General features: G+C 34.1%; 54 protein-coding genes and 1 other annotated feature (2 of these 55 running past the window's edge). Of the genes, 52 read left to right on the forward strand and 2 right to left on the reverse strand.

The window, feature by feature from the left end; translation table 11 throughout:
• From N5B56_RS04100 to N5B56_RS04355, 52 genes are all read left to right on the forward strand, one after another.
• Nucleotides 1-1518 carry the 3' portion of an ABC transporter ATP-binding protein gene (locus N5B56_RS04100; RefSeq protein ID WP_260978437.1) on the forward strand. 18 nt of this gene lie to the left of the window's left edge, so only the last 1518 of its 1536 coding nucleotides appear in the window; its start codon lies off the left edge, out of view; the stop codon is at nt 1516-1518.
• Nucleotides 1511-2626 carry an ABC transporter permease gene (locus N5B56_RS04105; protein WP_260978438.1) on the forward strand — a complete coding sequence of 372 codons (1116 nt, stop codon included), beginning with the start codon at nt 1511-1513 and terminating at the stop codon, nt 2624-2626. Before N5B56_RS04100 ends, N5B56_RS04105 begins: the two co-directional genes overlap by 8 nt.
• A 4-nt stretch (nt 2627-2630) precedes the next feature.
• Entirely contained in the window at nt 2631-3623 is a 993-nt protein-coding gene (locus N5B56_RS04110) for an ABC transporter permease (protein ID WP_022089893.1), read from the forward strand.
• Nucleotides 3624-4077: 454 nt separating this feature from the next.
• Complete coding sequence (locus tag N5B56_RS04115) at nt 4078-6372, forward strand: hypothetical protein (RefSeq protein WP_260978439.1); 2295 nt, start codon at nt 4078-4080, stop codon at nt 6370-6372.
• Nucleotides 6373-6389: 17 nt separating this feature from the next.
• Nucleotides 6390-6539: a hypothetical protein gene (locus tag N5B56_RS04120; RefSeq protein ID WP_158562628.1), complete on the forward strand. Its 150-nt coding sequence runs from the start codon at nt 6390-6392 to the stop codon at nt 6537-6539.
• 172 nt (nt 6540-6711) lie between these two features.
• Nucleotides 6712-7506, forward strand: coding sequence for a glutamate 5-kinase (gene proB, locus N5B56_RS04125; RefSeq protein WP_178514990.1), 795 nt, complete (start codon nt 6712-6714; stop codon nt 7504-7506).
• An 18-nt stretch (nt 7507-7524) separates the two neighbouring features.
• Nucleotides 7525-8763, forward strand: coding sequence for a glutamate-5-semialdehyde dehydrogenase (locus tag N5B56_RS04130; RefSeq protein WP_260978440.1), 1239 nt, complete (start codon nt 7525-7527; stop codon nt 8761-8763).
• A gap of 286 nt (nt 8764-9049) precedes the next feature.
• The gene (locus tag N5B56_RS04135) at nt 9050-9985 is read left to right on the forward strand and encodes a diacylglycerol/lipid kinase family protein (RefSeq protein ID WP_260978441.1); all 936 of its coding nucleotides are present in this window, start codon (nt 9050-9052) and stop codon (nt 9983-9985) included.
• Between the two features lie 64 nt (nt 9986-10049).
• A complete protein-coding gene (locus N5B56_RS04140) occupies nt 10050-11411 on the forward strand; it encodes a citrate/2-methylcitrate synthase (protein ID WP_260978442.1) in 1362 nt (453 codons plus the stop codon).
• Nucleotides 11412-11422: 11 nt separating this feature from the next.
• Nucleotides 11423-11920, forward strand: a complete 498-nt coding sequence (gene greA, locus N5B56_RS04145) for a transcription elongation factor GreA (RefSeq protein WP_117908846.1) — start codon at nt 11423-11425, stop codon at nt 11918-11920.
• A 160-nt stretch (nt 11921-12080) separates the two neighbouring features.
• Nucleotides 12081-13070, forward strand: coding sequence for a helix-turn-helix transcriptional regulator (locus tag N5B56_RS04150; protein ID WP_260978443.1), 990 nt, complete (start codon nt 12081-12083; stop codon nt 13068-13070).
• 43 nt (nt 13071-13113) lie between these two features.
• Nucleotides 13114-14328, forward strand: a complete 1215-nt coding sequence (locus N5B56_RS04155; RefSeq protein ID WP_260978444.1) for a PAS domain-containing protein — start codon at nt 13114-13116, stop codon at nt 14326-14328.
• A gap of 1 nt (nt 14329) precedes the next feature.
• A complete protein-coding gene (locus N5B56_RS04160) occupies nt 14330-15373 on the forward strand; it encodes a DMT family transporter (protein ID WP_022089886.1) in 1044 nt (347 codons plus the stop codon).
• A 141-nt stretch (nt 15374-15514) separates the two neighbouring features.
• Nucleotides 15515-16828, forward strand: coding sequence for a phenylacetate--CoA ligase family protein (locus tag N5B56_RS04165; protein WP_260978445.1), 1314 nt, complete (start codon nt 15515-15517; stop codon nt 16826-16828).
• A gap of 137 nt (nt 16829-16965) precedes the next feature.
• Entirely contained in the window at nt 16966-17400 is a 435-nt protein-coding gene (locus tag N5B56_RS04170) for a hypothetical protein (RefSeq protein ID WP_117908852.1), read from the forward strand.
• A gap of 894 nt (nt 17401-18294) precedes the next feature.
• The gene (locus N5B56_RS04175; protein WP_022089883.1) at nt 18295-18834 is read left to right on the forward strand and encodes an inorganic diphosphatase; all 540 of its coding nucleotides are present in this window, start codon (nt 18295-18297) and stop codon (nt 18832-18834) included.
• 105 nt (nt 18835-18939) lie between these two features.
• Complete coding sequence (locus tag N5B56_RS04180) at nt 18940-20721, forward strand: aminopeptidase P family protein (protein WP_117908856.1); 1782 nt, start codon at nt 18940-18942, stop codon at nt 20719-20721.
• 459 nt (nt 20722-21180) lie between these two features.
• A complete protein-coding gene (locus N5B56_RS04185) occupies nt 21181-21639 on the forward strand; it encodes a DUF2798 domain-containing protein (protein ID WP_117908858.1) in 459 nt (152 codons plus the stop codon).
• A gap of 168 nt (nt 21640-21807) precedes the next feature.
• Complete coding sequence (gene spoIIID / locus N5B56_RS04190; protein ID WP_117909042.1) at nt 21808-22062, forward strand: sporulation transcriptional regulator SpoIIID; 255 nt, start codon at nt 21808-21810, stop codon at nt 22060-22062.
• Between the two features lie 409 nt (nt 22063-22471).
• Nucleotides 22472-23467: a rod shape-determining protein gene (mreB, locus tag N5B56_RS04195; RefSeq protein WP_117908860.1), complete on the forward strand. Its 996-nt coding sequence runs from the start codon at nt 22472-22474 to the stop codon at nt 23465-23467.
• A gap of 59 nt (nt 23468-23526) precedes the next feature.
• Nucleotides 23527-25812 (forward strand): SF1B family DNA helicase RecD2, encoded by a 2286-nt coding sequence (gene recD2 / locus N5B56_RS04200; RefSeq protein ID WP_118565303.1) that lies wholly within the window; start codon nt 23527-23529, stop codon nt 25810-25812.
• A gap of 287 nt (nt 25813-26099) precedes the next feature.
• Nucleotides 26100-26804, forward strand: coding sequence for a ComF family protein (locus N5B56_RS04205; RefSeq protein ID WP_260978446.1), 705 nt, complete (start codon nt 26100-26102; stop codon nt 26802-26804).
• Between the two features lie 163 nt (nt 26805-26967).
• Nucleotides 26968-27117, forward strand: coding sequence for a 50S ribosomal protein L33 (gene rpmG / locus N5B56_RS04210; RefSeq protein WP_022089874.1), 150 nt, complete (start codon nt 26968-26970; stop codon nt 27115-27117).
• Between the two features lie 27 nt (nt 27118-27144).
• Complete coding sequence (gene secE / locus N5B56_RS04215; protein ID WP_022089873.1) at nt 27145-27351, forward strand: preprotein translocase subunit SecE; 207 nt, start codon at nt 27145-27147, stop codon at nt 27349-27351.
• A 26-nt stretch (nt 27352-27377) separates the two neighbouring features.
• A complete protein-coding gene (nusG, locus tag N5B56_RS04220) occupies nt 27378-27896 on the forward strand; it encodes a transcription termination/antitermination protein NusG (protein WP_022089872.1) in 519 nt (172 codons plus the stop codon).
• A gap of 91 nt (nt 27897-27987) precedes the next feature.
• A complete protein-coding gene (rplK, locus tag N5B56_RS04225; protein ID WP_022089871.1) occupies nt 27988-28413 on the forward strand; it encodes a 50S ribosomal protein L11 in 426 nt (141 codons plus the stop codon).
• Nucleotides 28414-28530: 117 nt separating this feature from the next.
• The gene (gene rplA, locus N5B56_RS04230; RefSeq protein WP_022089870.1) at nt 28531-29226 is read left to right on the forward strand and encodes a 50S ribosomal protein L1; all 696 of its coding nucleotides are present in this window, start codon (nt 28531-28533) and stop codon (nt 29224-29226) included.
• Nucleotides 29227-29311: 85 nt separating this feature from the next.
• Nucleotides 29312-29442, forward strand: a sequence feature (ribosomal protein L10 leader region).
• Nucleotides 29443-29497: 55 nt separating this feature from the next.
• Nucleotides 29498-29992 (forward strand): 50S ribosomal protein L10, encoded by a 495-nt coding sequence (rplJ, locus tag N5B56_RS04235; protein WP_022089869.1) that lies wholly within the window; start codon nt 29498-29500, stop codon nt 29990-29992.
• A 76-nt stretch (nt 29993-30068) separates the two neighbouring features.
• Nucleotides 30069-30434, forward strand: coding sequence for a 50S ribosomal protein L7/L12 (rplL, locus tag N5B56_RS04240; protein WP_022089868.1), 366 nt, complete (start codon nt 30069-30071; stop codon nt 30432-30434).
• Between the two features lie 495 nt (nt 30435-30929).
• Nucleotides 30930-34757, forward strand: a complete 3828-nt coding sequence (gene rpoB, locus N5B56_RS04245) for a DNA-directed RNA polymerase subunit beta (protein ID WP_260978447.1) — start codon at nt 30930-30932, stop codon at nt 34755-34757.
• 18 nt (nt 34758-34775) lie between these two features.
• On the forward strand, nt 34776-38555 hold the full coding sequence (gene rpoC, locus N5B56_RS04250) for a DNA-directed RNA polymerase subunit beta' (RefSeq protein WP_260978448.1): 3780 nt from the start codon (nt 34776-34778) through the stop codon (nt 38553-38555).
• Nucleotides 38556-38769: 214 nt separating this feature from the next.
• Entirely contained in the window at nt 38770-39498 is a 729-nt protein-coding gene (locus N5B56_RS04255; RefSeq protein WP_260978449.1) for a radical SAM protein, read from the forward strand.
• The gene (locus N5B56_RS04260; protein WP_022089864.1) at nt 39492-40208 is read left to right on the forward strand and encodes a queuosine precursor transporter; all 717 of its coding nucleotides are present in this window, start codon (nt 39492-39494) and stop codon (nt 40206-40208) included. The genes N5B56_RS04255 and N5B56_RS04260 overlap by 7 nt, the downstream gene beginning before the upstream one ends.
• A gap of 329 nt (nt 40209-40537) precedes the next feature.
• Nucleotides 40538-40684, forward strand: a complete 147-nt coding sequence (locus N5B56_RS04265; RefSeq protein WP_260978450.1) for a hypothetical protein — start codon at nt 40538-40540, stop codon at nt 40682-40684.
• Nucleotides 40685-40826: 142 nt separating this feature from the next.
• The gene (locus tag N5B56_RS04270; RefSeq protein WP_022089863.1) at nt 40827-41399 is read left to right on the forward strand and encodes a 2-oxoacid:acceptor oxidoreductase subunit gamma family protein; all 573 of its coding nucleotides are present in this window, start codon (nt 40827-40829) and stop codon (nt 41397-41399) included.
• Entirely contained in the window at nt 41400-41711 is a 312-nt protein-coding gene (locus tag N5B56_RS04275; protein WP_022089862.1) for a 4Fe-4S binding protein, read from the forward strand.
• On the forward strand, nt 41704-42897 hold the full coding sequence (porA, locus tag N5B56_RS04280) for a pyruvate ferredoxin oxidoreductase (RefSeq protein ID WP_260978451.1): 1194 nt from the start codon (nt 41704-41706) through the stop codon (nt 42895-42897). The genes N5B56_RS04275 and porA overlap by 8 nt, the downstream gene beginning before the upstream one ends.
• On the forward strand, nt 42898-43830 hold the full coding sequence (locus N5B56_RS04285; protein ID WP_117908870.1) for a thiamine pyrophosphate-dependent enzyme: 933 nt from the start codon (nt 42898-42900) through the stop codon (nt 43828-43830).
• Nucleotides 43831-43974: 144 nt separating this feature from the next.
• Nucleotides 43975-44397, forward strand: coding sequence for a hypothetical protein (locus N5B56_RS04290; protein WP_022089859.1), 423 nt, complete (start codon nt 43975-43977; stop codon nt 44395-44397).
• A gap of 181 nt (nt 44398-44578) precedes the next feature.
• Nucleotides 44579-45994, forward strand: coding sequence for a lipopolysaccharide biosynthesis protein (locus tag N5B56_RS04295; RefSeq protein ID WP_118565300.1), 1416 nt, complete (start codon nt 44579-44581; stop codon nt 45992-45994).
• A gap of 113 nt (nt 45995-46107) precedes the next feature.
• Nucleotides 46108-47526 (forward strand): alanine/glycine:cation symporter family protein, encoded by a 1419-nt coding sequence (locus N5B56_RS04300; protein ID WP_243053234.1) that lies wholly within the window; start codon nt 46108-46110, stop codon nt 47524-47526.
• Between the two features lie 258 nt (nt 47527-47784).
• Complete coding sequence (locus N5B56_RS04305) at nt 47785-48138, forward strand: DUF4234 domain-containing protein (RefSeq protein WP_022089856.1); 354 nt, start codon at nt 47785-47787, stop codon at nt 48136-48138.
• Between the two features lie 271 nt (nt 48139-48409).
• A complete protein-coding gene (gene rpsL / locus N5B56_RS04310) occupies nt 48410-48829 on the forward strand; it encodes a 30S ribosomal protein S12 (RefSeq protein ID WP_022089855.1) in 420 nt (139 codons plus the stop codon).
• Between the two features lie 255 nt (nt 48830-49084).
• Nucleotides 49085-49555, forward strand: a complete 471-nt coding sequence (gene rpsG / locus N5B56_RS04315; protein ID WP_022089854.1) for a 30S ribosomal protein S7 — start codon at nt 49085-49087, stop codon at nt 49553-49555.
• 113 nt (nt 49556-49668) lie between these two features.
• Entirely contained in the window at nt 49669-51786 is a 2118-nt protein-coding gene (fusA, locus tag N5B56_RS04320; RefSeq protein ID WP_117908880.1) for an elongation factor G, read from the forward strand.
• Nucleotides 51787-51924: 138 nt separating this feature from the next.
• The gene (gene tuf / locus N5B56_RS04325; RefSeq protein WP_117908882.1) at nt 51925-53112 is read left to right on the forward strand and encodes an elongation factor Tu; all 1188 of its coding nucleotides are present in this window, start codon (nt 51925-51927) and stop codon (nt 53110-53112) included.
• A gap of 339 nt (nt 53113-53451) precedes the next feature.
• Nucleotides 53452-54318 (forward strand): NAD-dependent epimerase/dehydratase family protein, encoded by an 867-nt coding sequence (locus N5B56_RS04330; RefSeq protein ID WP_260978452.1) that lies wholly within the window; start codon nt 53452-53454, stop codon nt 54316-54318.
• A gap of 31 nt (nt 54319-54349) precedes the next feature.
• The gene (locus tag N5B56_RS04335; protein WP_118565298.1) at nt 54350-54589 is read left to right on the forward strand and encodes a hypothetical protein; all 240 of its coding nucleotides are present in this window, start codon (nt 54350-54352) and stop codon (nt 54587-54589) included.
• A 109-nt stretch (nt 54590-54698) separates the two neighbouring features.
• Complete coding sequence (locus N5B56_RS04340; protein ID WP_158574503.1) at nt 54699-54851, forward strand: hypothetical protein; 153 nt, start codon at nt 54699-54701, stop codon at nt 54849-54851.
• A gap of 5 nt (nt 54852-54856) precedes the next feature.
• A complete protein-coding gene (locus N5B56_RS04345) occupies nt 54857-55096 on the forward strand; it encodes a GNAT family N-acetyltransferase (RefSeq protein WP_199663675.1) in 240 nt (79 codons plus the stop codon).
• A gap of 47 nt (nt 55097-55143) precedes the next feature.
• On the forward strand, nt 55144-55755 hold the full coding sequence (locus N5B56_RS04350; protein WP_243053233.1) for an HAD family hydrolase: 612 nt from the start codon (nt 55144-55146) through the stop codon (nt 55753-55755).
• Nucleotides 55756-55963: 208 nt separating this feature from the next.
• The gene (locus N5B56_RS04355) at nt 55964-56596 is read left to right on the forward strand and encodes a helix-turn-helix transcriptional regulator (protein ID WP_117908933.1); all 633 of its coding nucleotides are present in this window, start codon (nt 55964-55966) and stop codon (nt 56594-56596) included.
• A gap of 174 nt (nt 56597-56770) precedes the next feature.
• Here N5B56_RS04355 and N5B56_RS13495 read toward each other — a convergent pair whose 3' ends face one another.
• Nucleotides 56771-56878 carry an IS3 family transposase gene (locus N5B56_RS13495; RefSeq protein WP_363348547.1) on the reverse strand — a complete coding sequence of 36 codons (108 nt, stop codon included), beginning with the start codon at nt 56876-56878 and terminating at the stop codon, nt 56771-56773.
• 176 nt (nt 56879-57054) lie between these two features.
• Nucleotides 57055-57671 carry the 3' portion of a helix-turn-helix domain-containing protein gene (locus tag N5B56_RS04360; protein ID WP_199663674.1) on the reverse strand. Its footprint extends 70 nt past the window's final position, so the window shows 617 of its 687 coding nt (coding positions 71-687); its start codon lies beyond the right edge, outside the window; it ends in the stop codon at nt 57055-57057.

The raw sequence follows: 57671 nt of genomic DNA on the forward strand, positions 1-57671 counted from the left end.
GTTCAGATGAAAAATATAACTAAAACTTTTGGTCATGCTATTGCAAATGATAATGTAAGTATTGACTTAGAGTACGGTGAAATTTTATCTCTATTAGGTGAAAACGGAAGTGGGAAAACAACTCTTATGAACATGCTTTCAGGTATTTATTTTCCTGACAGCGGGAAGATATTAATAGATGGAAAAGAAGCAACAATTCGTTCGCCACATGATGCAATGGAACTCGGAGTGGGAATGGTTCATCAGCATTTTAAATTAGTTGATGTATTTACAGCTGCCGAAAACATAATATTAGGTTTAAAAGAAAAAGAACCGCTTAAAAATGTAATAGATAAAATAAAAGAAATTTGTGATAAATATGGATTTGAAGTAGACCCAAATCAGAAAGTATATAATATGTCAGTTGCACAGAAACAGACATTAGAAATAGTAAAAGTATTGTATCGTGGTGCAAATGTTTTAATACTTGACGAACCTACAGCAGTATTAACTCCACAGGAAACAGAAAAGTTATTTAAAGTAATGCGTAATATGAAAGAAAATGGAAAATCAATTATTATTATTACACATAAACTTAACGAAGTATTAGAGATTTCTGATAAAGTTACCATTTTAAGAAAAGGCGATTATGTAGGAACAGTAGAAACAAAGGATGCTACAGAACTTTCACTTACAGAAATGATGGTGGGAGAAAAAGTAGAACTAAACATAGAAAGACCGGAAGTGGAAAATAAAGAGGTAAGACTTGAAGTTTCACATTTAAGTTGTAAAAGTCCGGATGGAATTAATATATTAGACGATGTATCATTTGAAGCTTACAGTGGTGAAATATTAGGAATTGCCGGAATTTCAGGATGCGGTCAGAAAGAATTACTGGAAGCAATTGCAGGATTACAAAAAACAGAAGATGGCAGCAAGATAACATATGTTAATCACCAGGGCGAAAAAGAAAGTCTTTTGGAAAAGTCACCAAGACAGATTAGAGAATGTGGCGTTGCTTTATCATTTGTTCCTGAAGACAGACTTGGAATGGGACTTGTAGGTTCAATGGGAATGCCTGAAAATATGCTTTTGAGAAGTTATGATGAAGGAAAGAAATTTTTCATATCAAATAAAGAACCTAAAAAACTTTCTGAAAGAATTAAACAGACTTTAAATGTTCAGACAACAAGCATAAATGCCCCTGTAAGAACAATGTCAGGTGGAAATGTTCAGAAAGTATTAGTAGGAAGAGAAATTGCAAATGCACCATCTGTTTTAATGACGGCATATGCAGTTCGTGGACTTGATATTAACACATCTTATACAATTTATGATTTATTGAATGAACAGAAAAAGAAAGGTGTAGCAGTAATCTACGTTGGAGAAGATTTAGATGTATTGCTTGCCTTATCAGATAGAATTCTTGTTTTGTGTGGCGGAAAAGAAAATGGAATTCTTGATGCAAGAAAAACAACAAAAGAAGAAGTAGGATTACTTATGACAAATTTGCAGAATGGAGGTGCCGACAATGAGTAATAAGCCAAATCAGGTAACGAAAGTAAAGGAACCTCTTGTAAGAGTAACAAAAAGAGACATAATACCAACATGGCAGAAGTGGGCAGTAAGACTTATAGCAATTTTATTATCCCTTGTAGTAGTTACAATATTTGTATTCAGCCTTACGGGAATTGGACCGGGAGAAACATTCGGTCTTATGTGGGAAGGTGTATTCAGCAATATGTACTATAGAAAAGGAACAATTTTCTTTACTGCAAAATTACTTTGTATAGCAGTAGCGCTTGCACCTGCATTTAAAATGAAATTCTGGAATATCGGCGCTGAAGGTCAGGTGCTAATGGGTGCTTTATCAACAGCGATAGTAATGGTTAATTTTTCAACATTATCAACACCATTATTATTTACACTTATGATTGTTTCATCAGTTGTAATTGGTGCAATCTGGGGATTGATACCTGCAATTTTTAAAGCAAAGTGGAATGTAAATGAAACACTTTTTACTTTAATGATGAATTACGTTGCAATGCAGTTAGTTGATTATTATTACAACATATGGAAAGGCTCAAAGGCTTCGCTGGGAATGCTTAATCCTGGAACAAAAGCAGGATACCTTCCCGAATATAATGGAAGTTCAAATAACATAATTGTAACAGTTGTATTGATAATAACCGTATTAATGTATATTTATTTAAAGAAGACAAAACATGGTTATGAAATAGCAGTAGTAGGTGAATCAGAAAACACGGCAAGATATGCAGGAATTGATGTTAAAAAAGTAATTATCAGAACAATGCTTATTTCAGGTGCAGTATGTGGTATCTGTGGATTCTTAACAGTATCTGGTCAGGATCATTCAATTGCGTCTGATTCAACAGCAGGCGGTTATGGTTTTACGGCCATTATCGTAGCATGGCTTGCAAAATTTAACACAGCAATAATGATAGCAATTGCGTTACTTATAGTATTCCTTGAAAAAGGAACAGCTCATATTGCAGATACATTTGTAGGATTTGATGCAAATGCTTCTAAGATTGTAATTGGTATTGTATTATTCTTTATAATTGGAAGTGAATTTTTCATTAATTATAAATTAAACTTCCCTAAAAAAGAAAGTAAGGAGGCGTAATCAGATGGCAAATTTAATATCATGGATTAATATTGCGGTAGTGTTTGGTTCAATAGTATTATTTGGCGCTGTTGGCGAAACCCTTACGGAAAAAGCAGGAAATCTTAATTTGGGAACACCGGGTATTATGTGTATGGGAGGAGCTTTCGGCTTTGTTGGAGCTTATCTTTATGAAACATCAGTTGGAAATCCAAATGCGTTTATGTGCATATTAGTTGCTTTAGGAACAGCATTTATAGTTTCAGCATTAGGCGGACTTATTTATAGTTTCCTGACAACAACTCTTCATGCAAATCAGAATGTAACGGGTTTAACACTTACAATATTTGGTGTTGGTCTTGGAAAATTCTTTGGAACATATGTAATTCCAAAGGGAGCAGTATCAACAAAGGCTGATTTTGCTACAAAGATTTTTAGAGCAAGAATACCATTCTTAAGTGATAAATTAGGTGTAGTCGGTGATATATTATTTTCATATGGATTTATGATGTATCTTGCATTAATAGTTGCCATCTGTGCAACATTGTTTTTAACAAAAACAAGAACAGGATTAAATCTTAGAGCAGTAGGTGAAAATCCGGCAACAGCAGATGCAGCAGGAATTAACGTAACAAAATATAAATATCTTGCAACATGTATTGGCTCAGGAATTACAGGTCTTGGTGGCGTTTACTACATTTTAGATTACAGTAAAGGAACATGGGCTACTGCATCAGGAACAGCGATTGAAAGCCTTGCATGGCTTTCTGTAGCATTGGTTATATTCGTAAGATGGAGACCTGTACATGCAATATGGGGCTCATATTTATTTGGGTTATGCTACTGGGCATATCAGTTCCTTCCAAAAGTAATTGGTATAAAGGTAAACACAGACCTTGCAAAGATGATTCCTTATGTAATTACAATACTTGTTTTAATTATTTCAAGTATGCGTAAGAGCAAAGATAATCAGGCACCTGCAAGTCTTGGATTATCATATTTTAGAGAAGAAAGATAGTAAAATACAAAGCATAAATTGTTTATAAAGTGATGTAAACACATATTTTGAAATATATTTAGAAAATAGTATAAAATATTTAATATAAAGTTATACAAGAGCTATTGTGCAAAACTAGTAAAGTTGCACAATAGCTCTTTTTATGTAAGTAGAATCATGTCGAAAGTATATAAGTAGTTTTCTGAAGCAATATTGTTAAAAAAATAACAATAAAATGATTTTTAAAAAATGATTTTATATATATAAATTGCTTAAAGGCCATTAAATAAAGGCTTTTTTTAAAAATAAAATAACAATAAATTAAATAAAAAAACTGATTTTTTGCACAAAAATAAAAGCAGTTTTATACTGTGTGTTGGTTGTTATTACCAAATTTGGGTGATAGAATATACATTATGTAATATAAAACATATAAAGGGACCAGAGGGGTCTAAGAAAAGAAGGGAGTTACAAAATGAAAAGGAACTTGAAAAAATTTATTTCTATGCTGTTAGTGTTAACAATGATTTTTACATCAATAACAGTAAGTAATACTACAGCAAAAGCAGCAGACGAGGAATTGGTACAGTTGACAAGCTCTAAAACATCTTTAAGTGGGCAATCAACAAAAGGAACTGTTGCTTGGGTATCATCAGATACCATAGGAACGTTAATTAATAAACCTCATGAGTTTTGTGGTTTTTTAATAGCAGGAACTGACCATGATGGATGGGGAAGAATTGGAACAACACATCCGTTATATAAAAAAGGAGTTTTGGCTATTCCATCAAAATGGGGAGATACAGCAAGTATGTCTGTTAGTAAAATGGATGAAGAAGATACAAGTATTAATCTTGTTGATACAGGCGTATCTGCAAACATAAAAGATGAAACTGGTAATGCAATGTTTGGCGGAGATTGTATAGCTATTGATGAATCTATTTTTGATATTGGAGATTCAGAGCAGGGAACTTTTAAAATAAAAGCTACAAGTGTGGCAGGAAATGAAGTTTCTTTTAGTGTTATAGTAAAAAAATATGAACATATTGCTAATTATACTTTGAATTTACATCAGACAGAAGGACAAAATGCAGGACAAGCAAATTTTAGATTTGATTGGGACAAAATTGATGATGCTGCAAAATATAAATTGACATCACTTAATGCAGATGGTACAGAAGTGCATAGCGAAATAATAAGTACAAATTTATTTGAATATTATTCAGCAATTACAACAGAAACTGTAGGAGAAACATATACAGTTACAGTTACAGCGTTAGATAGTGATGGGAACGTATTAAAAAATCCACAAGGAGAAGACATTAAAGAAAGTATAACAGTCAATAAGAGATATGTGGCACCGTCTACTCCAGACAATACACAGGATTTGTCGGAAGAAGATAATGAAAAATTATCAGCTATTGTTCCGGAAGAAATTTCTGAGGATAAATGGATAGAATTAAAAGGACCTTCAAAGAATGGTTCTAAAGTATATGCTTCATCAGTAGATAATATGGGTAATGATGGTTTAAGGGGATTTCATAATGACGGAACTCCTGATTGGAATAGAGGAAACGCAGTTAATTTTAAAACCATGGCTGTTTTCGGATTTGTAACTACAGGAACGAATGCAACTTCTTTAATTTTTGACGATAAAGAATATATAAATCCAAACTATTATACAAATGAGAAAGTCTTTATTGGTAGTGATTGCGTATATATCAATCAGGAATTAGTTGAAGCAGGTGTAGGTGAGACTAAATATCATATTATATGGGCTAAAGGAAGTAATGTAGCTCCGTTTGCAATTAAAGTAGTTGGACCATCTAAGGCAATTGATCCTGATGCACCGGCTAAACCGGTTGGATTGGTAGTGAGTGAGACGAATCCATACTATTATTCTTGGGGAGCAGTTGAATGCGATTATTATAATATATATGTAGATAATAAATTAGTTGGTGAATCAACAAATGCTAATTATGATGTAGTAAACTATTTATCTGATAATAATTTTGCCGCAGGAACATATAAATTTGGAGTCAGTGTTGTTAAAGATGGTCATGAGTCAGAAATAACAGAAGCTGATTTGATAGTTACAGCAGTTAATGTAACAATAGGAGAAAAAATAACATCAGCGGTTAAAGGTGGAACATTCACATTCCCAACTGACGCAACAGGTTATGATTTGAATGGTGAACTTTATGCACCAGGCTCAAAATATACAGTAACAAAAGATGTAACATTTGAAGCAGTTGATATCAAGGCTACAATGGATACAAGAGCAGGAATCAGATTTTCAAAAGATAATCCGGGATTAAGATTCCAGACTACAATAACAGCAACTAAAGCAGGAAATGCAACAACTGATTTTGAAAAGTATATTTCAGAAGAAGGCACATTAATTACAACAAGTGAATTAAATACAGAAAAAGGAAATCCAACTATTGAGTCAGATTCAGTTTATACAGTAGGAAAAGATTTAATACAGATTAAGAATAATGGTTGGTATAATGGACAGACAGGAGTATATTATGGCTCTGTTGTAGGCATCAAGAGTTACACAACAAACTTTATTGCAAGATCTTATGTTGCTGTTAAATATGCAGATGGAACAGTAAAGAATATTTATTCAGATATGAGTGGAGTAAGAACTGTACAGCAGGTTGCTCAGGCAATAAAGAAAGATACAAAGTATTATGAATCTTTATCTGTAGCAAATAAAGAAATTGTAGATGCATTTGCAGGAACAGAAACATCTACAGAACAGTAATTAATGGGAGGCATTAAATGAGAAAATTATACACAAGTCCTGAAATGGAAATAATAGAATTTGATACAAAGGACGTAATAACAACAAGTGGAATAAATGGATTTGGTGATTCTGCTAATAGTGATGTAGATGCAGAAGGAAATCTTATTTGGTCAGATTTATATTAAGATTTAAAGTTAAAACTAAGTGGCAAAGTCTCAGAAAGAGGCTTTGCCATTTTTTTTAATATATAAAATAATAAAGAAAACCCCCTGAAATCTTCTATTTATCCCTAATTTGTGGTAAAATAAACAACATATGCGAAAATATGAAGAAACATAAAACAATGGGAGAAGAGAAATGGCAACATTAAAGGACGCAAAAAGAATTGTAATTAAAGTGGGAACATCAACATTAACTCATTCAACAGGTAAGACAAATATCAGAAGAATGAAAGCGTTAGTTGCGGTGATTTCGGATATTGTAAATTCTGGTATTGAGGTGGCACTTGTAACTTCAGGAGCGATTGGTGTAGGCGTAGGAAAATTAGGATTAAAGGACAGACCGACAGATACAGCAGGAAAGCAGGCAGCAGCTACTGTAGGACAATGTGAATTAATGTTTATGTATGACAAGATGTTTGGCGAATTTGGTCATGCAACAGGTCAGTTCCTTATTACAAAGAGAGACGTTGAGCATGAAGAATGTCATAACAATTTGATAAATGCATTTGAAAAGACATTTGAATATGGGGCAATTCCGATTATTAATGAAAACGATGCAGTAGCAGTAGAAGAAATTGTGTACGGTGATAATGACAGTCTTTCAGCCATTGTTGCTAAATTAGTTAAAGCAGATGCGTTATTAATATTAACAGATATAGATGGATTGTATGATGATAATCCTAATGAAAATGAAGATGCAAGAATTATTCCTGTGGTTGAAGAAATTACAGAAGGATTATTTGAAATAGCAGGAGGAAAAGGCTCTAAGTTTGGAACAGGTGGAATGATTACTAAACTTATTGCAGCACAGATTGCAACAGAAGCCGGCATTGATACAATTATTATTAACGGATTTGATGCAGATAATATTTACAAAGTATTAGAAGGACATCAGGTTGGAACTTTCTTCGTTGCTAAGAACAGAAAGTAAATTATGGAGGACTAAGATATGTTGGAAGAATTGGGTGTAAAGGCAAAAGAAGCTGAGCGTAAACTTAGTGTTGCCACAACAGAAGAAAAAAATAAAATTCTTATTGCAATTGCTAAAGCTTTGATTGATAACACAGAAAAAATCGTAGAAGCTAATGCAATTGATTTGGAAAATGGAAAGAAAAACGGCTTGCCAGATGGAATTCTTGACAGACTTATGCTTAATGCCGACAGAATAAAAGGAATGGCAAAAGGCATAGAGGATATAGTAAAACTTCCTGACCCGGTTGGTAAAATTTTAAATACGACAGTAAGACCTAATGGTCTTAAAATAGAAAAGGTTTCAGTTCCTTTAGGAGTAATAGCTGTAATATTTGAGGCAAGACCAAATGTAACAAGTGATGCTGCAGCTCTTTGCCTTAAGTCTGGAAATACAGTAATTCTTCGTGGAGGAAAAGAAGCCATCAATTCAAATAAGATGATTACATCAGCTATGCGTGATGCGGTTAAAAGCGTAGGCATGAATGAAGACGTAATTCAGTTAGTTGAAGATACAAGCAGAGAAAGTGCTACAGCGTTAATGACAATGAACAAATACGTTGATGTGTTAATTCCAAGAGGTGGTGCAGGTCTTATTCAGGCAGTAGTTAGAAATGCAACGGTTCCTGTAATAGAAACCGGAGTTGGTAACTGCCATATTTATGTTGATAAAGATGCAGATTTAGATAAGGCCGTAGATATTGTATTTAATGCAAAAACTCAGCGACCATCGGTTTGCAATGCTGCAGAAAGTCTTTTGATACATAAGGATATTGCAAAGGAAGCTCTTACAAGAATTAAACAGAGACTTGATACAAAGGATGTTGTTTTGATAGGCGATAAAGATTCAAGAGCAATTGCTCCTGATATAAAAGAAGCTACAGCTGATGACTGGGGCACAGAATATCTCGATTATAAAATGTCAGTAAAGATTGTAAATAGTGTGGATGAGGCAATTGACCATATTTACAAATACAGCACACATCATAGTGAATGTATCGTTACTGAGAATAAAGAAACAGCAGAGAAGTTCTTAAATGAAGTAGATTCAGCGGCTGTTTATGTAAATGCAAGTACAAGATTTACAGATGGTGGAGAATTCGGTTTTGGAGCTGAAATTGGAATCTCAACTCAGAAGCTTCATGCAAGAGGACCTATAGGGCTGCCTGAGTTACAGTCGTTTAAATACAAAATATACGGAAAAGGTCAAATTAGATAAAGTACAATAGTCAAAGTATAAAGGATTTGTATAAAGTTTATTAATACCACAATTTAGTAAATTGAAATACAGCGTTGAAGAATTTTACTTCAATTTTACAAAATACGGTGGTTTTACAAAATATTCATAAATTGTTAAATTATTAATTTTATAATAATAGACATGGTGTTTATTATTGAAAATTATTAGATAGCAGATTTTTGTTATGAACAGATTAAGAAAATCAGATATGATTACAGCATGGCAAAAAATATATAGAATTTAGAAGTTTTTCAGGAGGATGGTTATGGATGATATAAAAGAAACGACTGTTACTGAAGAAAAGAAAGAAATTGTAGAACAATATAAGAAGTTATTATTTATAGTAAATCCTAAGGCAGGTCAGAAGAAGAGAGAAGATATACTGGTAGATGTTATTAATATTTTTAATGACTATGGTTATGAAGTGTTAATAAAATTTACAAGAAGAGAAAAGCATGCTATAGAGATTGTGAAAGCTCTCGGTAGTCAGGTTGATATGATTGCCTGTATGGGTGGAGATGGTACATTAAACGAAGTTATGGCGGGAATGCGTTCAGCCAGACTTAAAAAACCGTTAGGATATATACCGGCGGGTTCAACAAATGATTTTGCAAACAGTCTTAATTTGCCATCAGACCCTGTTGAGGCAGCAAAGCATATGGTGACTCATAAAGCAAAATATATAGATATTGGAAAATTTAATGACAGATATTTTGTCTATACGGCATCGGCAGGAATATTTACAAAAGCCTCATATTCAGCACCACAGAATATTAAAAATATGCTTGGACATTTTGCTTACGTTTTAGAGGGAGTTAAGGATTTAACTCAGGTTAAGCGAATGAAATTAGAGATTGAAAATGAAGATGAAGTAATCGAAGGCGAATACATATTTGTGGCTATTTGTAATGCCACATCAATTGGCGGTGTAATGACAATTGATGAAGGAAAAGTTGATTTTGCAGATGGATTATTTGAGTTATTGCTAATTAAATATCCGAAGGATTTAATCGAACTTGGAATAATTATAAATGAACTTACAAATCAGATATATGATAAACATATCAGATTATTAAAAGTTTCAAAACTTAAAATTTCAGACAGTAGTGATATTGACTGGTCACTGGATGGAGAAAAAGAGGATGGCAGAAAGAACATGAAATTCAGGGTCATCCATAATGCAGTTAAATTAGTATATTAAAGAATATATGAAAGGCGAGATTTGAAGTAGTTAGAAAGTTAGTAAGAAAAGGAGTGTACAATATATGACATTAAACAAAGAAGACATGAAAGCACTTACAGATAAGTACGCAAAAATGTGTGGGGAAAATGATACAGTTGAGCAGAATTTATTTGCAGAATACGGTGTAAAAAGAGGTCTTAGAGATATAAATGGAAAAGGTGTTCTTACAGGAATTACAAATATTTCACGTGTTGAATCTACACAGATAATTGATGGAAAATCAGTTCCATGCCCGGGTAGATTATTTTACAGAGGTTATAATATAAAGGACCTTGTAAATGGATTTATTGCAGAAGACAGATTCGGATTCGAAGAGACAGCATATTTATTGCTTTTTGGTAAATTACCTAAAAAAGATGAAATAGAAGATTTTAGCAAAATGCTTTCAGCACAAAGAAAATTACCTACAAACTTTGTAAGGGATGTAATTATGAAAGCACCAAGTGCTGATATCATGAATTCTTTGACAAAGAGCATACTTACATTAGCATCTTATGATAAGAATGCATCTGATACATCAGTGGAAAATGTAATTCAGCAGAGTGTCAAACTTATAAGTACATTCCCAATGATGGCTGTGTATGGATATCATGCATATAATCACTATCATTGTGGAAAGAGTATGTACATTCACAGACCGCTTCCGGGACTTTCTACAGCAGAAAATCTTTTAAGAATGCTTAGACCTGATAAGAAATATACACATTTAGAGGCTAAGGTTCTTGATTTAGCTTTAGTTTTACATATGGAACATGGTGGTGGAAATAACTCGACTTTCACAACGAGAGTTGTTACTTCATCAGGTTCAGATACATACGCAACAATTGCAGCAGCTCTTTGTTCTTTGAAGGGACCAAGACATGGTGGTGCAAATGTAAAGGTTGTTGATATGTTCCAGGATATTAAGCATAATTGCAAACATTATGATGACGAACATGAGATTAAAGAGTATTTAAGAAAAATATTAAATAAAGAAGCATTTGACAAAAAAGGTCTTATATATGGAATGGGTCATGCGGTTTATTCTGTTTCTGATCCTAGAGCAGAAGTGTTTAAAAGATTTGTTGAACAGCTTGCAGAAGAAAAGCACAGACAGAAAGACTTTAAGTTATATAGTATGATTGAAAGATTAGCACCTGAAGTAATTGGCGAGGAACGTCATATTTATAAGGGAGTTAGTGCAAATGTCGATTTCTACAGCGGACTTGTATATAGCATGTTGGATATTCCTAAAGAATTATATACACCAATATTTGCAATCGCAAGAATTGTAGGATGGAGTGCACATCGTATCGAAGAAATAATTAATGCTGATAAGATTATGAGACCTGCTTATGTAAGCAACTGTGCTTTTAATGATTATATAGAAGTTGAGGACAGATAGAAGGTAGAGTTATGCAGTTAACACAAAGTGATATTGAAAAAATAAAAGAAGAAATAGAACATAGAAAAATCGTAGTTCGAAAGGAAGCGCTTGAAGATGTTAAGGTTGCGAGGGCACAGGGAGATTTGAGCGAGAATTTTGAATATAAGGCAGCAAAACAATTTAAAAATAAAAATGAAAGCAGAATTCGATATTTAGAGAAACTTCTTAAAACTGCAACTATTATTTCAGATGATTCTAAAGAAGATGAAGTAGGTTTGAATAAAACTGTGGACATTTATTTTGAAGAAGATGATGAAGTCCTTACTTACAAAATAGTAAGTACAATGAGAGGTGATTCCATGAGTGGACGAATCAGTAATGAATCGCCTATCGGAAGAGCACTTATGGGACATAAAGTTGGAGACAGAGTGGAAGTGAAAGTTAATGACAATGTAAGTTATTTTGTTGTAATTAAGAAAATCGAAAATACCGGAGAAGAAGAAAAAGATAATATACGAAGCTTTTAATATGAAACTGTTACATTAAGACGTTGGAATATATATTTAGTTAAGTAAAATCATTTGAGTGTTAATGATATGACAAAACTACGATATTTTTATTTATTTCAAGGTCTTGGTGCGGCAGTTTTTTTAATGATTGATAAATTTTGTGAAAGGGCAGGAGAATATGAGAAATAGCAAACAGAAGTTAAAACTGTTATATCTTATACAGATTTTTGATGAATATACGGATGAAGAACATGGAATAACCATGAGTGAGATAATAAAGAAGCTAGATGATAATGGCATCAAAGCTGAACGAAAATCAATATACGACGATATAGAACAACTTGGAACTGTAGGATATGAAATAGTAACTGAAAAATTAAATAGGGAAACAGTATATAAAACAGTAACAAGAAAATTTGATGTTTCTGAATTAAAAATGTTAGTAGATGTAGTGCAGGCGTCAAAATTCATATCAAAAAAAGATAGTGAAGAGCTTATTAAGAAATTAGAAGGATTTACAAGTAAATATGAAGCTAAGAAACTGCAACGTCAGGTTTATGTGGCAAATCGTGTGAAAGCTATTTCAAAAAGTGGTTACTACAATATAGACGCCATTCATGATGCAATATATGAAAATAAACAGATTGCATTTGATTATTATATGTGGAACACAAAAAAAGAACTTGTTATAAGAAATGACGGAAATAAAACGGATATAAGTCCGTGGGCTTTGTCTTGGGATGATGAAAATTACTATATGGTAGCATTTGATTCAGCAAAACAGAGTATAAGACATTATCGTGTGGACAAAATGAAGGATATTAAAATTTTAAATAAAGAAAGAGACGGCAAAAAAGAATTTGAAAAATTTGATGTTGCAAAATATACAAAGCAGACATTTGGAATGTTTACCGGAAATATTAAGAATGTACAGATGGAATTTGATAACAGTTTAGTAGGAGTAGTGGTAGACAGATTTGGTACAGATGTAATGATAATTCCAAAGAAAGATGATAAATTTACAATTAATGTGGATGTGTCTGTAAGTTCAATGTTTTACAGCTGGGTAGCGGGATTTGAAGACAAGGTTAAGATACTTGGACCGCAGGAAGTTGTAGATGGTATGAAAAATATGATAGAAAAACTTAGTAATCAGTATAAATACTGATGGATAGTAATAAGAAATGACTGAAAAATATTGGGAGGATTAAATGGAAGGAGCATTTGAAGTAATAAAAGATTTACTTGGTGGATTATCATGGGACAGAGAATCGGTTTATGCAAGATTGAGTCAAAGTATTGATAGTGCTATAAGGAGTAGTCTGGTAATTGTGTTGTATAAAGAAGGGAAAGAAGAACTTATATTTGCAAATGATATGTTCTACGAAAATATAGGTGAGGACAGGGATGGATATGAATATAAAGAAGCTGATATTAAAAAGAGAATAAAGCCTGAAAATAAGGTGGTTAAATATGAAAAATGTGTTGAAAAATCGATGCTTACAGGTGAGACTCAGGAAATCATATATCAGTTTGAAAGGTATGATGGAAAGGTGATATGGGTAAGAAAAAGATTTGCAGCTATTTGCAATGAAGGAGAATATATAATCGTATCTGTAGCCACAAATATTACTAAAAGTATAGAGATAAGCCGGCAGATTGAGATTGAAAAATATAGATTTCAGAAAGTAATTGAGCAGACGGATTTAGCAATAATAGAATGGGATTATTATAATAATACATTTTATTCGACAGAGTCATATAAGAAATATAAAATGAGTGAGGGCAATCAGGACCGTATTTTTAAGAAAAAATCGATTATTGGCTACACTCATCCGGATGATGTAGAAAAAATGAAAAAATTTGTATCAAATTGTATTTTGACACCAGGTAAAATGGAATGCATTGTAAGACTTAAACTTATTGATGATACTTATAGCTGGAGCAAAATAACGGTTGTTTCAGAGTATGACATAGATGGAAATAAAATGAAGACATTAGCAATTATAGCTGATGTAAATGAGGATATGGAACGCCGGAAAAAAGTAAGAATCGCAGTAGATATAGTAAATACTTTGGTGGCAAATGAGTATGAGGAAATATTTACAATTAATGCATTTACAGGTGAACCTGTAGTTTATAAAGAAGGCATATCAAAAGTTGTAGAGGAACAAAATAAAGTAGGATTTAAATTGGGTGTTGAAAACTATATAAAAACTTATTGTATGGATGAAAATCCTGAACAAACAGCTAAAGAATTGAATCTTGATTATGTAAAAGAACAACTTGAAAATAATAATACATATCAGAAAATTTATTCAATAATGGATGAAAATAATAATATAAAAATGAAAAGGGCGCTTTACACATATTTAAATAAACACAAAGATACTATTGTGTGCACAATAATGGAAGTAGGAAAATAATATGAGTGTAAATAGAGAATTGAATAGTATGGAGAAAAGACGTGATACTATTTTGGATGATGACAATGAAAATGCTATAAAATTAAATGATGAAGATCGAAATACAATCACAAAGAATAAATCTAAAGATAAATTACTCAAGAAAACATGGGTGGTATGTCTTCTTGCAATGGTGTGCTGTTTCCTTTGGGGCAGCGCATTTCCATGTATAAAAACAGGCTACAGAATGCTTGATATTAAATCAGGAGAATATGCCTCACAAATATTATTTGCGGGTATAAGATTTGCATTAGCCGGTATTTTAGTAATTGTAACTAACAGCATAATACGAAGAAAAGTAATTCTTCCAAAGAAACCAGGATACATTTTTACGCTCAGTATATTCCAGACATCAGGACAGTACCTGTTCTTTTATATAGGAATGGCGCATACGACAGGAGTACGTAGTTCTATTATTACAGGTTCAGGTGTATTTTTAGCAATTGTGGTAGCGGCTTTTATTTTTCATCAGGAAAAATTGAATGCAACTAAGATAATAGGTACGTTGATTGGATTTGCAGGAGTTTTAATTGTAAATATAACAGGAATAAACGGTGGCGGACAATGGTCGTTTATGGGAGAAGGATTTATATTTCTTGCAGCGATTTCGTCCGCATTTTCATCTTCATTTATTAAGAAATTTTCAAATGACGCTGATGTTGTAATGCTTAGTGGATATCAGTTTTTTTCAGGTGGAGTAATTTTGGCTGTGATTGGCAAACTGCTTGGCGGAAATGTAGTTATTTCAACTCCTAATGTTGTTATAATGATTATTTACATGGCATTTATTTCGGCGACAGCATATACAATATGGAGTATATTATTAAAATTTAATACGGTATCAAAAGTTTCTGTATACAAATTTATGAATCCTGTTTTTGGAGTTATTCTTTCAGCTTTATTTTTACCGGGAGAAAGCAGCCAGATAGGTGGACAGGTTATTGTAGCACTGATGTTTGTATGTGTAGGAATTGTGATTGTAAATAACGTTCAAACACACCAATAAATTTGCAAAAAAAGTAACGAAATTATGCAGATTAACAAGTTTTACATTGTTATAGTCAATTGTTTTTAGTATAATAGAGTTTATCAGTTTAAAGTGTTAGCGTAAATACTGCTAAAATTTATTACATAAGGAGATAACATAATGAGCGTAAAGGAAATGATTTTAGACTCAAAGCATGAGTGTATGAGCCGGGACGAGATGGCAGCACTTCAGGGAGAGAGACTTGTTGATTTAGTAAACAGAGTTTATAACAATGTACCATTCTACACAAAGAAGATGAAAGAATTAGGTGTAGAACCCGGTGATATTAAAGGAATTGAAGATATTGTTAAACTTCCATTTACCACAAAGGAAGATTTGAGAAATAATTATCCATTCGGACTTAGAGCAGTACCGCAGTCAGAAATTGTACGTGTACAGGGAACTTCAGGAACAACAGGTAAGCTTACTATAGTGCCATATACACAGAAGGACATTGATGTATGGGCAGAATGTGTAGGAAGATGTATGACAATGGCAGGACTTACAAAGGAAGATGTAATTCATGTATGCTATGGTTATGGTTTGTTTACAGGTGGACTTGGAATGGATTTTGGTGCAAGAAGAATTGGCGCTATGACGGTTCCTATGTCTGCAGGAAATACACAGAGACAGATTATGTGTATGGAAGATTTTGGCGCAACAGCTCTTACATGTACACCATCATATGCTTTGCATCTTGCAGAAACAATTACAGAGATGGGCAAGGTTGATGATATGAAATTAAAAGTCGGAATTCATGGAGCAGAGCCTTGGACAGAAGAAATGAGAAAGAAAATTGAAGACATTTTACATATTGAATGTTTTGATATTTACGGATTATGTGAAATTACAGGACCGGGTGTTGCAATGGATTGTAAACAACACAATGGATTACATATTAACCATGACTTCTTCTATCCGGAAGTACTTGATCCTGTTACAAATGAATCGGTAGGAGACAATAATTTAGGTGAACTTGTATTTACTACTTTAGTAAAGGAAGGTATGCCGTTACTTAGATATAGAACTAAAGATTTAACAAGCATTGACCATACTACATGTGAATGTGGAAGAACAACACCTAGAATTTCTAAATTCAAAGGACGTACAGATGACATGAAGGTTATTCGTGGTGTAAATGTATTCCCAACACAGGTTGAAACAGCACTTTTATCAATGGGTGGAGATATTTCTAACCATTATATGATGATTGTAGACCGTGAAAATAATACAGATAAACTAACAGTAATGGTTGAAGTAAATGAGAATCTCTTCTCAGATGAAATTAGCAAGTTAAATGATTTGAAGAAGAAGGTTGGAGCTAAATTAAAACAGGCTTTAGGTATATCTGCTGAAATTAAATTAGTAGAACCTAAGACAATCCAGAGAAGTGAAGGTAAAGCAGTACGAGTAATTGATAATCGTAATTTGTAATAGCAGGAGATAACGGATATTTATAATCGTAATTTGTAATAGCAGGAGATAACGGATATTTATAATAATAAATAATAAGTTTTTATTATAAATAATCGTAATCTTAATCGAAATCGTAATTTATAGGAGGTAATTTTATGGCATTAAAACAGTTGACAGTGTTCCTTGAAAATAAAGAAGGACATTTAAATGATGTATTAAAGACTTTGGCAGACAATGATGTTAACATTATTGTAGCAGCCTTAGCGGAATCAGCTGATTTCGGAATATTAAGAATGATTGTTCCAGAACCTGAAAAGGCTAGAGAAATTTTAAAGAATGCAGATTTTTCTGCAAAATTAACAGAGGTACTTTGTGTAAGCGTTCCTCATAAAGCAGGTTCACTTGCAAAGACTTTAAAGGTTCTTGCAGATGCTAATGTAAATGTAGAATATATGTATGCATTTTCAAGTGGAATCAACGCAGCAGCAGTTATTAAGACAAAAAATGTAAATGTAGCTACAAAGGTTCTTGAATCTGAAGGATTTGAATTCTGGGATGAAGAAAAAATTAAAGATATTAGTGAACAGTAGGATAGTTTAACAAATTAAAAAGCATTGTTAAATTGTTAAATGGAAAGCAATAATGTGCATAAAAGTATAAAGAAACTAAAAAAGTTTTAATAATTGAGAGAACGATAGTACATAAAAAGAAACTAAAAAAGTTTTATTAATTCAAAGAATTAAAGTATGTATAAAAGAGACTTAAAAAAATACGGATGACTTGCAAAAGACAAATTTGCCGGATATTTTAAGTCTCTTTTTAATGCTCTTAATGATTCTTTATTCTGTATTTTGTTATTAAAAGTGTTTATATAAGTAATATTTGCAATAGTGTTTGAGTGGAGTTTTAACTCCGAAGTTAGTTTAGATTGTTCCGTAAATTTTTCAAATAAAAGTGTACCATATAAGTAAGGACACATCTGCCATGGCACAAAACTAATTCAATGAAAATAATTATATTTTTTACGGAATATATCGAAAAAATAATATATATCCGTAAATTGGTTTACATAATGAAAAAGTAACTTATTTATATTATGGTTTACCCAATAAAAAATATTGAATTTCCATATTATATTATAGTTTTTTTATATAAATATTAAATTCCTAAAATTTAGTTTCCATAATAAAAAATAATAATCATATATTAATTGCTCTATATAATGAAAAAATAGTGATTATACATAATTTGATTAGCATAACAAAAAAAGAAATTTTTGCCTTGAAATAAACGAAAAGTTAGCTTTCACTATATATAGTGCAAAATAAAATTTAACATTATATAGAATTGTAAAATAAATGATTGTATAATTTTCTTATGATATTTGATTCTGTATAACAATACAGTTAGTAACAACGGAGATGTCATATTTTGAAAAAGATATGTTAAGTAGTACAAAATGTACAGAAGGGTGAGGTGTAAATATGAATATTTGGCATGATATTAATCCAAAAAGAATTCAGCCATCAGATTTTATTGCAACTATTGAAATTAGCAAAGGAAGCAAGAAAAAATATGAATTAGATAAGGAAACAGGTTTGATTATACTAGACCGTATCCTGTATTCATCAGTTCATTATCCTGCTAATTATGGATTTATTCCACGAACGCTTGGAGATGATAAAGATCCGCTTGATGTGTTGGTATTATGTTCAGAAGAAATAGAACCAATGTCACTTGTAAGATGTTATCCGATAGGTGTTATGTATATGACTGATAATGGGGATAATGACGAAAAGATAATTGCAATTCCATATGGCGACCCAACATATAACGGATATGTGGATATACAACAATTACCAGAACATATATTTGCGGAAATAAAGCACTTCTTTAATGTATATAAGGATTTAGAGGGAAAACAGACTGCTGTTAAGGAGTTTGGCGGACCTGTTGAGGCTGCTAAAATAATATATCAATGTTTGGATAATTATAATGAAAAATATGGGAAAAAAGATGAATAGTCTGCTATGAAACAGATTCAACTTGCTTTGAAAATAATTAAATTGATTTGAAAAATAGAGATTCATTTTGTTTTACAAATAACATATTTTAAAGGTGGTAAGATTATGATTAATGAAAGAATTTCAGCCCTTAGAAATTTAATGGAACAAAATAAAATTAATGCTTATGTAATTCCGACAAGTGATGAGCATGGTTCAGAATACTTGAGTGACCATTTTAAAACGAGAGAATATATGTCAGGATTTACAGGCTCAGCAGGAACATTGGTAGTTACAATGTATGAGGCACTATTATGGACTGATGGAAGATACTTTATTCAGGCAGCAGAACAACTTCAAGATAGTGAAATTAAACTTATGAAAGCCGGAGAAGAAGGGGTGCCTTCTGTAGAAGAATATTTAAAGAAGAACCTTATTGAGGGCAGTGTAATAGGATTTGACGGACAGACAACTAATGCAAGACAGGCAGAAAAATTAGCTGAAATTTCAAAAATGAAAATAAAGAGTGACGTGGATTTGGTTGGAGAAATATGGAGTGACAGACCTGCTATAGAATTTAAACCTATATGGAGATTAATGGATAGATATGCAGGAGTTTCTTATCCTGAAAAAGTAGCTAATATAAGAAAAAGAATGGAAGAGGAAAAAGCGGACACATTACTTTTGACATCGTTAGATGAAATTGCATGGGTTACAAATATCAGAGGTGATGATATTGAGTATAATCCGGTATGCTTTTCGTATATGGTAATTACAAAATATGATAGTCTGTTATTTGCAAATACAAAATCATTTGATGAAAAAACAATATACCGTCTTTCGGAAGAAGGGGTTAAAATTAAAGAATATGATGAAATATATGATTATGTAAAAGTTATTCCTGAATATACAACATTATGGTTAGATAAAACAACAACAAATTATAGTATTTTACGTTCCATAAAACCAGAAGTAAAGATTATAGATAAATTTTCACCTGCATTGCATTTGAAAGCAATCAAAAATAATGTGGAAATTGAAAATATGATTAATGCTCATATAATGGATGGCGTTGCAGTGACCAGATTTATTTATTGGTTAAAACATAATGTAAGCAAAGAAAAAATGACAGAAATATCTATTGCAAATAAATTAGAAGAATTTAGAAAATCATGGAAAACATATTTGGCACCAAGTTTTGAAACTATAGTAGGATATGCAGACCATGGCGCAATAGTTCATTACAGCGCAACTAAAGAAACAGATTATGAAGTTAAAGCAGATAATTTTGTTTTAATTGATTCAGGCGGACATTATGTAGAAGGAACTACAGATATAACAAGAACAATAGCCCTCGGAAATATATCTACAGAGCAGAAGAAGATGTATACAGCTGTTCTTAGAGGAAATTTGAAGCTTGCAAATGCAAAATTCTTATCAGGATGTACAGGAGTATCACTTGATTATGTTGCAAGACAACCACTGTGGGAAATCGGATATGATTATAGACACGGTACAGGTCACGGTGTCGGTTATCTTCTTAATGTTCATGAGCAGCCGAATGCATTTAGATATATGTTAAGAGAAAATGTTGAAGAAAATGCAGAATTTAAACCGGGAATGATTACTTCAGATGAACCCGGCGTTTATTTGGAAGGACAATATGGAATAAGGCTCGAAAATCTTTTGCTTTGTGTTGAAAAACAGGTGACTGAATACGGACAGTTTTTGGGATTTGATACACTTACATTAGTCCCATTTGATGTAGACGCTATAGATGTAAATATAATGTCTGACTATGAAATACGCCTTTTAAGACAGTATCATAAACTTGTTTATAAAAAGATTTCTCCATATCTTAATATTGAGGAACAGGAATGGTTATACGAAGTATGTATGGAAATTTAAATATATTTTTGTATAATAATGACTAAATTATGTGCGAAATAGATGAATTACAAAAAAATACTTGTCTAAATTGTATGTTTTATGATAGACTACTCGCAATTAATGGTAGTTGTATATGTTAGTGAAGAAAAGCACGGTACAGTAGAACGAAAGTTTACTGCACCGTGCTTTTTTGTGCGTTAGCAATGAGGCCACGTACCATAAAAAACAAATATTTCTGTGAAAGCTTGCTTTCAAAAAGAAATATTTGTTTTTTATGTGATGCGGCGAATGCCGCATCAGTGAAATGAAGCGAAGCGAAATTGAACTGTGCGTGGACGAAGTTAAGGCGAATGCCGCATCAGTGAAATGAAGCGAAGCGAAATTGAACTGTGCGTGGACGAAGTTAAGGCGAATGCCGCATCAGTGAAATGAAGCGAGTATACAATGAAAGTTAAAGAAAGACAAAAGGAGGTTCTTATGCCAAAGAACAGAAAAGAAGAAACGATTTACACAATAATGATGGTCATAGTAATGGTTTATGCAATGGTATGTTATAACATAGCAATGGATGTAGGTGGAATGAAGAATTTTGTATTTTTAGCAGCACTTAGTGAACTGCCGATAATGTGTATAGCAGCATTTTTACTTGATACATTTATAGCCGGACCAATAGCAAAAAAAGTAGCTTTCAGACTGGTAAATCCAAAAGAAGATAAGCCAATATTTGTTATTTTGGCAATATCAGTATTATCAATCTGGCTTATGTGTCCGATGATGAGTTTTGTGGCTGTAGTTTTGTTTAAAAATGCTTTTGGTCCACAACTTATAGCAGTGTGGATTCAGACAACTATAATAAATTTCCCTATGGCATTTTTCTGGCAATTATTTGCTGCCGGCCCGCTGGTAAGAACGATATTTGGAAAAATATTTAAATAATCGTAAATTTGAAAAAATATATTATGAAAAATCGCAGAGTCGATTTTGAAAAAAGTAAAACAAGAAAATATATTTGAAAATTACAAATTTATTCGATTGATAAAAATTCAACATATTAATTTCGCCTTTTGCATAAATTATAAAAAAGAAAAATGCAAAAGGCGAGAAGTGAAAGAATATATTGAAGAAAGAACGATTGAAATAGCAAATTACATTATTGAATGCAATGCTACTGTAAGACAGGCAGCAAAGACATTTGGTGTAAGTAAAAGCACGGTACATAAAGACTGTACAGAACGGTTAGGCAGGTTAAATCCAGGATTGGCAAAGCAGGTTAGGAAAGTTCTTGATGTAAATAAGTCAGAACGTCATATTAGAGGTGGACTTGCAACAAAAGAAAAATACGCACATAATCATGTATGAAGAAATAAAAGCCATTTAGTTATGGCTTTTATTTAATTATGACAATAAAAAACCACATCTTACGATGTGGTGTTAATTTCGGGGGACCTGGCGGGAATTTCACCCACCAGGTTGAGTATGAAAAACTTAAAAATACGTCATTATAGGGTATGACGTATACAAACTATGCTGCACTACCTAAGTAGTACTCTATTATGTTACGGTACATATGTGAACGAAATATGAACACGATGTAAATAATTTTTTAAATGCAAAAAAAATAAAACATACTTTAATTTTTATATAAAATTGTATATAATATTTGTGCGGGAAATCGTGATTAATACGGGATTGAAAGATGTATAACGTGTTTATTTTTTATAACAACTTTTAATCTGTCATAAATATCCAATTTAAAAAGGAGAAAGATATGTTTGATACAGACATTGGAATAGATTTAGGTACAGCAAGTATTTTAGTATATATAAAAGGAAAAGGTGTGGTTTTAAAAGAACCATCAGTTGTTGCTATAGATAGAGATACGGATACTATAAGAGCAATTGGAGAAGAAGCAAGATTAATGATAGGAAGAACACCTGGAAATATTGTTGCGGTAAGACCTCTTAGACAGGGAGTGATTTCTAATTATTCAGTTACTGAACAGATGATAAAGTATTTTATTCAGAAAGCTGTAGGAAAACGTTCTTATAAGAAACCAAGAATTAGCATTTGCGTTCCTAGTGGAGCAACAGAAGTTGAAACTAAAGCTGTAGAGGATGCATCATTCCAGGCAGGGGCAAGAGAAGTATTTATAGTGGAAGAACCGTTAGCAGCTGCTATTGGTGCAGGAATAGATATTTCAAAACCATGTGGAAATATGGTGGTTGACATAGGTGGTGGAACAACAGATATAGCAGTTATTTCTTTAGGTGCTACTGTTGAAAGTACTTCTGTAAAGGTTGCGGGAGATGATTTTGATGATGCGATAGTCAGATATATGAGAAAAAAACACAATCTTTTAGTAGGAGAAAGAACTGCTGAAGAAATTAAAATCGGAATAGGTACATGTTTTAAGAAAACGGAAGTTAAGAAGATGGAAGTAAGAGGTAGAAACCTTGTTACAGGCCTTCCTAAGATTATAGAAGTTACATCAGAAGAAGTTGAAGAAGCTTTAAGAGAAGCGACAACACAGATTGTTGAAGCTATTCATGGAGTGCTTGAAAATACACCTCCTGAACTCTCAGCAGATATTGCGGTAAGAGGAATTGTTCTTACAGGTGGTGGTTGTCTGTTAGACGGATTAGAAGAATTGATTGAATCTAAGACGGGAATCAATACAATGACAGCTGAAGATCCGATGACTGCGGTCGCTATTGGTACAGGAAGATACTTAGAAGTTATGGATGAAATGAACCAGGAAAAATAATAGATAATAAGGCTGTCTGGAAAAGGCAGCCTTTTAAATTAAAAGGAAAAGATATGTCGATGAAAACTATTACCGGATATGTAGAAATAATTACATTTAGAAATGAAGAAAATGGCTATACTGTTTTAACTATGTCTGTGGGAAAAAAAGATGTAAAAGTAACCGGAGTATTTGGATATATTGGTGAAGGGGAATATATCGAAGTAGAAGGCGAGGAAGTATTTCATCCTGTTTTTGGTGAACAGATAAAAATGAAATCGTATAAAACAATTCCGGCAAATGACGAATATTCAATTAGAAAATATTTAGGGTCAGGAGCAATTAAGGGGTTAGGTCTTGCTCTTGCGGACAGAATCGTAGACAAGTTTAAAGAAGATACATTTAGAATAGTTGATGAAGAGCCTGAAAGATTAGAAGAAGTCAGAGGAATAAGTTATAAGAAAGCCATGGATATTGCAAGCCAGATTCAGGCAAAAAAAGATATAAGAGACGCAATGATATTTTTACAAAAATACGGTATTTCGTCGGCGATGAGTCTTAAAATTTATAATTATTATGGCGAAGAAATTTATCAGATTATAAAGAAAAATCCATACCGAATTGCTGATGAAATACGAGGAATAGGATTTACAACAGCTGATGAAATAGCTAAGAGGGCAGGAGTGGAAGTTAATGCTTCTATTCGAGTTAAAAGTGGAATGGTATATGCACTTTCTAAAGCATCAGAGTCAGGGCATACATATTTGCCAAAAGAAAATCTTATTCAGGCAACTATTAGTTTGCTTGGGTTAAGAGACCAGTATCAGAATGCCGATGGTACATATAATATGGACTTGTTGGACAACTATTTTATTGACCTTGTAATGGAAAAGAAACTTATTGTTAAAGAAATCAATGAAGTACAGGCTGTATTTTTGTCTACATATTATTACACGGAAATGAATGTAGCAGGAATGCTTCTTGATTTGGATTTATCAATGCCGGCGGATGAATTTGTGGAAAGTGTAAAATTAGATACCATCCAGAGAAAAAATAATATTGTACTTGATGATTTGCAAAAAGAAGCGGTTATGGCTACGCAAAGCAATGGAGTGGTAATTTTAACAGGTGGACCGGGAACGGGAAAAACTACTACAATTAATGCGATTATTCAAATGTTTGAAAGTGATAATTTGGAAATCAGCCTTGCGGCGCCTACAGGAAGAGCAGCAAAACGAATGACTGAAACTACAGGTTGCCAGGCGCAGACAATACACAGGCTGCTTGAAATAAACGGAAGTACCGGAACGGATGATTCATTGGATATGGACGCTAAGTTTGAAAGAAATGAAACAAATCCAATAGAAGCAGATGTAATTATAATAGATGAAATGTCGATGGTTGATATTTTCCTTATGCATTCTTTGCTTAAGGCTGTAGCTCATGGAACAAGACTTGTTCTTGTAGGGGATATTAACCAGCTTGCAAGTGTCGGACCGGGAAATGTATTAAAAGATATCATTGATTCCGGAAAATTTAAAGTGGTAACGCTTAATAAGATTTTCAGACAGGCGGGTGAAAGCGGAATAGTAACAAATGCCCATAAAATAAATGAAGGAAAAGCAGTTGAACTAGACAATAGCACGAAAGATTTCCTTTATATAAGAAGAAATACACCTCAGGAGGCTTTGAATGCAACAATAGGTCTTATAATGACAAAACTTCCTGACTATGTAAAATCAACACCGCAGGAAATACAGGTTCTTACACCTATGAAGAGTGGAATTCTTGGTGTTGAGAATATGAATGTTGAATTGCAAAAATATATTAATAAGCCGGACAAATATAAAAAAGAACATGAATTTGGCAAATATATATTTAGAGAAGGCGACAAGGTAATGCAGATAAAAAACAATTATCAAATTGAATGGGAAGTTAGATTGCCTAATGGAGCCTGTATCGATTCAGGAAAAGGTGTATTTAATGGAGATTTGGGAATTATAAAAAATATGAATAACGATTCACAGATTTTAGAAGTCGAATTTGATGAAAATAAAATGGTGACATATACATTTAGGGAAGCGGAAGAATTAGAACTTGCATATGCAATAACTATTCATAAATCTCAGGGTAGTGAATATCCGGCAGTTATCATGCCTCTTGTTACAGGGTATCAGCAACTTATGACGAGAAATCTATTGTACACCGGAATAACAAGAGCGAAAAGTTGTGTATGTATTGTTGGAAGAGAAGATACATTTCAAGGTATGATTAAAAATGAAGACCAGCATAAAAGGTATTCAGGATTACAATGGCAGTTGCAGACATTTGAAACAGATAAAGAACCTGTAGAGAATGACAAATAGAACGGCATAAGTGCTGTGTCGATTTTTGGTGATTATACATTCGGCAATTGTAGAAAATGACAAATAGAACAGTATGAGTTAATGGAATAATGTTGTAAATATGCAAATAATAAACAAAATAGAAATATTAAGAAAGGAAAATAAATATAAATTTTAATTAATATTATAATGCTTTGCTAGAGTTTATTTTATAAAACCTGGTTTATTATTGGAAATTTATTGAGTTAAATACATAAATACATAATATAAGATTATTTGAATTAATTAAAAAAAGATTTACGTAGGAAATGAAGGAGAAGATTTTAAATGTATTTTTCCCTAGAACCTGTCCGGTATGTGGGGAAGTGGTCAAAGGACAGGACAAATTTGTATGTGACAAATGCAAGGGTAAAGTGTTTTACATGAAAGAGCCTAAATGTGCAAAATGTGGAAAAAGTCTTAAAGAAGACGGCACATTGTGCAAAGACTGCAGAGAGCATAAGCATGCATATGAAAAAGGCGTGTGTCTTTTTCAATATGCAGGTGGAATAAAAGAATCCATGTATAGATTTAAATATAAAAATGCAAGAGAATATGGAGCGTATTATGGATGGGAGACTGCAAAGCGTTATGGAAAATTATTTGAACAATGGGGAATTGACTGCATAATGGCAGTACCGGTTTCTAAAAAGAAGGAAATAAAGAGAGGATATAATCAGGCGTATGTATATGCCAAAGAAATTTCCCGATATACGAAAATACCTATTGATAAAAAATGCCTTGTGCGAGTTGAGGATACAAAGCCGCAAAAGGAATTTGTAGGAATTGCAAGAAAGAAGAACGTTGAAAATGCATTTGCTATATATGAGGAAAAGGCAAAAGAATATAATAAGGTATTATTGGTGGATGATATTTATACGACAGGTAGTACTATAGATGCGTGTACACGGGTCCTTAAGGCGGCAGGCGTTAAAGAAGTATATTTTGTATGCATAAGTGCCGGAGTGTTGTAACCTTAAAAAACAGCCACCTTAAAAATAGCCTTAAAAAATATCTTGACGCTATATACAGATTATGTTATATTAATCAAGCGAGGACTAGGTCTTTTTTTTTTGCAGAAAAAATGACTTAAAACAAGATACAAAAAATGATTATAAATAAAGTGGAGGTTAAGCCATGAGAACAAGAATTACATTAGAATGTACAGAATGCAAACAGCGTAATTACAATACTACAAAGGATAAGAAGAGTCATCCGGACAGAGTAGAAACAAAGAAGTATTGCAAGTTCTGTCAGAGACACACAATGCATAAAGAAACAAAATAGTCAGTTTTATATAATGGAGGGATTAAGATGGGAGAAGCATCTAACAAGTCAAAGGGCTCTGTAAAAAAATGGTTTGCAGGCTTGAAGGCTGAATTCAAAAGAATAATCTGGCCAACAAAAGCATCCGTTATAAGACAGACTGTTGTTGTAACAGTGATCACAGTTATTTTAGGTGTTCTTATTAGCTTAATTGATCAGCTCATTCAGTTTGGGTTGGATCATATTATAGGATAAGAATAAAATAATGAAGAGGTGATTATATGTCAGAAGCAAATTGGTACGTAGTTCATACTTATTCAGGTTATGAAAACAAAGTAAAGACTAATATTGAACAGACAATTGAGAATAGAAAATTGCAGGATCAGATATTAGAAGTATCAGTTCCGATTCAGGAAGCAGTTGAAATTAAGAATGGTGTAAAAAAAGTTACACAGAAGAAGATGTTTCCGGGATATGTACTCATTAATATGGTTATGAATGATGATACATGGTACGTTGTTCGTAATACGAGAGGAGTTACAGGATTTGTAGGACCAGGATCAAAACCTGTTCCACTTACTGATGCAGAAATGCTCTCACTTGGAATTAACAAGGGTCCGGTTACTCTTGAATTCTCAGAGGGAGATACAGTTGCAGTAATCAAGGGCGTATGGGAAGGCACAGCAGGTGTCATTAAGCGCATTGATGAAAACAGACAGACAGTCACAATTAATGTGGACATGTTTGGTAGAGAAACTCCGGTAGAATTAGATTTTACTGAAGTTAAAAAGATGGATTAGAACCATTTGGTTTTAATAGATTGCTTTACATATTTGTAGAGCAGTGGGAGGGATTCCCGATAATACCACAAATTTTAGGAGGTGCCGAAAGATGGCAAAGAAAGTAGAAGGATACATTAAATTGCAAATCGAAGCTGGCAAAGCAACACCAGCACCACCAGTTGGACCAGCACTTGGTCAGCATGGTGTAAACATCGTTCAATTCACAAAGGAATTCAACGCAAGAACTGCAGATCAGCCGGGAATGATTATTCCAGTTGTAATCACAGTATACCAGGATAAGAGTTTTAGTTTTGTAACAAAGACTCCACCTGCAGCAGTTTTATTAAAGAAAGCATGTAACATCCAGAGCGGAGCTGGTAACTCACTTAAAGAAACAGTTGCTACTATTTCTAAAGCAGATATCCAGAAAATCGCTGAAACAAAGATGCCGGATTTAAATGCAGCTAGCATTGAAGCAGCAATGAGCATGATTGCCGGAACAGCTAGAAGTATGGGAATCAAAGTTGAAGACTAATTTTCGTAGATAAATAATATCGCGAACAACAAAAAGTTATTAAACGACTTATGTTGTAATTTAAAATGAATTGAGAAATGTGGGAGGTTTATCCGTTATTACCACAAGGAGGTTTAAATGAAAAGAGGAAAGAAGTATTTAGACGCAGCTAAGTCAATTGACAGAGCAGCTCAATATGACACAGAAGAAGCAATTGCATTAGTTAAGAAATCAGCTACTGCAAAATTTGATGAAACAATAGAATGTCACATCAGAACAGGATGTGATGGACGTCACGCTGACCAGCAGGTTCGTGGTGCTGTTGTATTACCACACGGAACAGGTAAGACTGTTAAGGTTTTAGTTTTCGCTAAGGGAGACAAGGTAGACGAAGCATTAGCAGCTGGTGCAGATTTCGTAGGCGGAGATGAATTAATTCCAAAGATTCAGAATGAAGGATGGTTCGACTTTGACGTAGTTGTTGCTACTCCTGACATGATGGGTGTTGTTGGTCGTTTAGGACGTGTACTCGGACCTAAGGGATTAATGCCAAACCCTAAGGCTGGAACAGTAACTATGGACGTAACAAAGGCTGTTAACGACATCAAGGCTGGTAAAATTGAATACAGACTTGACAAGACAAACATCATCCACGTTCCAGTTGGAAAAGCTTCATTTACAGAAGAACAGTTAACAGATAACTTCAACGCATTAGTTGATGCTTTAAACAAAGCTAAACCAAGCGCATTAAAGGGACAGTACTTCAAGAGCGTAACTCTTACATCTACAATGGGTCCTGGAGTTAAGTTAAACGTTGCTAAGTTAAGCAATTAATTAACAAATATAGATTAATACAATCTGATTGTTATTAATTAATAAAATTATTGACAATTCAATAATTGTGTGCTAGTATGCACAAAGTGGTTAATACCAATTGCCGAAGACAGTAGGTGACATTAGTCGTAAATCATAAGATGCCTACCGAGGAATAAGAATTTTTAATGACTTATACACCTCTCTGTCCAGGCAGAGAGGTTTTTATATTGAAAATCTATTCGGCTTAATGTTTGGTTGAACCTAATTTTAATAAGGAGGCAAAACATTCATGGCAAAAGTAGAAGTAAAGAAACCTATAGTAGACGAAATTGCTGAATTACTTAACGGTGCTGCAACAGCAGTTGTAGTTGACTACCGTGGTCTTACTGTTGAACAGGACACAAAGCTTCGTAAACAGTTAAGAGAAGCTGGTGTTGTATACAAAGTATACAAGAACACAATGATTAATTTCGCTATTAAGGGAACAGAATTCGAAGGTCTTGCTGAATACTTAGAAGGACCAACAGCTATCGCTATTTGTAAAGAAGATGCTACAGCAGCAGCTAGAGAATTAGCTAAATTCGCTAAAGACGCTGAAGCTCTTGAAATCAAAGCAGGTGTAGTTGAAGGTGTATGCTACGATGCAGCAGGAATTGCTCAGATTGCAAACATCCCATCAAGAGAAGTACTTATTTCAAAGTTACTTGGATCTATGCAGTCACCAATTACAAACTTCGCTCGTGTTATTAAGCAGATTGCTGAAAAGAACGAAGAAGTTGCATAAATCTGAATTATCAGGTTTTTATTGACTGAACGAAAGTTCAAAGAATTAATTAATTTATTATATGGAGGATTAAACAATGACAACAGCAGAAATCATTGAAGTAATTAAAGGTTTATCAGTTTTAGAATTAAACGATTTAGTAAAAGCATGTGAAGAAGAATTTGGCGTATCTGCAGCAGCAGGTGTTGTAGTTGCAGCAGCAGGAGATGCTGGAGCAGCAGCTGAAGAAAAGACAGAATTTGATGTTGAATTAACAGAAGTTGGAGCTAACAAGGTTAAAGTTATCAAGGCTGTTAAGGATGCAACAGGATTAGGACTTAAGGAAGCTAAAGAAGTAGTTGATGGAGCACCTAAGGTAGTTAAAGAAGGAGTTTCTAAGGAAGAAGCTGAAGCTCTTAAGGCAGCTCTTGAAGAAGTTGGAGCAGTTGCTACAATTAAATAATTATCGCGAAGCTTTGAGCAAAGCGACGTAACATAAAAAGAGATAGGTTCTATTATGCTTGCATAAATAAGAACCTATCTCTTTTTATGTTACGCGGCATTCTGCGAATGCCGCGTGCTAATTGATTTGCGAAGAAAATCAATTAGAGGAACGAGATTTTAGAAAAAACAGCGAATGCCGCGTGCTAATTGATTTGCGAAGAAAATCAATTAGAGGAGCGAGCTTTTAGAAAAAACAGCGAATGCCGTGTGCTAATTGATTTACGAAGAAAATCAATTAGAGGAACGGCTCTTTGTCTAGCATTGGGGTAATCTCTTATATATATCGTGTGTAATTCTGCAATAAAATTAAAAAAATGGTAAAAACATCAAAAAAGTCGTTGACATATAGATGAGTTTATGCTAAAGTGTAGAGTGCTTTATTGTGAAAATAGGGGTAATTTGCGCCCTATTGAATGAACAAAAAGACAAATTATAGACAAGGGGTGAAATGTCGATGGAGAAAAAGAGAATCCGTCCTGTGAAATCAGGTAGAAGCCTTCGTATGAGTTATTCTAGACAAAAAGAAGTTTTGGATATGCCAAATCTTATTGAGGTACAGAGAAATTCTTATGAATGGTTCCTTAGTGATGGACTAAAAGAAGCGTTAGATGATATCTCTCCTATTGAAGACTACAGCCAGAACTTAAGCCTTGAGTTCGTTGACTTCAAGTTATGTGTTGAAGATAAGAAGTATACGATTGAGGAATGTAAAGAAAGAGATGCAACATATGCAGCTCCTTTAAAAGTAAAGGTTAGACTTCATAACAAGGAAACAGGTGAATTTACTGAACATGATATATTTATGGGTGATTTGCCTTTAATGACAGAAACCGGTACATTCGTAATTAACGGTGCAGAACGTGTAATTGTCAGTCAGTTAGTACGTTCTCCTGGAATTTATTATGGTGTAAGTCATGATAAAGTTGGTAAAGAAATCTTTACATCAACTGTAATTCCTAACAGAGGTGCATGGTTAGAATACGAAACAGATTCAAATGATATATTTAGCGTTCGTGTGGACAGAACAAGAAAAGTGCCTGTAACAGTTCTTATTAGAGCTTTAGGAATAGGTACAAATGCAGAAATTATTGACTTGTTTGGCGAAGAACCTAAACTTCTCGCAAGTTTTGAAAAAGATCCATCAGAAGGATATCAGGATGGTCTTTTAGAACTCTATAAGAAGATTCGCCCAGGTGAACCTTTAAGTGTAGATAGCGCAGAATCATTAATTACAGGTATGTTCTTTGATTCAAGAAGATATGATTTGGCTAAAGTTGGACGTTATAAATTCAACAAGAAGCTTGCATTAAAGAACAGAATCAAAGGTCATGTACTCGCTGAAGATGTAGTAGATGCTACAACAGGTGAAGTACTTGCAAACGCAGGTGACCGAGTAACAGAAGAAATGGCAATTAAGATTCAGAACGCAGCAGTACCAGCAGTTTGGATTCAGACTGAAATTAGAAATGAAAAAGTTCTTTCTAATATGATGGTAGATATTAATAGCTACGTTGATTTTGATTGCACTGATTTAGGCGTTAATGAAGCAGTATTTTATCCGGTTCTTGAAGAAATACTTCAGGAAAATGATACAGAAGAAGATCTTAAGGATGCAATTTCAAGAAGAATACATGAATTGATTCCTAAGCATATTACAAAGGAAGATATTTTAGCATCTATCAATTACTGTATGAATATCGAATGCGGTATTGGTACAGCTGATGATATTGATCATTTAGGAAACAGACGTATCAGAGCCGTAGGCGAATTGCTTCAGAACCAGTACAGAATAGGTCTTTCAAGAATGGAAAGAGTTGTTCGTGAAAGAATGACAACACAGGATCTTGAAGGAATTTCACCTCAGACTTTAATTAATATAAAACCAGTAACAGCAGCTGTGAAGGAATTCTTCGGAAGTTCTCAGTTATCACAGTTTATGGATCAGAATAACCCACTGGGTGAGTTGACACATAAGAGACGTCTTTCAGCGTTAGGACCTGGTGGTCTTTCAAGAGACCGTGCCGGATTCGAAGTTCGAGATGTACATTATACTCATTATGGTAGAATGTGTCCTATTGAAACTCCTGAAGGTCCTAACATCGGTTTGATTAACTCATTTGCAACTTATGCAAGAATTAATGAATATGGATTTGTAGAAGCTCCTTACAGAAGAGTTGATAAGTCAGATCCATCAAACCCAAGAGTAACAGATGAAGTTGTATATCTTACAGCTGATGAAGAAGATAATTATACAGTAGCACAGGCTAATGAACCACTTGATGAAAATGGATACTTTATCCATAATAACGTATCAGGTCGTTACAGAGAAGAAACATCTCAGTTCCCTAAGAAGAGAATTGATCTTATGGACGTTTCTCCTAGAATGGTATTCTCTGTTGCTACATCAATGATTCCGTTCTTGCAGAACGATGATGCTAACCGTGCGTTGATGGGATCTAACATGCAGCGTCAGGCTGTTCCACTTATGACAACAGAAGCTCCTGTAATCGGTACAGGTATGGAAGCAAAAGCAGCTGTTGACTCAGGTGTATGTGTTGTCGCTAAACGTGCCGGTGTAGTTGAAAGAGCTACTTCAAAGGAAATTACTATTAAGTATGATGATAATGGAGAAAAGGAAACATATCATCTTTTGAAATTCCAGAGAAGTAACCAGGGTAACTGCTATAACCACAGAACAATCGTATTTAAGGGTGATCATGTGGAAGCAGGAGAAGTTATTGCCGATGGTGCATCAACATCTAATGGTGAAATCGCACTTGGAAAGAACCCATTAATTGGTTTCATGACATGGGAAGGTTATAACTACGAAGATGCTGTTTTACTTAGCGAAAGATTAGTACAGGATGATGTTTATACATCAATTCATATAGAAGAATACGAAACAGATGCAAGAGATACAAAACTTGGACCTGAAGAAATCACAAATGATGTTCCGGGTGTAGGTGATGAAGCACGTAAAGACTTGGATGAAAGAGGTATCATCAGAATTGGTGCTGAAGTTCGTGCCGGAGATATTCTTGTTGGAAAGGTTACACCAAAGGGTGAAACAGAACTTACACCTGAAGAAAGACTTTTAAGAGCTATCTTTGGTGAAAAGGCAAGAGAAGTAAGAGACACATCACTTAAAGTGCCACATGGTACTTCAGGTATCGTTGTAGATGCTAAAGTATTTAAGAGAGAAAATGGAGATGAATTAGCTCCTGGTGTAAACGAATCAGTTCGTATTTACATCGCACAGAAGAGAAAGATTTCAGTTGGTGATAAGATGGCCGGACGTCATGGTAATAAAGGTGTAGTTTCACGAGTATTACCAGTTGAAGATATGCCATTCCTTCCAAACGGAAGACCACTTGATATCGTACTTAACCCATTGGGTGTACCTTCTCGTATGAATATCGGACAGGTGCTTGAAATCCACTTTAGTTTAGCTGCTAAGGTATTAGGATTTAACATTGCTACACCGGTATTTGATGGTGCGGATGAAAATGATATTATGGATACTCTCGAATTAGCTAATGATTATGCTAATATGGAATGGGGAGATTTCAAAGAAAAATATAATGATACATTACGTGAAGATGTAATGTCTTACCTTGAGGAACATCTTGACCACAGAGAAGAGTGGAAGGGTGTACCAATTTCAAGAAATGGTAAGGTAAGATTAAGAGATGGTAGAACAGGTGAATATTTTGATAGCCCGGTTACAATCGGATTCATGCATTACCTTAAACTCCATCACTTGGTTGATGATAAGATTCATGCACGTTCAACAGGTCCTTACTCACTTGTTACTCAGCAGCCACTTGGTGGTAAAGCTCAGTTCGGTGGACAGAGATTTGGTGAAATGGAAGTTTGGGCGCTTGAAGCTTATGGCGCATCATATACTCTTCAGGAAATCTTAACGGTTAAGTCTGATGATGTTGTTGGACGTGTTAAGACATATGAAGCAATTATTAAAGGTGAGAATATTCCACAGCCTGGAATTCCAGAGTCATTTAAGGTTCTTTTGAAGGAACTTCAGTCACTTGCCTTAGATGTTAAGGTATTAGATGAAAATGACGAAGAAGTAGAATTAAAGGAAAGCATTGATTATGGTGAAACAAACATAAATGCAATTATTAACAACGATAGAAACTTTAATTCAAATAAAGAAAATGCCAATGATTTTGAAAAAGCTGGTTATACAACACAGGAATTCGTTAACGAAGAACTTCAGGCAGTTGGCGCATCAGAAGATGTTTCTAGTGACGACAACGAGTAGTAGAAGGGAGATTTGATCATGACAGATAACAACATTAGTGAACAGGTGGCATTTGACAAGATTAAAATCGGTCTTGCATCACCGGAAAAGATCAGAGAATGGTCAAAGGGTGAAGTAACAAAACCAGAGACAATTAACTACAGAACTTTAAAGCCTGAAAAGGACGGATTGTTTTGTGAAAAAATCTTTGGACCTAGCAAAGACTGGGAATGTCATTGTGGAAAATATAAGAAAATCAGATATAAAGGTGTCATTTGTGATAGATGTGGTGTTGAAGTAACTAAGGCCAGCGTTCGTAGAGAGCGTATGGGTAGAGTTGAACTTGCAGCTCCTGTATCACACATTTGGTACTTCAAGGGTATCCCATCGAGAATGGGATTAATCCTTGATATATCTCCAAAGGTATTGGAAAAAGTATTGTATTTTGCATCATACATTGTACTTGACCCAATGGATACAAATCTTGAGTACAAGCAGGTTTTATCTGAAAAAGAATTCAGAGAAGCTTATGAAGAATATGCAGGAAAATTCAGAGTAGGCATGGGTGCTGAAGCTATTAAAGAATTACTTGCAGCTATAGATTTGGATAAAGAAGCTGAAGAACTTAAAGCAGAGTTATTTGAAGCAACAGGTCAGAAAAAGACTAAGATTGTTAAAAGACTTGAAGTTATGGAAGCTTTCAGAAGTTCAGGAAACAAACCTGAATGGATGATTCTTGATGTAGTACCTGTAATTCCACCTGACTTAAGACCTATGGTACAGTTAGATGGTGGTAGATTTGCTACATCAGATTTAAATGATTTATACAGAAGAATCATAAATAGAAATAACCGTCTTAAGAGACTTCTTGAATTAGGCGCTCCGGAAATCATTGTTAGAAACGAAAAGAGAATGCTTCAGGAAGCTGTAGACGCGTTAATCGATAATGGTAGAAGAGGAAGACCTGTAACTGGTCCTGGAAACAGAGCTCTTAAGTCATTATCAGACATGCTTAAAGGTAAGCAGGGACGTTTCCGTCAGAACTTACTTGGTAAGCGTGTTGACTATTCAGGACGTTCAGTTATCGTTGTAGGACCGGAACTTAAGATTTATCAGTGCGGTCTTCCAAAAGAGATGGCTATTGAATTGTTCAAACCATTTGTTATGAAAGAATTAGTGGCAAATGGAACAGCACACAATATTAAGAGTGCTAAGAAGATGGTAGAAAGATTACAGACAGAAGTATGGGATGTATTAGAGGATGTAATTAAAGAACATCCGGTTATGCTTAACCGTGCCCCTACACTTCACAGACTTGGTATTCAGGCATTTGAACCTGTTTTAGTTGAAGGTAGAGCTATTAAGCTTCATCCACTTGTATGTACAGCTTATAATGCCGACTTCGATGGTGACCAGATGGCCGTGCATCTTCCATTGTCAGTAGAAGCACAGGCAGAATGTAGATTCTTATTATTGTCACCAAACAACTTATTAAAACCATCAGATGGTGCACCTGTAGCAGTTCCTTCACAGGATATGGTACTTGGTATTTACTATTTGACAATGGATAAATATGTTGATTATTCAGATGATGAGAAACTTGTTAAGACATTAGAAAAGGCAAAAGTTTACGAAGATGAAGACAGTATCAGAAAAGAATTAAATGATGGAAAAATTGATGTTGATTCAATGATTAAATTCCATGCAGATGACAGAGTTGTAATTTGTAAAACTATTGACGTTTTAGGACGTAGCTTTAGCAATGAAAATCAGGCAATTCTCGCATATGAAAATGGAGAAATTACTCTTCACCAGAAGATTCGTGTAAAGAGAACTGTATACAACAATGAAGGTAAGGAAATTACAGGTGTTGTTGATGCGACTCTTGGACGTTTAATATTTAATGAAATCCTTCCACAGGATTTGGGATTTGTTAAGAGAGAAACAGATGAAGACTTCCTTAAATTAGAAGTTGGATTCCACGTAGGAAAGAAACAGTTGAAACAGATTCTTGAAAAAGTAATCAATAACCATGGCGCAACAAAGACTGCTGAAGTTTTAGATGATATCAAGGCTATGGGTTATAAGTTCTCAACAAGAGCTGCCATGACAGTTTCAATTTCTGATATGACAGTACCTGCAGCTAAACAGCAGATTTTAGATGATGCTGAAGAAACTGTAGAAAAGATTACAAAGAACTATCGTCGTGGTTTCTTAACAGATGAAGAAAGATACAAAGAAGTAATTACAACATGGCAGAAAGCCGATGATGAAATTACAAAAGCCCTTCTTACAGGACTTGATAAATATAATAACATCTTTATGATGGCTGACTCTGGTGCCCGTGGTTCTGATAAGCAGATTAAACAGCTTGCCGGTATGCGTGGTTTGATGGCCGATACATCAGGTAGAACTATTGAGTTGCCTATTAAGTCAAACTTCCGTGAAGGTCTTGACGTTTTGGAATACTTCATTTCAGCTCATGGTGCTAGAAAAGGTATGGCAGATACAGCGTTAAGAACAGCCGATTCAGGATACTTAACAAGACGTCTTGTTGATGTATCACAGGATTTAATTATTCGTGATGTTGACTGTTGTGAAGGAAAGGCAATTCCATTTATGGAAATCGAAGCTTTCACAGACGGCGGTGAAGTAATTGAAAGTCTTGAAGAAAGAATTACAGGAAGATATTCTGCAGAAACAATTTATGATGCAGAAGGAAATATCATTGTAAAAGCAAACCACATGATTACACCAAAGCGTGCAGCAAAGGTTGTAGCTACAGGTGTAGACAAGGTTAAGATTCGTACAATTCTTACATGTAAATCACATGTAGGTGTATGTTCTAAGTGTTACGGTGCTAACATGGCTACAGGTCAGTCAGTACAGGTTGGTGAAGCAGTTGGTATTATTGCTGCTCAGTCAATCGGTGAACCTGGTACACAGCTTACAATGAGAACATTCCACTCAGGTGGTATCGCCGGAGATGATATTACACAGGGTCTTCCTAGAGTAGAAGAATTATTTGAAGCTAGAAAGCCAAAGGGTCTTGCTATTATTGCTGAATTTGGTGGAAGAGCTGAAATTAAAGAAAATAAAAAGAAACGTGAAATTGTTATTACTAATGATGAAACAGGCGAATCAAAGACATATTTGATTCCTTACGGTTCAAGAATTAAGATTCTTGACGGTGCAATCCTTGAAGCAGGTGACGAACTTACAGAAGGTAGTATAAACCCACACGATCTCTTAAAGATTAAGGGACTTCGTGCAGTTCAGGATTATATGATTCGTGAAGTACAGAGAGTTTACCGCTTACAGGGTGTAGAAATTAATGATAAGCACGTTGAAGTAATTGTACGTCAGATGCTTAAGAAGATTAAGGTTGACACAGCAGGAGATTCAGAATTCCTTCCAGGTACATCAGTTGACGTTCTTGATTTCAATGAAACAGTAGAACGCTTGCAGGAAGAAGGAAAAGAAGTTCCAACAGGTACTCAGGTAATGCTTGGTATCACAAAGGCCAGCCTTGCTACAAATTCATTCTTATCAGCAGCTTCATTCCAGGAAACAACAAGAGTTCTTACAGAAGCAGCTATTAATGGTAAGGTTGATCCACTTGTAGGTCTTAAGGAAAACGTAATCATTGGTAAATTAATCCCTGCAGGTACAGGTATGAAGAGATACCGTTCTGTAAAATTAGATACTGATGACAATATTGCAAATGCAATAAACGATGATGATGTTTTATCATTCTCAGAAAATGAAGAAATTACATCAGAAGACGTTGTTGCGGTTAGCGAAGATACAGAAGAATAAAAAATCAAAAGCAATATACTTGCATTTGATAATATAAAAGACAGTTCGTAACCATCCTGTCTATAAACAAAACTAAGGATTTAATTTATGAAAAAAAGAGCGCCTTAGTGTGCTCTTTTTTTGTTACGAACTATAAAACATCTGCTGCGCGAGTGGTGATTATAGTTTAAATAAGTATATTATAAAGTGCTGTTTGATAAAGGAGCAATTAATTATGGTAGAAGGTTTTAATCCTGTAAGATATTCAATTATTAAAGGTAAATGTCCAAGAGAAATAGTAATGCTTGTTGGAAATGGGTGTAAATGGCGTAAATGCAGATTTTGTGATTATCATTTAGACTCAAGCCCTGACAAAGAATTTAATTATAAAATAAATAAAGCTGAACTTGAAAAAGTGACAGGAATGTTTGGTGAACTTGAAGTAATAAATTCAGGAAGTTTTGTAGATCTAGATGGAAATACAATTAAAATGATTAAGGATATTTGCGTAAATAAAAAAATAAAAAAAATTCATTTTGAATGTCATTGGATTCATAAAGATGAAGTTAAAGAATTTAAAAAGGAATTTATGGATTTGGGAGTAGAACCTGTAATTAGACTCGGATTAGAAACTTTTGATTATGACTTTAGAGAAAATTATCTTGTTAAAGGAATAGATGAAAAAAATCCGAAAATAATAGCTGAATATTTTGATGAAATTAATTTGCTTCAAGGAATAGAAGGACAAACAGCCGAATCTATGATTTGGGATATAGAAATGGGCTTAAAGCATTTTAAACGTGTATATGTAAATATTATGACAGAAAATGGAATGCCGATAAAGCCTGATAAAATGGTTATTGAGCAATTTAGAACAAAAGTATATCCACGATTTAAAGATAATGATAAAGTGGATATTCTATTAGAAAATACAGATTTTGGAGTTGGAGAGAATAAATGTTAAATGAAATTTTATTAATAGGTTCAATAATTGTAATTTATGGAATGACGCTTGTATTGTATAGAATTTTTGGAAAACAGGGATTATATACATTTACAATAATTGCAACAATAGGCGCTAATATCGAAGTTTTAATAGTTATTAATGCATTTGGAATGGAAATGACATTAGGAAATGTGTTATTTGCTTCTACATTTTTAATAACGGATATAATAAGTGAAATATATGGAAAAAAAGATGCTAAACTTGCGGTATATTTGGGTATATCTACATCAATTGCTTTTATAATTTTGTCGCAGTGGTGGCTTCAGTATATCCCTGCAGAAAGCGATTTTGCGATGCCTGCAATGAAGACAATTTTTTCAAATACACCAAGATTAATGCTTACAAGTATGATTGTATATGCCATAGTACAGCAATTTGATGTGTGGGCATATCATAAATGGTGGGAATTTACTAAAAAGAAGTTTGGTAATGAAAGAAAATATTTATGGATTAGAAACAATGGTTCAACACTTGTATCACAGTTCTTAAATAATCTATTATTTTCACTTGGTGCATTTTGGGGAATACATTCAACATCAACAATAATAAAAATTGTAATTTCCAGTTATGTGATATTTATTGTAACAAGCCTTGCTGATACACCTTTTGTATATTGTGCAAGATTGATTTATGATAAAAATAAAGAAAAAGATAAATTTAAAAAGTAAAGATTAAATGTACATGTGATGTAAGAAAAAAATAATATAATATATAAAAATGGTGCCTTATAGATTGAAAGAACTTTTAGTTTGAAACAATCTGTAGGGCATTTTTTGTGTGCTGATTATGTACAAAATTCTAAGCAATTAAAAATAATATTTTTACTGAATTACTATATGAAAGATTTTAAGCAATTAACATTAATGCTATTGTTTGATAAAAAAGAGAACTAAATATACCTACAATACAGCAACAGATTATTATTACAAAGTAACATCTTATGTAAATAATCAGGAATCGGGTTTATCAGATCCTATTTCAGAAAATTTGTTATGTAATGCTTACAGGAAGTCCTGGAATTTCTCATGTAGTAAATTATTCAGGGGGAGCTGTAACATATGTGGGACAAAGACAGATTCTTACTTCATACGGTTCAGGTTTGGCATTGCCAACTATTAAATTAACTAACAGTTTAACATATTAAAGCGTTAACTATTGAAAATAATGTGTAATTTGCTTATAATACTCTTTATATGCAGTTAGTTAAAGTGCTTTCGAATTTATTAATTCAATCCAGATAACACATAAATGCATAAAGAACAATTTATGAAAAGGAAAGAAAAAAGATGAAAGATACGCTTGAAATCAGATGGCACGGACGTGGAGGACAAGGTGCCAAAACAGCAGCTTTGCTTTTAGCAGAAGTGGCGTTTAAAACAGGTAAATATGCTCAGGGTTTCCCTGAATATGGTCCTGAAAGAATGGGTGCGCCAATTACTGCTTACGACAGAATAAGTGATTCAGAAATTCGAGTTCATTCGAATATTTATGATCCGGAATTTGTAGTTGTAGTTGATGAAACTTTATTAGAGATTGTTGATGTTACAGCAGGTCTTAAAGAAGATGGAGCAATTCTAATTAATACTGCAAAAAGTAAGGAAGAAATATTACCACTGTTAAAAGGATATAAAGGAAAAGTTTACACAGTTGATGCCAGAAAGATTTCAATGGAAACTCTTGGTAAAAATTTCCCTAATACACCAATGCTTGCAGCTATAGTAAAGGTTACAGGAGTAATCGATGATGAAACATTCTTGAATGAGATGGAAGGTTCATTCAAGCATAAATTTGCAAGAAAACCTGAAGTAATTGAAGGAAATATGCAGGCTCTTAAGGTAGCTTTAAGGGAGGTTAAATAAATGGCAAAGACAGATATAACAAAGTTAGGAACTGATGTAGCATGGCAGGATGTTACAAGAGGTAACACAGTTGTAGGCTGTGGAACAACAAAGCAGTTTGTAACAGGCGATTGGACAAATGTAGCACCTGTTATAGATGAAGAAAAATGCAAACAGTGTTTATTATGCGTACCTTGTTGCCCGGATAGCGCAATTCCGGTAAAAGATTACAAGAGATGTGCAATAGATTATGATCATTGTAAAGGATGTGGAATTTGTGTTAAAGCATGTCCATTTGGAGCAATAAAGATGGAGGTGAAGAAGAATGCCTAAGAAAGTACAGATGTCAGGAAATGAAGCAGTTGCAAATGCTTTAAGACAGATTAATCCGGATGTATTTCCAATGTTTCCAATCACACCATCAACTGAAATTCCACAGTATTTTGCAAATTATGTATCAAATGGATTAGTTGATACAGAATTTATTACAGTTGAAAGTGAACATAGTTCAATGTCAGCAGCAATTGGTGCATCAGCAGCAGGAGCGAGAGCATTGACAGCAACATCATCTGCAGGACTCGCATTTATGTGGGAAGTATTAGGTGTTGCAGCATCTCATAGAGTACCTGTTGTATTAGCAGCAGTTTGTAGAGCTCTTACAGGCCCTCTTAACATTAACTGTGATCATTCAGATACAATGGGAGCAAGAGATTCAGGTTGGATTCAGTTATATGCTGAAACAAATCAGGAAGCATATGACAATATGGTTATGGCTTACAGAATTGCAGAACATAAGGATGTTATGTTACCAATTATGATTTGCCAGGATGGATTTATTACAAGTCATGCCGTAATGAATATGGAATTACTTGATGATGATGTAGTAAAGAATTTCGTTGGAGAATATGAGCCGGAAGATTATTTGCTCAATCCAAATGAAACATATGCAGTAGGACCATATGCCATCACTGATTACTATATGGAATCAAGAAAAGCACAGTCTCATGCAATGGAAAATGCAAAGCAGGTAATTAAAGATATTGCAGAAGAATTTGAAAAAATATCAGGACGTAAATACGGTCTTATTGAAGAATATAGAATGGAAGATGCTGAATATGCAGTTGTTATTATAGGTTCAGCTGCAGGAACAACAAAGGAAGCAATCGACCATATGAGAGAAAATGGTGAAAAGGTAGGTCTTATAAAAGTAAGATCATTCAGACCTTTCCCTGGAGAAGAAATTGCAGCTTCACTTAAAAAATGTAAGGCTGTAGCAATAATGGACAGATCTGAAAGCTTTTCAACAAATGGAGGCCCATTAGGAGCAGAGACAATGCAGGCAATGTACACAGCAAGATGTACAGCTCTTACAATTGATATCATGTATGGTATTGGTGGACGTGATGTTACAGTTGATGACATGATTAATGTATATGATACATTAAAAGACATCGCAGCAACAGGAGAAACAGGTGACGTTTACAGATACATGGGATTAAGAGATAAGGAGGCAAAATAAATGGGTTACAATTTTAAAGAAACAATGAATAAGCCTGAAAGATTTGCTCCCGGTCATAGAATGTGTGCAGGTTGTGGAGCTACTATAACAGCAAGAAACGTTCTTAGAGGACTTCATGAAGGTGATAAGGCAGTTATTTCATGTGCAACAGGATGTTTAAATGTATCGTCATTTATGTATCCATATGTAGCATGGGAAGACAGTTATATACATAGTGCATTTGAAAACGCAAGTTCGACAATGAGTGGTGTTGAAGGTGCATATAAGGCTTTAAAGAAAAAAGGTAAATTAAAAGAAGATTATAAATTCATTACATTTGGTGGTGATGGTGGTACATATGATATCGGTATCCAGTCTCTTTCAGGAGCAATGGAAAGAGGAACAAATATGACGTATGTATGCTACGATAATGGAGCATATATGAATACCGGTACACAGCGTTCATCAGCAACTCCAATGTATGCGGATACAACAACAACACCTGTTGGACCAAAATGTAAAGGTAAAGCACAGTATAGAAAAGATTTAGCAGCAATACTTGCAGCACATGACATTCCATACGTTGCACAGACAACTTTACTTCAGGGATTTAAAGATATGCATGTTAAGGCTGAAAAAGCTATCTATACAGATGGACCAGCATTTTTAAATGTTATGTCACCATGTCCTACAGGATGGAAATATAAAGCTGACGAAATAATGGAAATATGTAAGTTAGGTGTAGAAACTAATTACTGGCCATTATTTGAAGTGATTGATGGCAAATGGATTTTGAATTATGAACCAAAGAAGAGACTTCCAATTGAAGAATTTTTAAGAACACAGGGAAGATTTAAACATTTGTTTAAACCTGAAAATGAACACCTGATTGAAGAATTCCAGAAGGAAGTTGACAGAAGATGGGATGATTTGTTATTCAAATGTAGCAGATAACAGTATGAAAAATGCTGTTGTAAAATTACACAAAATGGTGTAAATTAAGATAGATTAATATTGACATATAAAGGCTGCCAAAAATAGAGAATATAATTTCTGTTTTTGACAGCCGATTTTTCTGAGGGAAAGAATAGGAATAAGATGGAATTTGAATTTAATCGAGAAAAAAGCAGTTTCATAAAAGTTTTAAAAGGAAAATGCGAAAAAAATGCATTAAAGTGCAGTGTTGAAGATAATAAAATAATGATTGAAACATTTGATAATTCAGAAGGAAAGTTAGAAGATGCTATACCGGCAGTTTTTAAAGGAACAATTGAAGCTAAAGAAAATAAAACATCAATTAAAGGAAGATTTACAAACGGATTTTATTTGACAACATTAGTAGCGGTAGCAGCGATATTAATAATTGCAAGATTATCATGGTCAATATATCAGAAACAATTGGACAATATTATTATGTGTGCCATAGCTACTGCAATATTAGTAATTGTTTGTGTAGTTGTTAACATTAAAGGGAAAAAAACAAAAGAAAGAATAATAACTTTGTTGAAACAACTACAATAATGTTAATAAAGTATGAAACAAGGATGGGTATGTTGCCTTTTGAAATCTGTCTGTTATAATGATATGAAAAAAGTATTTGTTGAATTATACAAGAAATGATTTTATTGACTTATACTCGTATAAATACAAAAAATAATTTTATTGACTTATGTCCGTAGAATGGTAAAAGGAATAATTAGTAATGAATAATAAAGTAAGTTCAGCTACAAAAAATATAATAATGGTATGCTTAAGTAACGGTCTGACTATTTTAGTCGGGCTGTTCATGGGATTTATTTTGCCAAAGAATATTAGTGTTGATAGTTATGCAAATTATCAGATTTATAATTTATATATAGCGTATGCGGGGTTCTTTCATTTTGGACTTGTAAACGGAATATATATTAAGTATGGAAAATATGATTATGAAGATATTCCATACAGTAAGTTTAAAGCATTTTTTAAAAGCCTGATAGTAATTCATATAATTTCTGCATTGGCGTTGTTAGCATTTGTTATATTTGCAAGTGGTGGAAATGATATAGATCAAAGAATTGCATATCTTTTTGTAATAGTTAATATTCCGTTGATTAATATTAAATGGTTCTTTTCATCTATAAATCAATTTACAAAGAGATTTGTTATAGACAGTTATCTTACAATAACTCAGAATGTTTTAAATGTTGTAGCAGTAGGATGTATTATAGCATTTCATCTGTACACATATTTAAGTATTTTAATATTCACAACAATAATGAATTTTGTATGTATGAGTTTGTCTATATATCAAAATAAAGAAATTATACTTGCAAAATCAGGAAAAGTTCAGTTATCCGAAGTTGGTGGATTAATAAAAACAGGTTTTTTCCTGATGCTTAGTGAGTTTGTTGGAATTATTATTTTAGGAATAGACAGTATATTTGTACAACAGTTTATGCCTAAATATACATTTTCAATGTATCAGTTTGCGGTTTCAATAGTAAGTCTTGTATTTACAATGGTAACGGTTGTTACAAATCTTGTATATCCATATCTTGTTAGAGCGGATGAAAATAAATATGGATTATATTATACGATGCTTAGTGATGTGGTATCTGTTGTTTCAGCAGCAGCAATGGCGGCATTTTTTGCAGCAAAATTTATCATACAATTATGGATACCTAAATATAATGATAGCATTCCTATAGTCGCAATTTTGTTTGGAACTATAGTATTCAGAATTTTAATAATGTTGGTATGTGGAAATTATTTTAAAGTACTTAAGATGATAAAGGAATACACTGCTAACAACATTATGGCAATTACCATAGGCTTTGCGTTTGATGTAATAGCATTGATTGTGTTTAATGATTCATGGTACATTGCGTTAGCAAGTCTTGCGTCATTTATAGTATGGTATTTAATTACAGATAGAAAATTTATAAAGCATTTTAAATTGAAAGTTAAGGATTGGATGCCAAGATATTTTTATATCGTAGTAAGTTTAGGGGCATTTTATTTCTTTGCAAATCATGATTGGGTAGTAAGTATTTTTGTCTATGGAATATTTACGGTTATATTTGGAATAGCATGCTTTGCAAAATATATAAAAGTAATAAACGAGATGAGAGTAAAATAAACTTGGCAATAAACGGATGACAAATTAGTATATTAGTAAGTTCCAAAGGCGGTAACCCGGAGTCGGGTTGCCGCTTTTTGTGTTTATGGTAAAAAATGAAAAAGGAAGGGAATATGCTTATGAAAGGATTTGCAAAGACACTGGGAGATGTTTTGTCAACAATTGACGGAATTGTATGGGGACCAATTATGTTATGCTTATTAGTTGGAACCGGAGTAATTTTAACTATCAGAACAAGAGGATTAGGATGGAGAAATTTAGGTTATGCCCTTAAGTCGACACTTAGTAAAGAAGCAAGAACAAAAAGTAGAGGAAGTGGAGATATTTCACCATTTTCAGCTCTGACAACAGCGCTTGCAGCAACAATTGGTACCGGAAACATCGTAGGTGTTGCTACAGCCATGGTATCAGGTGGACCCGGAGCATTAGTATGGATGTGGTTGTCGGCAGCATTTGGAATTACATCAAAATTTAGTGAATGTATGCTTGCAATTAAGTATAGAGAAGTAAATGCTAATGGGGAAATGTCAGGTGGTCCTATGTATACAATGAAAAAGGCATTTAAAAATAAAAAGATTGGAGCAGTACTTGGCTGGGTGTTTGCCTTATTCGCTGTAATAGCATCATTTGGAATAGGAAATCTTACACAGGCAAACTCGATATCAGAGTCATTAAAATCTACATGGAACATCCCGACAAATGTTGTTGGGGTAATTCTTACAATTTTAGCTTTAATTATAATTGTAGGTGGAATCAAATCAATATCAAAAGTATCACAGGTTGTAGTACCTGCAATGGCAATATTTTATGTAATAGCAGGTTTAGTGGTAATTATAATTAATATAGAAAATGTTCCCGCAGGATTGACAGCAGTTTTTCAATCTGCAATAGGGATACAGCCACTTGCAGGAGGAGTAGCAGGAACAATTACAGCTTCAATGATGAACGCAATGAGATTTGGTGTAGCAAGAGGTGTTTTTTCAAATGAAGCAGGTATGGGCTCAGCTGCCATAACTGCAGCAGCAGCTACAACAGATAACCATGTAAGACAGGGATACATAAATATGACAGGAACGTTTTACGATACAATAGTTGTATGTACTATTACAGGATTATGTATTGCAAGCTCAGGTGTACTTGGAACAACAGATGCATCAGGAGAATTAGTATCTGGAGCTGCCTTGACAATTGCAGCATTTAGTACGGCTTTAGGTAAATGGGGAGCTTACCTTGTTACAATAGGAATTGCATTATTTGCATTTTCAACAATACTTGGATGGGAGTATCATGGAGAAAAAGCATTTGAATATATTTTGGGAACACACAAATACAACATGATTTACAGAATATTATTTTCTTTAATTGCATACATAGGAGCTACAACAACATTACAGATTGTATGGGATTTCTCAGATATAGCCAATGCGCTTATGGCTATTCCGAACTTAATATGTCTTCTTGCTTTAAGCGGTGAAATTGCAAAAGATATGATAGAATTTCAAAAAGTAATTAAGGCAGAGAAAAATAAGTAATAGAATATTATTATTGAAATATGAATAAAATGCAATGTTTTGTATAATAATAAATGAAAAATAGTTTAAATTTTTTAGAAAAGAGAGATAAAAAGTAATAAAACAGGGCCAAATTTATATGCGTTTATAAAATGCAATAAATTTGGCCCTAAAATATAATAGGCATAATTTGTAAATAGATGTTTCAAATGGTATATATGTGTGTTATACTAAATGAGTGAATTTATTTACCAAAAAAGAGAAAAGGAGGAGAAAGGTATGATTCAGAGAAGAAGTATTGCAATGTGCATAATTCTTTCACTCGTAACATGCGGGATTTACGGAATATATTGGTTTGTTGTTTTAACAGACGATGCGAACACATTATTGCCGGATAACAAAGGATTGAACAATACATCAGGAGGTGTAGCATTCTTGCTTTCACTCGTAACATGTGGAATATATGGTCTTTATTGGGCTTATAAGCAGGGTGAAAAGATTGACGAAGCAAAAACAGCAAGAGGAATTATGTCAAGTAACTCAGGAATTATTTATTTGTTATTGACTATTTTTGGATTCGGAATTATTGCAGAAGCTTTAATGCAGAATGAATTAAACAGCATGGCGTTTTAATAATAAATTAAATAGTATGGTGTTTAAAAATGAATTAAATAACATGACATTTAATTTATAAAAAGTTACAATGTATGAAAATATCGAAAGAAATTAACAATTTTTACATTTTTATAAAGAAAAGTATCGAAAATTAATTTTTTAAATGATATGTTGACAAAAAAATATAACACATATATAATGGCATAGTATGCGAACAGGCATATTATGCCTTTTTGCTACAAATAAATGTGATTTACACATAATTCTAATAACAGGAGGTGAAAAAAGGATGCCTACATTTAACCAGTTAGTAAGAAAAGGACGTCAGACTTCAGTTAAGAAGTCAACTGCTCCAGCATTATTAAAGAGCTATAACTCTTTAAACAAGAAGATGAATGATACAGCTTCTCCACAGAAACGTGGTGTTTGTACAGCAGTTAAGACAGCTACACCTAAGAAGCCTAACTCAGCTCTTAGAAAGATTGCCAGAGTACGTCTTTCAAATGGTATTGAAGTAACAAGCTACATTCCAGGTGAAGGTCATAATCTTCAGGAACATAGCGTTGTACTTATCCGTGGTGGTAGAGTAAAAGATTTACCAGGTACAAGATACCATATCATCAGAGGTACACTTGATACAGCAGGTGTTGCTAAGAGACGTCAGGCCCGTTCTAAATACGGCGCTAAGAGACCAAAAGACGCTAAGTAGGAAAGGCTTTTATAAGCCAATCACAGGTTGAATGATTTTAGTGCCGGTTATTAGAATTATTACAGGGCAGAGTTTGACACGAAAGTTAAACTTTGCGGTGTTAGAAATAGAGTCTAAAGCCGTGCGCAAGGACACAACTTATGTGAGTACCGAAGATCTAATCGCAGGAGACTCACAAGTGAGGAAACCTGCAAAATCTAAATTTGTGAATATTTTAGGCAAATTTAGGAAAAATTGATTAAGGAGGGAAGTAACATGCCACGTAAAGGACATACTCAGAAAAGAGAAGTATTAGCAGATCCAATGTATAATAACGTAGTAGTTACAAAGCTTATCAACAACATTATGTTAGATGGTAAGAAAGGCGTAGCTCAGAAGATCGTATACGGAGCTTTTGATAGAGTTGCAAACCAGACTGGTAAAGATGCAATCGAAGTTTTCGAAGAAGCTATGAACAACATCATGCCAGCACTTGAAGTTAAAGCAAGACGTATCGGTGGTGCAACATACCAGGTTCCTATTGAAGTTAGACCTGAAAGAAGACAGGCTTTAGGACTTCGTTGGATTACATTGTATTCTCGTCAGAGAAGTGAAAAGACAATGGAAGAAAGATTAGCTAACGAAATCATGGATGCTGCAAACAATACAGGTTCTTCAGTAAAGAAGAAAGAAGATATGCATAAGATGGCTGAAGCAAACAAAGCATTTGCTCACTATCGTTTCTAATAAAACTGTAAGTGTTACAAGACAGGTTGCATAGCAATAACTGTTTTGTAACAAATATACAGTTTTAATTTTAAATTCATGCAAATGAACAATAAATTAAGGAGGAAAAAACCTTGGCTGGAAGAGAATATCCACTAGATAGAACAAGAAACATTGGTATTATGGCTCATATCGATGCCGGTAAGACTACATTAACAGAACGTATCTTATATTATACTGGTGTAAATTATAAAATTGGTGAGACTCATGATGGCGCTTCCACAATGGACTGGATGGAACAGGAACAGGAAAGAGGTATCACAATTACTTCAGCTGCTACAACATGCCACTGGACATTAGAAGATCATCACAAACCAAAAAAAGGTGCGTTAGAACATCGTATCAACATTATTGATACTCCCGGACACGTTGACTTTACAGTAGAAGTTGAGCGTTCACTTCGTGTATTAGATGGTGCTGTAGGTGTATTTGATGCTAAGGCAGGTGTTGAACCACAGTCAGAAAACGTATGGCGTCAGGCTGACACATACAATGTACCTCGTATGGCATTCATCAACAAGATGGATAAAATGGGTGCAGATTTCTTTTATTCAGTTCAGACAATCATTGATCGTTTGGGCAAGAATGCAATCCCAGTTCAGATTCCAATTGGTAAAGAAGACGATTTCGCCGGATTAATCGATTTATTTGAAATGGAAGCATATTACTATAAAGATGATAAGGGTGAAGATATCGAAATCACAACAATCCCTGATGACTTAAAGGATCTTGCTAATGAATGGCATGACAACCTTGTTGAAAAGATTTGTGAATTAGATGATGACCTTACATTAATGTATCTTGAAGGTGAAGAACCATCAATCGAAGAAATGAAGAAGGTACTTAGAAGGGCTACAATCGCTTGTGAAGCAGTTCCTGTATATTGTGGATCAGCTTACAAGAACAAAGGTGTACAGAAGATGTTAGACGGTGTTATCGAATACATGCCAGCTCCAACAGATATCCCTGATATCACAGGTGTTGATGAAGATGGTAACGAAGTAGTACGTCATTCATCAGATGATGAACCTTTTGCAGCTTTAGCATTCAAGATTATGACTGACCCATTCGTAGGTAAGTTAGCATTCTTCAGAGTTTACTCTGGTACAATGAACTCAGGTTCATATGTATTAAATGCTACAAAGGGTAAGAAAGAGCGTGTTGGACGTATCGTACAGATGCATGCTAACAAGCGTACAGAAATAGATAAAGTATATTCAGGAGATATTGCAGCTGCTGTAGGTTTCAAGTTGACTACAACAGGTGATACAATCTGTGATGAACAGCATCCTGTAATTCTTGAATCAATGGAATTCCCAGAACCAGTTATCGAGCTCGCAATTGAGCCTAAGACAAAGAATGACCAGGGTAAGATGGGTGAAGCTTTAGCTAAATTAGCTGAAGAAGATCCTACATTCCGTGCTCACACAGATCGTGAAACAGGTCAGACAATCATCGCTGGTATGGGTGAACTTCACTTAGACGTAATCGTAGATCGTCTTCTTCGTGAATTTAAGGTAGAAGCTAACGTTGGTGCACCTCAGGTTGCATACAAGGAAACATTTACTAAGGCAGTTGACGTTGATAGCAAGTATGCTAAGCAGTCAGGTGGTCGTGGTCAGTATGGTCACTGTAAAGTTAAGTTTGAGCCAATGGATCCAAACGGTGAAGAACAGTTTAAGTTTGAATCTACAGTAGTTGGTGGTAACATTCCTAAGGAATATATCCCGGCTGTTGGAGAAGGTATCGAAGAAGCTGCACAGTCAGGTATCATCGCAGGATTCCCAGTACTTGGTGTACATGCTACAGTATATGATGGATCATACCATGAAGTCGATTCTTCAGAAATGGCATTCCACATTGCAGGTTCTATGGCATTCAAGGATGCTATGGCTAAGGCAGATCCTGTATTGCTTGAGCCTATCATGAAGGTTGAAGTAACAATGCCTGAAGAATACATGGGTGATGTTATCGGAAGCTTGAATTCAAAGCGTGGACAGATTGAAGGTATGGATGACATCGGTGGCGGTAAGATCGTAAGAGCTTTCGTTCCATTGTCAGAAATGTTTGGTTACTCAACAGAACTTCGTTCTACAACTCAGGGTCGTGGAAACTACTCAATGTTCTTTGAAAGATATCAGGCAGCTCCAAAGTCTGTTCAGGAAAAAGTTGCTTCATCAAGAGCAAAATAATATATTGATTTAGATTATTAATTTAACTTAAAGGCTTGAAAATATTCCCATTATAAAATATAATGGGAACTAAGCCTATGTAAAGACGACCATTAGGTCAGTTATTAAAATATTTTATTATTAGGAGGATTATCAAAAATGGCAAAAGCTAAGTTTGAAAGAAACAAACCACATTGTAATATTGGTACAATCGGACACGTAGATCATGGTAAAACAACATTAACAGCTGCTATTACTAAAGTTCTTTCTGAAAGAGTTGAAGGTAACGAAGCTACAGATTTCGAAAATATCGACAAAGCTCCAGAAGAAAGAGAAAGAGGTATCACAATCTCTACAGCTCACGTTGAATATGAAACAAAGAAGAGACATTACGCTCACGTTGACTGTCCAGGACATGCTGACTATGTAAAGAACATGATCACTGGTGCTGCTCAGATGGATGGTGCTATCCTTGTTGTAGCTGCAACTGACGGTGTTATGGCTCAGACAAAGGAACATATCTTACTTTCACGTCAGGTTGGTGTTCCTAAAATCGTTGTTTTCTTAAACAAATGCGATATGGTAGACGATGATGAATTACTTGAATTAGTAGAAATGGACGTTACAGAAATCCTTGAAGAATATGGATTCGACGGAACTCCAATCATCAAAGGTTCAGCTCTTAAGGCTCTTGAAGATCCATCATCAGAATGGGGCGACAAGATCATGGAACTTATGGACACAATTGATGATTACTTCCCAGATCCACAGAGAGATACAGATAAGCCATTCTTAATGCCAGTAGAAGACGTATTCACAATCACAGGTCGTGGTACTGTTGCTACAGGTAGAGTAGAACGTGGTGTTCTTCATATGAACGATGAAGTTGAAATCGTTGGTGTTAAGGAAGAAATCCAGAAGACAGTTGTAACTGGTATCGAAATGTTCAGAAAGCTTCTTGATGAAGCTCAGGCTGGTGATAACATTGGTGCTCTTTTAAGAGGTATCAACAGAGACCAGATCGAAAGAGGACAGGTTCTTGCTAAACCAGGTTCAGTAACATGCCATAAGAAATTTACAGCTCAGGTTTACGTATTAACAAAAGATGAAGGTGGACGTCATACTCCTTTCTTCAACAACTACAGACCACAGTTCTACTTCAGAACAACTGACGTAACTGGTGTTTGTGAACTTCCAGCTGGTACAGAAATGTGCATGCCTGGTGACAACGTAGAAATGACAATCGAACTTATCCACCCAATCGCTATGGAACAGGGTCTTGGATTCGCTATCCGTGAAGGTGGTAGAACAGTAGGTTCAGGTAAGGTTGCTACAATTGTTGAATAATTAACGTTATCAATGAATAGAGCGCAAGCTCACTATAAATAAAGAAAACCACGGTCGTGTTTACACGAAACCGTGGTTTTCCTTTGTTTATAGGGCTCGCAGGCATTCTATGAATGCCGCGAGCTTATTGATTACGGAGTAATCAATAAGATATGCTTGTGTGAATGATGGGCATTCCCGAAATTTTCGGGGATGCCTTTTCTACGTCATAGAGAGAAATGAGGAGTTAATGGCGTCAAAATGGCGTCACGAGAGGAAATGTATGGTTTTATTCTTGGGAGAATGGTATAATTTTAGGGGAAGATTTGATTGATAAATATGAGTTTGTGGAGAAAAAGGATGAAAATATTAGTAATAGGTGGTACTAGATTTTTTGGAATACATATGGTAAATGAACTTTTAGAAAAGGGGCATGATGTTACTATTGCCACAAGGGGAATATCTTCTGATGAATATGGTGACAAGGTAAAGAGGATTATCCTTGAAAGGACAAATGAAGAAAGTGTAAAAGAAGCATTATCCGGCACGCATTATGACATTGTTATTGATAAAATTGCCTATTGTTCGAATGATATAAAGTATGTGATGGAAGCTGTAGATTGTGATAAATATATGCATATGTCCAGTACATCTGTATATGAACCTAAACATATGAATACGATGGAATCTGATTTTGATGGAATATCAAAAGAGCTTATTTGGTGTGACAGATTTGCTTTTCCGTATGAACAAATAAAACGGCAAGCGGAGTATGCTTTGTGGCAAAAATACTCTAGTCGCAATTGGATTGCGGTAAGATATCCTTTTGCAATAGGCAAAGATGATTATACGAAAAGATTATTATTCTATGTCGAACATGTAATGAAGTCTATTCCTATGAATATAGATAATTTGGACTATCAGATGGGCTTTATAAGTTCCGATGAAGCAGGGAAATTTATGGCTTTTCTGGTTGATAAAGAGGTCAAAGGAGCAATTAATGGAAGTGCTGAAGGAACTATTTCTATAAGAGAGATAATTGATTATGTTGAAAAGAAAACAGGTTCCAAAGCAATTATTGACAAAGGAGGGGAAAACGCTCCATATAACGGAGAACCGGAATATAGTATAAATACCGAAAAAGCACAAGCGTTGGGATTTCAGTTTTCGGTACTTCATGATTGGATATATGAACTTTTAGATTATTATATTGAAGTTACCAAATAAAAATTGATAAAACTGAAAAAGGAGATTGACTATGAAAAATTATAATCAAGTTTATGTAAAAAATAGTTTTGATGCAGCAAAAATTTATTGCAAGGCATTTGGAGCAGAGATTACTAGAGCATTTATAAACAAGAACAACACTGCTTATGAACATCGCGAGTTGAAAAAGGGTGTGGTAATGTGTGGCGATTGCCTAGACATGGAAAAATGTCAGATGGTTGGAATGATTATCTCAAATAACCCCGATGCTCTAAAAAATCTGAGGGGATAGACTACATATCAGTTTGTCGAACTGATAAAAAATTTATTTATGTGAAAAGTGTAAGCGGTGGATGGCAAGTGTAAAAAGTAAGCAATGATTTCATTGAAAGAGGAGTTAGATGGTTAATTATTATTTAAATAAGAAAATGGATGCGATGCAACTGAGCGAACTGCGTAAATTTGTTGGGTGGAATACAATGGAAAGTTCTTTAAATAATCCAAAATTACAGTGTTTTCTTTCTGTGAGTGCTTATGGGGTGACAGACTGGTAGGATATGTGGAAGTCGTATCTAATGGGGTTACTGATGCCTACATACAGGATTTGATGGTTCATCCGGAAATGCAAAATCAAGGGTTCGGAACACAGATGATGAGTATGGTAATCAAAGAGATTAGAGAACGAAATATTTATATGCTTTCAGTAATATACGGAGAAGAAAAACTAAAGGAGTACTATGAGAGATTTGGATTTTTCTCAATGCTTTGTGGACAAATGCAGTTGAGGGATGAGGAGTGAAGGGATATACTGCTTAAAATATCTATATCTCGAAAGGAAGTAAGAAAATGATTAAATGGATATTTTTTGACTTAGGATCAACTTTGATAGATGAAAGTGAATGTGCAGAATATAGAACACAAGAATTGCTAAAGCAACCTAACGCACCAAAGAGAGAGACGTTAGAACATCGCATGATAGAGCTTGCTTCACAAAATCGGTTGCCGTATAAAGATGCTGCTAAAGAATTTGGATTGGAAACGATAAAATGGCCAAAGCATTTAGAAAAAGTATATAAAGGTGTTCCTGAGCTGCTTGAAAAGTTGAGAGACAAATATCATTTAGGTATCATTGCTAACCAAAGTATGGGAACAGAACAGCGTATTATACAATATGGTATTCGCCAATATTTTGATATTATCATATCTTCAGCCGAAGTTGGAATATCTAAGCCTAATCTAGAAATATTTCAGATGGCGTTAGATAAATCAGGGTGTATTCCAGAAGAGACTTATATGATTGGAGATAGACTAGATAATGATATCGAACCAGCATCACAAATTGGAATGCATACAATATGGGTGAAACAAGGCTCTTTTGCTTATGGAAACTTAGAGCTGATACAATATCAGCCTGAACATATAGTAAATAATATTACAGAGATATTGGAACATTTATAGTTTTCGCATCAGTGATTCTATATGATGAAACGAAACATCATTAAAATTAGAATTTGTAGGTGGATCTTTGTGACAACAGGAATTATGATATGTAGTTTGATTTTTTTAGCATATATGGATGCGGTTGAGTTTAGGACAACTACTGCGTTATTGAATTCGCAAATGCACATGATATGATTTTACTATAATGAATCATCAGGAGGTTGCTATGTTATATTTACCAGAAAACTTAAAGAAATACCGTATATTAAAAAATCTTACGCAAGAGGATGTTGCAGAGTATTTGGGGATTACCCCGCAAAGCGTTTCGAAATGGGAACGTGGCGAGTCTTATCCAGATATTACACTTTTGCCGGCACTAGCAAATATATTTGAAACAAGTATTGATTTGTTGGTGGGGATGGATACGATTCGTGCGGAAACAACACGGTACAACATTCATAAAAAAGCTGTTGATTATCAGCGAAAAGGAGATTATGATTCTGCAGAAAAAACTTATCGGGATGCATTACTGATTTATCCCAATAAACCAGGGATGATTCTTGGACTAGCAAGTACATTAGCATTAAAGGGTAATACAGATGAAGCTATCGAATTAATGGAAAGAGGATTGCCTATATCAATTAATGAGAAACAGAAAGCCACTATGCGTGCAACCCTATGTTTCTTATATTTGAAAGCAGGATGCGAGGATAAAGCTAATAGACTTGCATCTGAACTTCCTCATACAAGAGAAAGTCGTGAAGTGATTCAACCACTAATCCAACAAAGTTTGTCTGAAAGTGAAATAAACGAAAATATAAAAAATATCTTGCTTGGTGATGGAAAAGGTATTTGGTGAAAAAAGTTCGTTTCAGATTATAGTGATATTTTAGATAATAAAGACAACTTCAAGTTTTCCGGATTAATGTATGTTATATCTATAGCAAGATGAAATTAGAATAAAATCAGGTAAAATAAACCTTGAGATTCTGTAGTGGTCAAGCATTTTTGTAACACTTTGTTCGATAAATACCTATCTGTAATGAGCTTCCATTGGTGTTAAATAATCATTGTACGAATGAGGACGAACATAATTATACCAATTGATATATTTCATGGTAAGTTCATCCATCATCTCCACACTTGAAAATTAGGTTACATTATAAAAATTGCTTTTAAAAGTGTTATAAAATCTTTCCATTGGAGCATTATCATAAGGACAACCGACCTTACTCATGCTCTTGGTTACATTATTATCTTTACAGAAATTCACAAAATCCCATGAGGTAAACTGTACTCCCTGATATGAATGCAGAATCACTTTAGGATAGTTTTCTTTTTTAGTGCTGTTTTAAGTGTGTTTATTGCTAAGTCCGTATTGATGTAATCACTGTTTAACGAAGCAACAGCCGACCTGTCAAATAAATCAATTATTGAACAGTTGTATCTGAATTTTCCATTTGGCTGACGCATATATGTAAAATCAGTGCACCATACTTTATTTTTGCAGTCGACAGTAAAATTTTGGTTTAAGAGATTGTCAAAGATTTTATTCTTTTTCCCAGCCTTGTATCCCGGTTTGGAATGCATGATTACGGCACATAAATTTAATTCTTTATTCATGTATTTATGCATGGTGGTATTGCTTAATTCATAGCCATAACGTTTGATGAAAATGCGCATAGCCCTATATCCTATAACACGATTATTGTTATAGTACACATATTTTATAAGTTCAAAAATGTGTTCCAAACGTTTGTGATATTCACGCTTGGCATCTTTTTTGTTAAGAAGTTGATTTAATCTTCGTATTTCCTTTGCGTCATTAGACTCGGATGTTGTATTGGTGGTATAAAGGCATTCTTCCCTGTATTCGTTAGCCCACTTGTTAACGGAACTTTTTGCAACATTGAATTCAACAGCAAGTTGATGTA

Source organism: Eubacterium album (genome assembly GCF_025336545.1).
Lineage (GTDB): Bacteria > Bacillota > Clostridia > Lachnospirales > Lachnospiraceae > Eubacterium_U > Eubacterium_U album.

What these genes read in the sequence shown, in the direction of transcription:
- N5B56_RS04165 (WP_260978445.1), top strand. Translation starts at nt 15,515, where the DNA reads ATGAGCGTAAAGGAAATGATTTTAGACTCAAAGCATGAGTGTATGAGC.
- N5B56_RS04265 (WP_260978450.1), top strand. Translation starts at nt 40,538, where the DNA reads ATGCTTACAGGAAGTCCTGGAATTTCTCATGTAGTAAATTATTCAGGG.
- N5B56_RS04270 (WP_022089863.1), top strand. Translation starts at nt 40,827, where the DNA reads ATGAAAGATACGCTTGAAATCAGATGGCACGGACGTGGAGGACAAGGT.
- N5B56_RS04335 (WP_118565298.1), top strand. Translation starts at nt 54,350, where the DNA reads ATGAAAAATTATAATCAAGTTTATGTAAAAAATAGTTTTGATGCAGCA.
- rpoC (WP_260978448.1), top strand. Translation starts at nt 34,776, where the DNA reads ATGACAGATAACAACATTAGTGAACAGGTGGCATTTGACAAGATTAAA.
- N5B56_RS04350 (WP_243053233.1), top strand. Translation starts at nt 55,144, where the DNA reads ATGATTAAATGGATATTTTTTGACTTAGGATCAACTTTGATAGATGAA.
- N5B56_RS04275 (WP_022089862.1), top strand. Translation starts at nt 41,400, where the DNA reads ATGGCAAAGACAGATATAACAAAGTTAGGAACTGATGTAGCATGGCAG.
- N5B56_RS04305 (WP_022089856.1), top strand. Translation starts at nt 47,785, where the DNA reads ATGATTCAGAGAAGAAGTATTGCAATGTGCATAATTCTTTCACTCGTA.
- N5B56_RS04300 (WP_243053234.1), top strand. Translation starts at nt 46,108, where the DNA reads ATGCTTATGAAAGGATTTGCAAAGACACTGGGAGATGTTTTGTCAACA.
- N5B56_RS04355 (WP_117908933.1), top strand. Translation starts at nt 55,964, where the DNA reads ATGTTATATTTACCAGAAAACTTAAAGAAATACCGTATATTAAAAAAT.
- proB (WP_178514990.1), top strand. Translation starts at nt 6,712, where the DNA reads ATGGCAACATTAAAGGACGCAAAAAGAATTGTAATTAAAGTGGGAACA.
- N5B56_RS04330 (WP_260978452.1), top strand. Translation starts at nt 53,452, where the DNA reads ATGAAAATATTAGTAATAGGTGGTACTAGATTTTTTGGAATACATATG.
- N5B56_RS04175 (WP_022089883.1), top strand. Translation starts at nt 18,295, where the DNA reads ATGAATATTTGGCATGATATTAATCCAAAAAGAATTCAGCCATCAGAT.
- N5B56_RS04135 (WP_260978441.1), top strand. Translation starts at nt 9,050, where the DNA reads ATGGATGATATAAAAGAAACGACTGTTACTGAAGAAAAGAAAGAAATT.
- rplA (WP_022089870.1), top strand. Translation starts at nt 28,531, where the DNA reads ATGAAAAGAGGAAAGAAGTATTTAGACGCAGCTAAGTCAATTGACAGA.
- N5B56_RS04285 (WP_117908870.1), top strand. Translation starts at nt 42,898, where the DNA reads ATGGGTTACAATTTTAAAGAAACAATGAATAAGCCTGAAAGATTTGCT.
- rplL (WP_022089868.1), top strand. Translation starts at nt 30,069, where the DNA reads ATGACAACAGCAGAAATCATTGAAGTAATTAAAGGTTTATCAGTTTTA.
- rpmG (WP_022089874.1), top strand. Translation starts at nt 26,968, where the DNA reads ATGAGAACAAGAATTACATTAGAATGTACAGAATGCAAACAGCGTAAT.
- N5B56_RS04130 (WP_260978440.1), top strand. Translation starts at nt 7,525, where the DNA reads ATGTTGGAAGAATTGGGTGTAAAGGCAAAAGAAGCTGAGCGTAAACTT.
- tuf (WP_117908882.1), top strand. Translation starts at nt 51,925, where the DNA reads ATGGCAAAAGCTAAGTTTGAAAGAAACAAACCACATTGTAATATTGGT.
- N5B56_RS04140 (WP_260978442.1), top strand. Translation starts at nt 10,050, where the DNA reads ATGACATTAAACAAAGAAGACATGAAAGCACTTACAGATAAGTACGCA.
- porA (WP_260978451.1), top strand. Translation starts at nt 41,704, where the DNA reads ATGCCTAAGAAAGTACAGATGTCAGGAAATGAAGCAGTTGCAAATGCT.
- N5B56_RS04170 (WP_117908852.1), top strand. Translation starts at nt 16,966, where the DNA reads ATGGCATTAAAACAGTTGACAGTGTTCCTTGAAAATAAAGAAGGACAT.
- recD2 (WP_118565303.1), top strand. Translation starts at nt 23,527, where the DNA reads ATGAAAACTATTACCGGATATGTAGAAATAATTACATTTAGAAATGAA.
- rpsG (WP_022089854.1), top strand. Translation starts at nt 49,085, where the DNA reads ATGCCACGTAAAGGACATACTCAGAAAAGAGAAGTATTAGCAGATCCA.
- N5B56_RS04115 (WP_260978439.1), top strand. Translation starts at nt 4,078, where the DNA reads ATGAAAAGGAACTTGAAAAAATTTATTTCTATGCTGTTAGTGTTAACA.
- N5B56_RS04110 (WP_022089893.1), top strand. Translation starts at nt 2,631, where the DNA reads ATGGCAAATTTAATATCATGGATTAATATTGCGGTAGTGTTTGGTTCA.
- N5B56_RS04155 (WP_260978444.1), top strand. Translation starts at nt 13,114, where the DNA reads ATGGAAGGAGCATTTGAAGTAATAAAAGATTTACTTGGTGGATTATCA.
- N5B56_RS04290 (WP_022089859.1), top strand. Translation starts at nt 43,975, where the DNA reads ATGGAATTTGAATTTAATCGAGAAAAAAGCAGTTTCATAAAAGTTTTA.
- N5B56_RS04120 (WP_158562628.1), top strand. Translation starts at nt 6,390, where the DNA reads ATGAGAAAATTATACACAAGTCCTGAAATGGAAATAATAGAATTTGAT.
- greA (WP_117908846.1), top strand. Translation starts at nt 11,423, where the DNA reads ATGCAGTTAACACAAAGTGATATTGAAAAAATAAAAGAAGAAATAGAA.
- N5B56_RS04185 (WP_117908858.1), top strand. Translation starts at nt 21,181, where the DNA reads ATGCCAAAGAACAGAAAAGAAGAAACGATTTACACAATAATGATGGTC.
- mreB (WP_117908860.1), top strand. Translation starts at nt 22,472, where the DNA reads ATGTTTGATACAGACATTGGAATAGATTTAGGTACAGCAAGTATTTTA.
- secE (WP_022089873.1), top strand. Translation starts at nt 27,145, where the DNA reads ATGGGAGAAGCATCTAACAAGTCAAAGGGCTCTGTAAAAAAATGGTTT.
- N5B56_RS04295 (WP_118565300.1), top strand. Translation starts at nt 44,579, where the DNA reads ATGAATAATAAAGTAAGTTCAGCTACAAAAAATATAATAATGGTATGC.
- N5B56_RS04180 (WP_117908856.1), top strand. Translation starts at nt 18,940, where the DNA reads ATGATTAATGAAAGAATTTCAGCCCTTAGAAATTTAATGGAACAAAAT.
- N5B56_RS04150 (WP_260978443.1), top strand. Translation starts at nt 12,081, where the DNA reads ATGAGAAATAGCAAACAGAAGTTAAAACTGTTATATCTTATACAGATT.
- nusG (WP_022089872.1), top strand. Translation starts at nt 27,378, where the DNA reads ATGTCAGAAGCAAATTGGTACGTAGTTCATACTTATTCAGGTTATGAA.
- N5B56_RS04255 (WP_260978449.1), top strand. Translation starts at nt 38,770, where the DNA reads ATGGTAGAAGGTTTTAATCCTGTAAGATATTCAATTATTAAAGGTAAA.
- N5B56_RS04160 (WP_022089886.1), top strand. Translation starts at nt 14,330, where the DNA reads ATGAGTGTAAATAGAGAATTGAATAGTATGGAGAAAAGACGTGATACT.
- N5B56_RS04260 (WP_022089864.1), top strand. Translation starts at nt 39,492, where the DNA reads ATGTTAAATGAAATTTTATTAATAGGTTCAATAATTGTAATTTATGGA.
- rpoB (WP_260978447.1), top strand. Translation starts at nt 30,930, where the DNA reads ATGGAGAAAAAGAGAATCCGTCCTGTGAAATCAGGTAGAAGCCTTCGT.
- rpsL (WP_022089855.1), top strand. Translation starts at nt 48,410, where the DNA reads ATGCCTACATTTAACCAGTTAGTAAGAAAAGGACGTCAGACTTCAGTT.
- N5B56_RS04205 (WP_260978446.1), top strand. Translation starts at nt 26,100, where the DNA reads ATGAAGGAGAAGATTTTAAATGTATTTTTCCCTAGAACCTGTCCGGTA.
- rplK (WP_022089871.1), top strand. Translation starts at nt 27,988, where the DNA reads ATGGCAAAGAAAGTAGAAGGATACATTAAATTGCAAATCGAAGCTGGC.
- N5B56_RS04105 (WP_260978438.1), top strand. Translation starts at nt 1,511, where the DNA reads ATGAGTAATAAGCCAAATCAGGTAACGAAAGTAAAGGAACCTCTTGTA.
- rplJ (WP_022089869.1), top strand. Translation starts at nt 29,498, where the DNA reads ATGGCAAAAGTAGAAGTAAAGAAACCTATAGTAGACGAAATTGCTGAA.
- N5B56_RS04340 (WP_158574503.1), top strand. Translation starts at nt 54,699, where the DNA reads ATGGTTAATTATTATTTAAATAAGAAAATGGATGCGATGCAACTGAGC.